Source organism: Pseudoflavonifractor sp. MSJ-30 (assembly GCF_018918045.1).
In the GTDB taxonomy this organism is placed as follows: Bacteria; Bacillota; Clostridia; order Oscillospirales; family Oscillospiraceae; genus Faecousia.
In genome coordinates this window covers 1-54,951 of sequence record NZ_JAHLPU010000071.1, presented here as the reverse complement: position 1 = coordinate 54,951, position 54,951 = coordinate 1, and the positions used below count along the sequence as shown (strand labels likewise).

The 54,951-nt window shown below is 55.5% G+C and carries 63 protein-coding genes, 1 other RNA gene, 2 pseudogenes and 1 other annotated feature (1 of these 67 only partly in view); of the genes and pseudogenes, 30 read left to right on the top strand and 36 right to left on the bottom strand.

Annotated elements, in window-relative coordinates; all coding sequences use genetic code 11:
- From KQI10_RS11310 to KQI10_RS11250, 13 genes are all read right to left on the bottom strand, one after another.
- Positions 1-1,348 carry the beginning of a DNA translocase FtsK gene (locus tag KQI10_RS11310; protein WP_253285261.1) on the bottom strand. It extends 1,382 nt beyond the left edge of the window, so the window shows 1,348 of its 2,730 coding nt (coding positions 1-1,348); its start codon is at positions 1,346-1,348; its stop codon lies off the left edge, out of view.
- Between the two features lie 15 nt (positions 1,349-1,363).
- Positions 1,364-2,194 (bottom strand): undecaprenyl-diphosphate phosphatase, encoded by an 831-nt coding sequence (locus KQI10_RS11305; RefSeq protein ID WP_216567498.1) that lies wholly within the window; start codon positions 2,192-2,194, stop codon positions 1,364-1,366.
- Between the two features lie 163 nt (positions 2,195-2,357).
- Positions 2,358-2,915 (bottom strand): SpoIIIAH-like family protein, encoded by a 558-nt coding sequence (locus KQI10_RS11300; protein ID WP_216567497.1) that lies wholly within the window; start codon positions 2,913-2,915, stop codon positions 2,358-2,360.
- Between the two features lie 12 nt (positions 2,916-2,927).
- The gene (locus KQI10_RS11295; RefSeq protein ID WP_216567496.1) at positions 2,928-3,410 is read right to left on the bottom strand and encodes a hypothetical protein; all 483 of its coding nucleotides are present in this window, start codon (positions 3,408-3,410) and stop codon (positions 2,928-2,930) included.
- Positions 3,401-3,859: a stage III sporulation protein AF gene (locus KQI10_RS11290; protein ID WP_216567495.1), complete on the bottom strand. Its 459-nt coding sequence runs from the start codon at positions 3,857-3,859 to the stop codon at positions 3,401-3,403. Before KQI10_RS11290 ends, KQI10_RS11295 begins: the two co-directional genes overlap by 10 nt.
- On the bottom strand, positions 3,859-4,878 hold the full coding sequence (locus KQI10_RS11285; protein ID WP_216567494.1) for a stage III sporulation protein AE: 1,020 nt from the start codon (positions 4,876-4,878) through the stop codon (positions 3,859-3,861). The genes KQI10_RS11290 and KQI10_RS11285 overlap by 1 nt, the downstream gene beginning before the upstream one ends.
- A 14-nt stretch (positions 4,879-4,892) precedes the next feature.
- Positions 4,893-5,288, bottom strand: a complete 396-nt coding sequence (locus tag KQI10_RS11280) for a stage III sporulation AC/AD family protein (protein WP_216567493.1) — start codon at positions 5,286-5,288, stop codon at positions 4,893-4,895.
- Positions 5,288-5,482: a stage III sporulation protein AC gene (gene spoIIIAC, locus KQI10_RS11275; RefSeq protein ID WP_216567492.1), complete on the bottom strand. Its 195-nt coding sequence runs from the start codon at positions 5,480-5,482 to the stop codon at positions 5,288-5,290. Before spoIIIAC ends, KQI10_RS11280 begins: the two co-directional genes overlap by 1 nt.
- A 5-nt stretch (positions 5,483-5,487) precedes the next feature.
- Positions 5,488-6,003, bottom strand: a complete 516-nt coding sequence (locus tag KQI10_RS11270) for a stage III sporulation protein AB (RefSeq protein ID WP_216567491.1) — start codon at positions 6,001-6,003, stop codon at positions 5,488-5,490.
- Positions 5,934-6,827, bottom strand: a complete 894-nt coding sequence (locus KQI10_RS11265) for a hypothetical protein (RefSeq protein WP_216567490.1) — start codon at positions 6,825-6,827, stop codon at positions 5,934-5,936. The genes KQI10_RS11270 and KQI10_RS11265 overlap by 70 nt, the downstream gene beginning before the upstream one ends.
- Positions 6,828-7,026: 199 nt before the next feature.
- Positions 7,027-7,416 carry a DUF3783 domain-containing protein gene (locus tag KQI10_RS11260; protein WP_216567489.1) on the bottom strand — a complete coding sequence of 130 codons (390 nt, stop codon included), beginning with the start codon at positions 7,414-7,416 and terminating at the stop codon, positions 7,027-7,029.
- 53 nt (positions 7,417-7,469) lie between these two features.
- Complete coding sequence (locus KQI10_RS11255; RefSeq protein ID WP_216567488.1) at positions 7,470-8,615, bottom strand: LCP family protein; 1,146 nt, start codon at positions 8,613-8,615, stop codon at positions 7,470-7,472.
- A gap of 89 nt (positions 8,616-8,704) precedes the next feature.
- Complete coding sequence (locus KQI10_RS11250) at positions 8,705-9,094, bottom strand: 4Fe-4S binding protein (protein ID WP_216567487.1); 390 nt, start codon at positions 9,092-9,094, stop codon at positions 8,705-8,707.
- Between the two features lie 169 nt (positions 9,095-9,263).
- On the opposite strand from KQI10_RS11250, the gene KQI10_RS11245 reads away from it, so the two are divergent.
- On the top strand, positions 9,264-9,545 hold the full coding sequence (locus KQI10_RS11245; protein ID WP_216567486.1) for a hypothetical protein: 282 nt from the start codon (positions 9,264-9,266) through the stop codon (positions 9,543-9,545).
- Between the two features lie 37 nt (positions 9,546-9,582).
- On the opposite strand, the gene KQI10_RS11240 is transcribed toward KQI10_RS11245, so the two are convergent.
- Positions 9,583-10,449 (bottom strand): hypothetical protein, encoded by an 867-nt coding sequence (locus KQI10_RS11240; protein ID WP_216567485.1) that lies wholly within the window; start codon positions 10,447-10,449, stop codon positions 9,583-9,585.
- Positions 10,450-10,582: 133 nt separating this feature from the next.
- On the opposite strand from KQI10_RS11240, the gene KQI10_RS11235 reads away from it, so the two are divergent.
- Positions 10,583-10,762 carry a hypothetical protein gene (locus KQI10_RS11235; protein ID WP_216567484.1) on the top strand — a complete coding sequence of 60 codons (180 nt, stop codon included), beginning with the start codon at positions 10,583-10,585 and terminating at the stop codon, positions 10,760-10,762.
- 53 nt (positions 10,763-10,815) lie between these two features.
- Here KQI10_RS11235 and KQI10_RS11230 read toward each other — a convergent pair whose 3' ends face one another.
- From KQI10_RS11230 to KQI10_RS11170, 13 genes are all read right to left on the bottom strand, one after another.
- The gene (locus KQI10_RS11230; protein ID WP_216567483.1) at positions 10,816-13,098 is read right to left on the bottom strand and encodes an ATP-dependent Clp protease ATP-binding subunit; all 2,283 of its coding nucleotides are present in this window, start codon (positions 13,096-13,098) and stop codon (positions 10,816-10,818) included.
- A gap of 217 nt (positions 13,099-13,315) precedes the next feature.
- Positions 13,316-14,683 carry an FAD-dependent oxidoreductase gene (locus tag KQI10_RS11225; protein ID WP_253285260.1) on the bottom strand — a complete coding sequence of 456 codons (1,368 nt, stop codon included), beginning with the start codon at positions 14,681-14,683 and terminating at the stop codon, positions 13,316-13,318.
- Positions 14,658-15,233, bottom strand: coding sequence for a hypothetical protein (locus KQI10_RS11220; protein ID WP_216567482.1), 576 nt, complete (start codon positions 15,231-15,233; stop codon positions 14,658-14,660). The genes KQI10_RS11225 and KQI10_RS11220 overlap by 26 nt, the downstream gene beginning before the upstream one ends.
- Positions 15,234-15,243: 10 nt before the next feature.
- The gene (locus tag KQI10_RS11215) at positions 15,244-17,394 is read right to left on the bottom strand and encodes a hydantoinase/oxoprolinase family protein (RefSeq protein WP_216567481.1); all 2,151 of its coding nucleotides are present in this window, start codon (positions 17,392-17,394) and stop codon (positions 15,244-15,246) included.
- 116 nt (positions 17,395-17,510) lie between these two features.
- Positions 17,511-18,812 carry a C4-dicarboxylate ABC transporter gene (locus tag KQI10_RS11210; protein ID WP_216567480.1) on the bottom strand — a complete coding sequence of 434 codons (1,302 nt, stop codon included), beginning with the start codon at positions 18,810-18,812 and terminating at the stop codon, positions 17,511-17,513.
- A gap of 76 nt (positions 18,813-18,888) precedes the next feature.
- Positions 18,889-19,584, bottom strand: a complete 696-nt coding sequence (locus KQI10_RS11205; RefSeq protein ID WP_216567479.1) for a hypothetical protein — start codon at positions 19,582-19,584, stop codon at positions 18,889-18,891.
- 14 nt (positions 19,585-19,598) lie between these two features.
- A complete protein-coding gene (locus tag KQI10_RS11200; RefSeq protein WP_216567478.1) occupies positions 19,599-20,576 on the bottom strand; it encodes an ROK family transcriptional regulator in 978 nt (325 codons plus the stop codon).
- Positions 20,577-20,861: 285 nt separating this feature from the next.
- On the bottom strand, positions 20,862-21,650 hold the full coding sequence (gene truA / locus KQI10_RS11195) for a tRNA pseudouridine(38-40) synthase TruA (RefSeq protein ID WP_216567477.1): 789 nt from the start codon (positions 21,648-21,650) through the stop codon (positions 20,862-20,864).
- Positions 21,651-21,657: 7 nt separating this feature from the next.
- Complete coding sequence (locus tag KQI10_RS11190) at positions 21,658-22,464, bottom strand: energy-coupling factor transporter transmembrane protein EcfT (RefSeq protein ID WP_216567476.1); 807 nt, start codon at positions 22,462-22,464, stop codon at positions 21,658-21,660.
- A complete protein-coding gene (locus tag KQI10_RS11185) occupies positions 22,457-23,320 on the bottom strand; it encodes an energy-coupling factor transporter ATPase (protein WP_216567475.1) in 864 nt (287 codons plus the stop codon). The genes KQI10_RS11190 and KQI10_RS11185 overlap by 8 nt, the downstream gene beginning before the upstream one ends.
- Positions 23,321-23,339: 19 nt before the next feature.
- Complete coding sequence (locus tag KQI10_RS11180; RefSeq protein ID WP_256445317.1) at positions 23,340-24,188, bottom strand: energy-coupling factor transporter ATPase; 849 nt, start codon at positions 24,186-24,188, stop codon at positions 23,340-23,342.
- A gap of 38 nt (positions 24,189-24,226) precedes the next feature.
- The gene (locus KQI10_RS11175) at positions 24,227-25,093 is read right to left on the bottom strand and encodes a class I SAM-dependent methyltransferase (protein WP_216567473.1); all 867 of its coding nucleotides are present in this window, start codon (positions 25,091-25,093) and stop codon (positions 24,227-24,229) included.
- A 17-nt stretch (positions 25,094-25,110) separates the two neighbouring features.
- Positions 25,111-27,876, bottom strand: coding sequence for a transglycosylase domain-containing protein (locus tag KQI10_RS11170; RefSeq protein WP_216567472.1), 2,766 nt, complete (start codon positions 27,874-27,876; stop codon positions 25,111-25,113).
- 378 nt (positions 27,877-28,254) lie between these two features.
- On the opposite strand from KQI10_RS11170, the gene KQI10_RS11165 reads away from it, so the two are divergent.
- The 7 genes from KQI10_RS11165 to KQI10_RS11135 all read left to right on the top strand — a co-directional run bounded on the left by KQI10_RS11165 (position 28,255) and on the right by KQI10_RS11135 (position 33,359).
- Complete coding sequence (locus KQI10_RS11165) at positions 28,255-28,554, top strand: DUF1292 domain-containing protein (protein ID WP_216567471.1); 300 nt, start codon at positions 28,255-28,257, stop codon at positions 28,552-28,554.
- Between the two features lie 6 nt (positions 28,555-28,560).
- Positions 28,561-28,763: non-coding RNA, 6S RNA (gene ssrS / locus KQI10_RS11160), on the top strand.
- Positions 28,764-28,964: 201 nt separating this feature from the next.
- Positions 28,965-29,288, top strand: coding sequence for a hypothetical protein (locus KQI10_RS11155; RefSeq protein ID WP_216567470.1), 324 nt, complete (start codon positions 28,965-28,967; stop codon positions 29,286-29,288).
- Positions 29,278-30,819: an LTA synthase family protein gene (locus KQI10_RS12005; protein WP_216567469.1), complete on the top strand. Its 1,542-nt coding sequence runs from the start codon at positions 29,278-29,280 to the stop codon at positions 30,817-30,819. The genes KQI10_RS11155 and KQI10_RS12005 overlap by 11 nt, the downstream gene beginning before the upstream one ends.
- Positions 30,820-31,004: 185 nt before the next feature.
- Complete coding sequence (locus KQI10_RS11145) at positions 31,005-32,606, top strand: peptidylprolyl isomerase (protein WP_216567468.1); 1,602 nt, start codon at positions 31,005-31,007, stop codon at positions 32,604-32,606.
- 52 nt (positions 32,607-32,658) lie between these two features.
- Positions 32,659-33,009, top strand: coding sequence for a TSUP family transporter (locus tag KQI10_RS11140; protein ID WP_216567467.1), 351 nt, complete (start codon positions 32,659-32,661; stop codon positions 33,007-33,009).
- Complete coding sequence (locus KQI10_RS11135) at positions 32,997-33,359, top strand: sulfite exporter TauE/SafE family protein (protein ID WP_216567466.1); 363 nt, start codon at positions 32,997-32,999, stop codon at positions 33,357-33,359. The genes KQI10_RS11140 and KQI10_RS11135 overlap by 13 nt, the downstream gene beginning before the upstream one ends.
- Positions 33,360-33,837: 478 nt before the next feature.
- Here KQI10_RS11135 and ruvX read toward each other — a convergent pair whose 3' ends face one another.
- Positions 33,838-34,251, bottom strand: coding sequence for a Holliday junction resolvase RuvX (ruvX, locus tag KQI10_RS11130; protein ID WP_216567465.1), 414 nt, complete (start codon positions 34,249-34,251; stop codon positions 33,838-33,840).
- Positions 34,252-34,578: 327 nt separating this feature from the next.
- Here ruvX and rpmG point away from each other — a divergent pair, with 327 nt between their 5' ends.
- From rpmG to KQI10_RS11090, 8 genes are all read left to right on the top strand, one after another.
- Positions 34,579-34,728, top strand: a complete 150-nt coding sequence (gene rpmG / locus KQI10_RS11125) for a 50S ribosomal protein L33 (protein ID WP_216567464.1) — start codon at positions 34,579-34,581, stop codon at positions 34,726-34,728.
- A 15-nt stretch (positions 34,729-34,743) separates the two neighbouring features.
- A complete protein-coding gene (gene secE / locus KQI10_RS11120) occupies positions 34,744-34,974 on the top strand; it encodes a preprotein translocase subunit SecE (RefSeq protein WP_216567463.1) in 231 nt (76 codons plus the stop codon).
- Between the two features lie 11 nt (positions 34,975-34,985).
- Positions 34,986-35,516 (top strand): transcription termination/antitermination protein NusG, encoded by a 531-nt coding sequence (gene nusG / locus KQI10_RS11115; RefSeq protein WP_216567462.1) that lies wholly within the window; start codon positions 34,986-34,988, stop codon positions 35,514-35,516.
- Positions 35,517-35,618: 102 nt separating this feature from the next.
- Positions 35,619-36,044 carry a 50S ribosomal protein L11 gene (gene rplK / locus KQI10_RS11110; protein ID WP_216567461.1) on the top strand — a complete coding sequence of 142 codons (426 nt, stop codon included), beginning with the start codon at positions 35,619-35,621 and terminating at the stop codon, positions 36,042-36,044.
- A 76-nt stretch (positions 36,045-36,120) separates the two neighbouring features.
- Positions 36,121-36,813, top strand: coding sequence for a 50S ribosomal protein L1 (rplA, locus tag KQI10_RS11105; protein WP_216567460.1), 693 nt, complete (start codon positions 36,121-36,123; stop codon positions 36,811-36,813).
- Between the two features lie 83 nt (positions 36,814-36,896).
- Positions 36,897-37,015 (top strand) — a sequence feature (ribosomal protein L10 leader region).
- Between the two features lie 12 nt (positions 37,016-37,027).
- On the top strand, positions 37,028-37,549 hold the full coding sequence (rplJ, locus tag KQI10_RS11100; protein WP_216567459.1) for a 50S ribosomal protein L10: 522 nt from the start codon (positions 37,028-37,030) through the stop codon (positions 37,547-37,549).
- 52 nt (positions 37,550-37,601) lie between these two features.
- A complete protein-coding gene (gene rplL / locus KQI10_RS11095) occupies positions 37,602-37,976 on the top strand; it encodes a 50S ribosomal protein L7/L12 (RefSeq protein WP_216567458.1) in 375 nt (124 codons plus the stop codon).
- A gap of 121 nt (positions 37,977-38,097) precedes the next feature.
- The gene (locus KQI10_RS11090; protein ID WP_216567457.1) at positions 38,098-38,979 is read left to right on the top strand and encodes a hypothetical protein; all 882 of its coding nucleotides are present in this window, start codon (positions 38,098-38,100) and stop codon (positions 38,977-38,979) included.
- 71 nt (positions 38,980-39,050) lie between these two features.
- Here KQI10_RS11090 and KQI10_RS11085 read toward each other — a convergent pair whose 3' ends face one another.
- Both KQI10_RS11085 and KQI10_RS11080 read right to left on the bottom strand, forming a co-directional pair.
- Complete coding sequence (locus tag KQI10_RS11085; protein ID WP_216567456.1) at positions 39,051-40,376, bottom strand: MATE family efflux transporter; 1,326 nt, start codon at positions 40,374-40,376, stop codon at positions 39,051-39,053.
- Positions 40,369-41,001 carry an AAA family ATPase gene (locus tag KQI10_RS11080; RefSeq protein ID WP_216567455.1) on the bottom strand — a complete coding sequence of 211 codons (633 nt, stop codon included), beginning with the start codon at positions 40,999-41,001 and terminating at the stop codon, positions 40,369-40,371. The genes KQI10_RS11085 and KQI10_RS11080 overlap by 8 nt, the downstream gene beginning before the upstream one ends.
- Positions 41,002-41,129: 128 nt before the next feature.
- On the opposite strand from KQI10_RS11080, the gene KQI10_RS11075 reads away from it, so the two are divergent.
- The 9 genes from KQI10_RS11075 to tsaA all read left to right on the top strand — a co-directional run bounded on the left by KQI10_RS11075 (position 41,130) and on the right by tsaA (position 47,064).
- Positions 41,130-42,017: a LysR family transcriptional regulator gene (locus KQI10_RS11075; RefSeq protein WP_216567454.1), complete on the top strand. Its 888-nt coding sequence runs from the start codon at positions 41,130-41,132 to the stop codon at positions 42,015-42,017.
- A 122-nt stretch (positions 42,018-42,139) separates the two neighbouring features.
- On the top strand, positions 42,140-42,268 hold the full coding sequence (locus tag KQI10_RS11850; RefSeq protein WP_256445316.1) for a hypothetical protein: 129 nt from the start codon (positions 42,140-42,142) through the stop codon (positions 42,266-42,268).
- Positions 42,261-42,806, top strand: coding sequence for a DUF3793 family protein (locus KQI10_RS11070; protein WP_216567453.1), 546 nt, complete (start codon positions 42,261-42,263; stop codon positions 42,804-42,806). Before KQI10_RS11850 ends, KQI10_RS11070 begins: the two co-directional genes overlap by 8 nt.
- A 24-nt stretch (positions 42,807-42,830) precedes the next feature.
- Positions 42,831-43,253 (top strand): flavodoxin, encoded by a 423-nt coding sequence (locus tag KQI10_RS11065; RefSeq protein WP_216567507.1) that lies wholly within the window; start codon positions 42,831-42,833, stop codon positions 43,251-43,253.
- Between the two features lie 368 nt (positions 43,254-43,621).
- Positions 43,622-43,852 (top strand): hypothetical protein, encoded by a 231-nt coding sequence (locus KQI10_RS11060; RefSeq protein ID WP_216567452.1) that lies wholly within the window; start codon positions 43,622-43,624, stop codon positions 43,850-43,852.
- Between the two features lie 53 nt (positions 43,853-43,905).
- On the top strand, positions 43,906-44,793 hold the full coding sequence (locus KQI10_RS11055; RefSeq protein ID WP_216567451.1) for a metal ABC transporter substrate-binding protein: 888 nt from the start codon (positions 43,906-43,908) through the stop codon (positions 44,791-44,793).
- A complete protein-coding gene (locus KQI10_RS11050) occupies positions 44,790-45,539 on the top strand; it encodes a metal ABC transporter ATP-binding protein (RefSeq protein WP_216567450.1) in 750 nt (249 codons plus the stop codon). Before KQI10_RS11055 ends, KQI10_RS11050 begins: the two co-directional genes overlap by 4 nt.
- The gene (locus tag KQI10_RS11045; RefSeq protein WP_216567449.1) at positions 45,536-46,375 is read left to right on the top strand and encodes a metal ABC transporter permease; all 840 of its coding nucleotides are present in this window, start codon (positions 45,536-45,538) and stop codon (positions 46,373-46,375) included. Before KQI10_RS11050 ends, KQI10_RS11045 begins: the two co-directional genes overlap by 4 nt.
- Positions 46,375-47,064: a tRNA (N6-threonylcarbamoyladenosine(37)-N6)-methyltransferase TrmO gene (tsaA, locus tag KQI10_RS11040; protein ID WP_253285258.1), complete on the top strand. Its 690-nt coding sequence runs from the start codon at positions 46,375-46,377 to the stop codon at positions 47,062-47,064. Before KQI10_RS11045 ends, tsaA begins: the two co-directional genes overlap by 1 nt.
- 204 nt (positions 47,065-47,268) lie before the next feature.
- Here the strand turns inward: tsaA and KQI10_RS11845 are convergent, their stop codons facing one another.
- The 4 genes from KQI10_RS11845 to KQI10_RS11020 are packed head-to-tail and all read right to left on the bottom strand — an operon-like array spanning position 47,269 to position 50,329.
- Positions 47,269-48,213: a M23 family metallopeptidase gene (locus KQI10_RS11845; protein WP_216567448.1), complete on the bottom strand. Its 945-nt coding sequence runs from the start codon at positions 48,211-48,213 to the stop codon at positions 47,269-47,271.
- Positions 48,214-48,269: 56 nt separating this feature from the next.
- Positions 48,270-49,235 carry a tRNA dihydrouridine synthase DusB gene (gene dusB, locus KQI10_RS11030; protein ID WP_216567447.1) on the bottom strand — a complete coding sequence of 322 codons (966 nt, stop codon included), beginning with the start codon at positions 49,233-49,235 and terminating at the stop codon, positions 48,270-48,272.
- A gap of 28 nt (positions 49,236-49,263) precedes the next feature.
- Positions 49,264-49,518 (bottom strand): hypothetical protein, encoded by a 255-nt coding sequence (locus KQI10_RS11025; RefSeq protein WP_216567446.1) that lies wholly within the window; start codon positions 49,516-49,518, stop codon positions 49,264-49,266.
- A gap of 58 nt (positions 49,519-49,576) precedes the next feature.
- Positions 49,577-50,329 carry a tRNA 2-thiocytidine biosynthesis TtcA family protein gene (locus KQI10_RS11020; RefSeq protein WP_371818417.1) on the bottom strand — a complete coding sequence of 251 codons (753 nt, stop codon included), beginning with the start codon at positions 50,327-50,329 and terminating at the stop codon, positions 49,577-49,579.
- A gap of 227 nt (positions 50,330-50,556) precedes the next feature.
- On the opposite strand from KQI10_RS11020, the gene rplM reads away from it, so the two are divergent.
- From rplM to KQI10_RS11000, 4 genes and pseudogenes are all read left to right on the top strand, one after another.
- Positions 50,557-50,988 (top strand): 50S ribosomal protein L13, encoded by a 432-nt coding sequence (gene rplM, locus KQI10_RS11015; protein ID WP_216567444.1) that lies wholly within the window; start codon positions 50,557-50,559, stop codon positions 50,986-50,988.
- Between the two features lie 16 nt (positions 50,989-51,004).
- Positions 51,005-51,409 (top strand): 30S ribosomal protein S9, encoded by a 405-nt coding sequence (gene rpsI, locus KQI10_RS11010; protein ID WP_216567443.1) that lies wholly within the window; start codon positions 51,005-51,007, stop codon positions 51,407-51,409.
- A 433-nt stretch (positions 51,410-51,842) separates the two neighbouring features.
- Positions 51,843-52,256: pseudogene (locus KQI10_RS11005) on the top strand (Bro-N domain-containing protein); the annotation flags it as partial.
- A 63-nt stretch (positions 52,257-52,319) separates the two neighbouring features.
- Positions 52,320-52,667, top strand: a pseudogene (locus KQI10_RS11000) (undecaprenyl-diphosphate phosphatase); the annotation flags it as partial.
- Here the strand turns inward: KQI10_RS11000 and KQI10_RS10995 are convergent.
- Both KQI10_RS10995 and KQI10_RS10990 read right to left on the bottom strand, forming a co-directional pair.
- Positions 52,563-52,931, bottom strand: coding sequence for an rRNA biogenesis protein rrp5 (locus tag KQI10_RS10995; RefSeq protein ID WP_195638860.1), 369 nt, complete (start codon positions 52,929-52,931; stop codon positions 52,563-52,565). The pseudogene KQI10_RS11000 and the gene KQI10_RS10995 overlap by 105 nt on opposite strands.
- 504 nt (positions 52,932-53,435) lie before the next feature.
- Positions 53,436-54,629, bottom strand: coding sequence for an IS110 family transposase (locus KQI10_RS10990; RefSeq protein ID WP_216567442.1), 1,194 nt, complete (start codon positions 54,627-54,629; stop codon positions 53,436-53,438).
- Positions 54,630-54,951: the final 322 nt, after the last annotated feature.

Sequence of the window (54,951 nt, the reverse complement as noted above, 5' to 3'; positions counted from 1 at the left end):
CGTCGATGTGGAAGGAGGCCAGCGTTTCATTCAGGCGGCGGGAATTCTCCCGCATTTCCTCTGTGCCGTCTGCGCTTATCCCCGCCGGACGGCGCAGCAGCTCAATGGGCGGGAAACGGTAGGTCTGCTGTTCCGCGGCGCTGCCCTGGGCGATCTCCGCGGCCACCTGCTTTGCGGACTCCGCGGCGTCCCTGGTCGTCACTTTGCCGGGCTTCTCGCCGGTTTGCTCGTCCTCCATGAGGACAGCAGGCATTTTCTTTATCTGTTCCTTCACAAGCGGCGGCATTTTCTGAGGGATGGGTTCGGTCTTCGGTTCCTGTCTGGGTTCCGGTTTCCGCTTGGGCGGCTCCTGCTCCGCGGGAGTCTTCTCTACAGGGATACCCTTTTTCACGCTCTGAGCAGCCGGATAGACCGGGGAATCGATATCCAGATCGATGGTATTCATCACGTCCGCGCCCCGGGACGGCGTTCCAGTATTGGAGACAGCTTCCGGGGCGGTCTGCGCCGCAGGATGCATCTGCTTCTGCGGCTTCTGGGGCTTCGGCAGCTCCTGAGGAACGATCTCGTCAATGGTCATCTGGACAGGGGGGGCCTGCTTTTTCCGCTTCTGCTCGATGCGCTTATTGGCGATGTGGTTCACCACTGCCGCGGCAGGCTCCACATAATCGTCCTCTTCTTCCTCCCAATCCTCCTCCCGGGGGCGGTCCGCAATGGCCTTGATAATGCTGGGAATGGTAATCTGCATGGATCCCAAAAGCGTCAGCACCGCGGCAATGCCCAGAATCAAATAGGCAATCACACTGCCGCAGGCCCAGCGGACCAGCATGGCCAGACCACCGCAGAGAACGCCCCCGGTGGTGCCGAGGGAGCCGCCGGTGTAGAGATCCGAAATGACTTTAATGCCTTCCGCCATGCCCTGCTTCTGCACGATCAGGTGGTAAATACTGCCGCTCAAGAAAACGAAAGCAATCACGCAGACGCTGCGCATGGTCGTCTTCCGCTTCCGGCCAAAAACCTGGATAATGAACAGAAATAGCAGCGCCGGAATGGAAAAATAGAAGCCCACTTCGCCCAGCAAGCCCAGAATCACATATTTCAGCGCCTTCAGCAAGGCCCCATCCGGATTGATGGCAATAACCAGGAACAGGACAAAGAGTATCACGCACAGCACGGCGATCAGCACATTGGGAGATAATCCGCCCGCAAAGTCCCGATTGGACTTTTTGACCTTTTCGGGATTTTTCTTTTTAGGCGGGGTAGATTTGCCGCCGGTTTTACCGGCGGCAGGTTTTTTCGTAGAACTGGCGGCGGCTCTGTCCGCCCGTGTAGACTGTTTCTTCTCTGCCATAAGGATCCTCCAACATTACGCGACAAGACTCAAAAAGAACGTAAACAGGGCAAGGCCCCAGCAATAAAAGGCGAATACGGAAAAGCCATGCTCCTCCACAATGGACCGCAGCAGCTTTACTCCCAGAAGCCCACCGAAAAAGCTGGCCAGAGCAGCACACAGATAGGCCAGCACAATGGAAAAGGTCAGTCCCTCCAGGCCGCCGGAGATAATGCGCAGGGCATCGCAGACCACGGTGCAGGCAGAAATCACAATGCCTACGGCCATAGCATTTTCCAAAGCATACTTTTTATCCACACCGCAGACGGAGCCAATGGACACCATGGCGCCGATGCCGGAAATGCCGGGCAGCACAGAAAGCGCCCCGCCCAGACCAATGAGCAGACCGTCCACCCGGCTCATGGTCCGGGAATCCTTGTTGCCTGAAGGCAGATACTGAGGTAAGTACAGAATCAGGCCGTTCAGAATCAGGAACAGGGCGATGGCCCAGGTATGGCTCACCAGACCGGTCGTCGCGTTATACAGAAAAAACGCGGGAATCACAGGAATGACCATGGTCCGAAGCAGGCGAAAATCCATAAGGCTCCTGGTGTCCAGAGGTCTTCTGCGTCGTTTTTTGGGAATCCGCGCCAGAGCCAGGGCCCGGTTGATTCTCGTAAGCTGAGGATGACAGGTTTTATATAAAGCCAGCAAAATGCCCAGGTGCATCAGAAGCAGCATCAAATCGCTGCTGCCGGAGGCGCCGAAGATCTTCAGCAGCAAAATGCCGTGGGCCCGGGAGGAAATCGGCAGGATCTCCGCCATACCGGACAGAAAACCATAGAGGATATTTTGCAGCCAGGTCACGCTCGCCGCCTCCTTTACATAATCATTTCACTTTATAATAGCATAAACCAGCCTAAATTTCTACCCCTATTTTTCCCGCAAAAAAGCGCCGCCCCACAGAAATCGGCATTCCAGAGGAACCGATTCCCGCAGCAGCGGCGCTATTCACAAATTCAGGTGGACTTCAGCGTACCTCGACAACCCGGATGCTGTCCAGTCCGTAGCCGGACTGGCTCATGACCACGTCCGCGATGACCGCCACATCCTGCTCCTGCAGGCCGTCTTCCGGCGCGGAAACTGCCACGGAGATGCCGGAGCCCGTCATATAGGCTACGCAGTCCGCATAGCCCTTGGCGATAATCAGACTTTCGATCTGGGCTTCGCTGAGGGCCGTCTGAACAATGTCCTCCAGACTGGCGGCGGATTCTGCGGCCTTACTGTCGCCCTCCACACTGGCAGCCTCCTGCAGGAGGTTGATGGCATCGTCCCTTGCCTGCTGGCGGGAAAGGCGCACCGAGGCAAAATAGCTGTCTGCCGTGGTCTGGTCCGTCTGCCCCGTCAGGATGGCAGACATGTCCTCGCTGAGGTCCAGGGTATCGTCGCCCATGACCTTCTGGGTGTCCAGGGTCTCGTCCAGGCTTTGGGTCTGCTGCTTTCCGGCATAGAGCCAGTTCACATAGATTCCCGCGCAGACCGTTACCAGGATTGCCGCCGCAATGAGATTCTTCTTCCAGATTTTCACAAAAAAGCCCCCCTACTTCATTTTGAGTACGGTAATTCGATTGGTCGTCAGCCCTGTGGCTGCCGCTACCGCCTTCACAATGGCCAGCCGCACCGCCGGAGAATCCGCCCCCTGGCAGACAATAATCGCCCCCCGGTAGGTCGGCGCTTCTGTCTGCCGTACCAGGGCCGTCTGCACACGGTTATCCCCCGTGATCAGGACTGTCTCCTGCCGCAGGTTCTCGCCGTCCCCGGTTTCGTCTGTCTGAAAGCGCGTGATTTCAGAGGTCTGCCCCGAGAGGAGTACCCGGACGGAACCTGCCCCCGCCACCTGAGACAGGATCTCCTCCAGCGCCGCCTCCATGGTCTGCTCCCGGACCTCCCCGGCAGGCTGGGCCACTTGCGTCTCTTTCTTTCCGCCGGGCAGGCACATCAGGAAGACGCCGCACAGCAGAACCAGCGCGGCGGCCCGGCTCTTTTTGAAAAAGGCCCTGATTTCCTCCCGATTTATTGCCATAGCTGCCGCGCCTCCGGGATCCCCAGCTCCGTTTTCAGAATGTACGTCAGGCTGTCCCTCTGTTCCCGGGTGTAATCCCCCGTCAGCCTTACGGACTGAGGCAGATTATCCTCTGTCAGCGATACCTCCACGGAAAGCGTCAGGCCCATGCCTTTCGCTTTGTCCAAGATATATGTTTCCAGACGCTGTCTTATGACCCTTCTTTTTTCCCCGGCCAGATAGTCCTCCCCTTCCCGGACAGCCGTCTGGGCATCCGCCTCGAAGCCTGACATCCATGCACTCAGATCCGGCAGTTCCAGGGCTGCCACAGGCCGCAAAACCGCCGTCAGCAGAAACACACCACAGAGGAGCCGTATGAGCTTGCCGCCGCTGTTCTCCGGCAGAATACCTGTCAGAACGCCGCCGGCCAAAGCAGCCGTCACCAGAGACAGCACATATTTTCCGGCCATCAGCCCACCCCCTTCAAAAAGCACACCGAGCTCACCAACAGCAGAAGACACATGCCCCCGGTCATGGCCAGCAGCATCCGCATGACGTCTCCAAAGTCGTCGATCAACCCTGTGGCGCTCTTGCCGCCGAACAGGCCGCACAAGGCCCCTGCTCCTTTCAGAATCAGGAACTGCACGCCGATTCTGGAAAAAGGCCCTAAAAACACAGCCAGAATGGCCAATATCCCGTAAATTCCCACTGCGCCGCGCAGCATCCCCGCCCCCACCAACACCGCTTCGGATGCGTCGGACAAGATGCCGCCCACGATGGGGATCAGCGTGGAGATCGTGGTTTTCGCGGCCTTGACCACCGCCGCGTCCGCGCTGCCGGAGACCACCCCTGTAATTCCCAGGTAGGCTGTAAAGAGGGAAAGCAGGGTCTTCATACACCATAAAATCATACCCTTCAGCAGATTCTTCAGGCTTTTCAGGGTATCATTTCCCAGTGCCGCTCCGGCCGTGGCCGCGGCAAGATAAAGATACTGCACCGGCAGTAAAAGCTTTCCCAGAAGCGCGCTGAGCACCGTGTTGAAAAGGGCCGAACCGGCATAAAGGGCCGTTGCCGAATTGATGCCCCCCTGGGCGGCCATGGCAGCCGTCACCGCCGGGAGCAGCAGCTTTTCATACTCGCTCATTTCCGTAACGGTGTCTGCCGCCATACGAATCATGGTATGAGCATTGCCCAGCAGCAAGGCGGCAATGGACACGGCTCCTACCAGCTCCACCGTCCGTCCAACAGGGGCGCCATCCGCCGATACCAAAGACAGCAGCAGACACACCGCCACAAGCCCCGCCCCGGTCAGCAGTCCCTGATCCAGTTCCGGCCGAAGGATGGGCAGCAATTCTTTGAGAATATGCCGCAGGCCGTCGGAAAAGCTCTCCGTCTGGTCGGGCATCAGCTTCCGGCCCGCCTCCGGCACCTGCGGCGCGGTGATCTCCGCCGATACGGGCAGGATAAACAGGCACAGCAAAAGCAGCATTGCGCATAATCTTCTCAAGTATATCCCACCATTTCCAGAATGCACTCCAACAGCGCCGTAAACATGGGCACAGACAGGCACAGGATCGCCGCCGTGCCCAAAAGATGTACCAGCTTGGCCAGTGCAGCGTTTCCCGCGTCAGCACAGACATAGCCCCCAACCTCCGCTGTCAGTCCAATGCCCGTGGCCTTCAGAAGCAGTTCCATCGTATCCCCATTCAGATTGCCTAAAGCCTGAAGCCTGTCCAGCAGCCCCAGCACCGGCTCCAGCAGCCGCAGGATGATCGCTGCCGCCATAGCGATCACCGCAGCCGTCAGTGCCGTTGAGACATCCTTTTCCTGTTTTTTCAGAGCCAGCTCCAGCACCGCAGCCAGCAGAATCCCGGCGGCCCCCTTGAAAAACAGCTCCATCAGAACTCAAACAGGGTCTTCACCAGATCGAACAGCTCGGCGATTTTCTGGGCGACCATCATCAGGACAACCACCAGACCTGCCAAAGTGGTCATGGTGGCCTGCTCCTCCCGGCCGGAGCGGGAGAGTACCTGATTGAGGATGGAAACGATAATGCCGATGGCCGCGATCTTAAAAATCAGGTCAATATCCATAGGTTTTAGAAAAGCAGTACCGCCAAAGCCGCACCGGCACAGAGACCTAATGTCCGGTAGCCGCGCAGCCGTTCCTGCCGGTTCCGTTCCAGCTCCCGCAGCTCCCGCCTGCAGCCCTCCCTTGCGCTTTCGATGCCCTGCAGCTGCCCTTCCAGATTAAACCTGCCCAGATTCCTGCCTAACTGATAGATTCGTCTTCGGATTCTGCCGGGAATGGCGGGATTCGCGTCCAGAGCATTTCGCAGGCATACCTCCACCTGCGGCTCCGTGTGCTTGTCCAGCTCTCCGGACATATCCAGAAACAGCCGCTTCAGGCAGCCATTGGACCGCAGGGCGCAAAGCTGGAACAGCTCCGGAAGCGGTGTCAGGCGGTAGCGCAGCTCGCTTTCCATAAAGTCCAGGTTTTCCAGCAGCTGCCGCAGCAGCCGTTCCTGCCGGATGGCCTCCCGGGCTACGGAAAACCCGAAGCCTCCACAGCCGCCGATGACCAGCACAGCCCCGATCCATTTGTACTCTTCCATACGTCCATCCTTTCCCGGCGATATGACTTGTCCTTGTGTAAAAGCAGCACCGTTTGGAACAGGCCTCCTTCCAAAAGGGGCCTGTAGCATGGGCGCTGCCGCAGATCCTCCAGTGACGCGGCGTGGGCCGTTGCCAGCAGCCGCACGCCGCATCCCCCCGCGCGAATCAGAGCCTGGGCATCTGCCTGGGCTGTGACCTCGTCTATGGCAATATAGTCCGGCGCCATGGTCCTGAGAACCATTTCCATGCCGATTTCTTTGTCGCATCCGGAGAGGATATCCATTCCCCCGCCGCTGTCAAAGCCCTCCGGAAACAGTTCCCTGCGGCTGTCCACCACTGCCACGGCGCTCAACACGGATAAATTCCGGCAAAGATCCCGCAGCAGGGTAGTCTTTCCCCAGCCCGGAGCGCCCAATATCAGTACGGAACCAAGAGCGGCGCAATCCTTCGGGGCCACGTTCTTCAGATCCCGTGCCACCCGAAGACACAGAGAGCTTACCTTCCGAAAGCCCGTTACGCGATCCTCCTTGACGATGGTCTGGCCGCAAAGGCCCAGCCTGTGGCCGCCCGGAATGGTCAGAAAGCCCTCCCGGGCCGAGTCCACGGACCAGGGAGAATAATTGCTGGCGGCATTGACGCAGAAATCCAGGTCCCGCCCTTCTGTCACCCGTTCCAGCCGCCAGACCCGGTCTCCCAGCTCCAATATAGGCCGGTCTCCCATACGCAGCCGCAGCTGCCGCAAGTCCTTCCGCCCAAGCCTGTCCACGTCCCCGCGCATCCACATTGGAAGCACTTCCAAAAAGGCCTGCCAGGAAGCATCCATGGCATCCCCTCCTTTGTCCAACTCTATGCGGAAGGTCGCCGGGGGATGCACAGATTTCCAATGTATAACGCCGTAGGGGACGATGCCTTCATCGTCCCGAAGCCCGGTCAGCGGAGCGGTACGTTCGCGCGCACAGCTCTGTTTTTGAAGCCTCGGGACGATGTGGGCATCGTCCCCTACGTTTTTTATGGCAGATTCTTTACTTTTCCGTGTGAATGCTTTTCTTTGCCTCCAGCATAGCCCGGTGCTCTTCTGCCAGATTCTCATGGAGTCTGGCAAAGGTCCAGCCTGTATTGTGTTCCGTGACCACGGCTTTCAGGGTAACGGGAGCTTTCCTTGCCCGCAGCTGGGCAAGAAAGCTGTGGAACGCATCCTGATCCACATTGCACAGCACCAGCATTTCGTCTTCAAAGGGTTCTGTACTGCCCTTCCCGGCCTGGACCGCCCCGGGAATATCCGCCAGAGTGCCTACGGAAAAGCCCGTCTCCTCCGGCTTGACCACTCGGACGCGGAAGCCATGCTGCAGAGCAATGGCCTTGATAATCCGGGATTTTTCCTGAGGGATCTGATACATCAGAAGATTATACATACGTTTCCTCCTGTTGCGGAATGTGCCGCCCGGTATTGGGCGGCACAGAATTCTTAATCGTCCTCGGTAATGGCGGTGATGATGGCTTTGGCCTTGGATTCGGTGAATCTCTGGATGCTCTGCTCGGGACTTCCGTCCTTGAAGAGGTCCACCATCTCGCCGTAGAGACCCATATCGGCATTCGGGCACTGGAGAGAGTCCATAGTCATCTCCGGCAGCAGGGGCAGCAGCTCCGTAATGCAGGTAGTGATATCGGAATTCGTCATATCCGTCAGCACCTTGTCCAGCAGCTCGTCAACCAATGCGTTGATCTGCATAACGTTCATGCCCTTGACCCGTTCCAGCACCTGGGACACCACAGTCCGCTGGCGGGCGGTGCGCTTATAGTCGTTGTCCGCGGCGCTGGAATGGCGCATACGGGCGTACTCCTCCGCGGCCCAGCCGTCCAGACGGTTCTCGCCCACCTGGAAGTTCCGATCCGGATAGTCCTTGAACTTCTCATTCATATAAGCCGCCTCGTCCTCGTCCAGATCGGCAGTGATATAGCCAACGGCGTTGATGATGGCGTCAAAGGCGTCCAGGTTGATCTCCACATTGTAATCCACCACAGCGCCGAAGTTCCGCTCGATGACCTGATCCATGATTTCCATGGCGCCCAGGTCGCCGCCCCATTTATAGCCCATGGCATAAGCCAGGGTCAGCTTTGTCTGGCCGGAATGCGGATTTCCATAGGTATCGTAGACCTTGGGAATCACTACATAGCTGTCCCGCAGGAAGGAAATCATGGTGATCTTCCTGGTCTCCTTATTGACGGAGACCAGGAGGACCGTATCCGAATTTTTGCTGTCCTCACCGGGCCGAGCATCCTGACCGATGAGCAGGAAGTTTACGATCTTGCCCAGCTTGCCGTAGTTCGGCTTGGTTTCCTCTGTTGGAGCGGTCGTTGCTTCCGTTGTGGGTTCCGTTGTCTCTTCGGTCGTCGGCGTAGTGTCTTCCACCAGGTATTTACCGATATCGTCCGCGGAAAGCTGGTTGTCGCCCCGCTGCGCGCGATTGATCTTATTCATTTTGGAGACCACAAACCAGGCGCCCAGCGCGCCCAGCAGCAGGACCACCGCCAGAATCACCGCCACAGCGACAACCCAGGGCTTGTTCTTCTTCTGGGGCTGTTCCGCCAAAAAATGTCCACCTTTGCTCATTGTTTTCCTCCGATAATTAATTGCGCGTATTCTTGGGATGCTTTGAAAAAACGATTGGGCCGCCGGAAGGCCGCCCAATCGCGCAGGGATTACTTCTCCACAACCTCCAGGATACCCATGGGGCAGGCCTTGGCACAGATACCGCAGGCAATGCACTTGGAAGCGGGGTTCTCAGGTTTCAGCACCATGACCTTCATGGGGCAGACCTCCACGCACTTGCCGCAGCTGACACAGTTCTTCTTGTTGATCATGTACACGCCGGTCTTGGGATTCTGGGTAATGGCGTCATGCTCACAGACCTTCATGCACTTGCCGCACTGAATGCAGACATTCGGCTTGGCGCCGCCGTCCTTACCGGAAACGATACGGATGCAGCTGTAGTCCTCATTGAACTCCTTGTAGAAGGCGGTAGAGCAGGCACTCACACAGGCGAGGCACGCCATGCAGGGCGCGTCTTTCTTTACGGTCAATTTTTTCAAAGCAAACTCCCCTTTTTGTTTTTTGTTACGCCCCACCATTATACAATCAACCTTCGGAAATAGCAACAAGAAAAATCCTTAAAACTTTTTTATGGCGGTTTTTCCCTGCTTAAAAAGGGAACCTGCGGGAATAATACCTCTGAATCCAATTGATTCGGAGGAGAAATGTATGAAAAAGTATTCGCTGTTGTTCTTATCAGCCGTTCTTATGCTGTGTCTGCTGACCGGCTGCCGGGGCGGAAATCAGGCGACAACGCCTATGACTACCGTGCCTACTACTCAGGCCACCGCCGCGCCGACCACCATGCCGACCACCGAGTCCACCGCCCGGGACACCACGCCCACAATGGACAATGGCAACGGCCCCCTGATGACGGAGCAGACCCAGGAAAGCACCCGGCAGACCAACGGAACCACCATGATCCCAACCGAAAAGAATTCCAACCGATAACGGCAAACGAGGCGGCAATATTGCCGCCTCGCGTTTTTTACAGAAATGTAATGTATCTTTGCAGCCCCTTCTTCTGCCGCTCGACTTCCGCCTGGGCGGCCTCTATGGGGTCGGCGTTTTCAGCCTGCCGCCAGGCCTGGGTGACCATGGCCCCCGCACAGTAGGCTGCTCCCCTGCCCAGCTTGTCGAAAGCATAGGAAACATGCTTCAGGTTGGCGCTGGGGTAATCCAGACCATCCGCCAGCAGGAAAAGATTTCCATATTTCGCCCGAAGATTTTTCAGACTGTCCGGCGCGCCCGCGGAAGCGGCAATCCCCACCCGGGCATAGCCAAACTTTCCCAGCAGGCTGTCGGCATAGCGGCTGACCCGGTCCGCTGCGGCCATATGCACCAGACGCGTACCATTGAGCAGGTCCTGCAGCTCCGGGGCAGTGCGGTTGGGCGTCCTGGCCGTGGCAAACACATCCTTGCGCATCGTTTCACAGTATGGCAGAAACGGCTCCAGCACATCGCTTCCGGCGTAGAACGGGATCTGCACGCCGTCACAGCGGTATATGCTCTCCGGCCCCAAAAGAGCTGCGCCCGCCAGCTCCGCCGTCTCGCGGTTGCCCAGTTCCGGCGCCTCCAGCAGAACATAAAAGCCCAACTCGAACGCCCGCTTTGTCAGTTCCGGAAGGATTTCAAGCATCTGCACACCCAGCAGCGCAAGGGCGCTGAGCCGAAAGCGGACCGCCGGGATCTGCCCCTTTAAGCGCTTCATCAAGTCCAGACAATACTGCCTGTACCCCTCCGGAAAACTCTTTTCCGCATAACATTCCGGCAGCTGGCCGGGAAACAGCGTCATGTCCACCGTCAGCGCCGATTTTCGTTTTCTGATCTTCTCCTGCAGCCCATCCACCGACATACGCCAGCCTCCCGCTCTTTTTTATTCAGTATAACATAGTTTTCGCAGGAATGAAAGAGGAGAAAAAGCTTCCAGCGTGTATTTTCCCACAATGGGCATACTAATGCCATCCTACAAAAAGGAGGAACCAAACATGAACGCAAAAGGCTGGGCAATTTCCGCGGGACTTGGGGCAGCCGCCGGGATGGTGGCCGTGCTGATGATGCCCCGGACCAATCCCACCCGCAAGCTGGCTGCCAAAGCCGCCAACAAAATGGAGGATGTGGCCTGGAAAATCTCCGACACTCTGTCCGATAAATTCGACGATCTGTAAGGCGCGCAAACGGCGGCACCGCCTTTCCGGCAGTGCCGCCACACTATGATTCTTTATGCCTCCTGAACGTCCAGCTTGATCACCCCGTCCTCCATCCGGGCGGAGATGCCGGAGATTGGTTTTTCAAAGCTGTCGATAACTGCCTCGCTGATGGGATCCTCCAGCTCCTTCTGGATAATCCGGCGCAGATTCCGCGCCCCGTAGACCACGGAATAGGCATCGTCCACCAGATGCTGCCTGACCTCATCCGTCCAGGCAAAGTCCAGGCCCCGGTTCCGAAGGCTGTCCTGCAATTCTTCCAGCATAATGTCGGCAATGCCCAGGAAGTTCTCTTTCGTCAGGTGATTGAAGGTGATGATCTCGTCCACACGGTTCAGGAACTCCGGCCGCAGGAAGCCCTGCAGGGCCTTCATGGTCCGTTCCTTTACCTGATCCGTGTCCGTTCGGCCAAAGCCCATGCTGCTGACGCTGCCCTCAGAACCGGCATTGGTGGTCATGACGATGACGGCATTCTCAAAGTTCACGGTTCTGCCCTGAGAATCCGTGATCCGGCCGTCGTCCAGCACCTGCAGCAGGATATTCATCACATCCGGATGGGCCTTTTCAATTTCGTCAAAGAGCACCACGCTGTAGGGCTTCCGGCGGATGGTCTCTGTCAGCTGTCCTGCTTCGTCATAGCCCACATAGCCGGGAGGCGAACCAATCAGCTTGGAAACCGTGTGCTTCTCCATATATTCGGACATGTCCAGCCGGATCAGCGCGTCCGTGCTGTCGAACATATCGTTTGCCAGGCACTTGACCAGCTCCGTCTTGCCCACGCCGGTGGGACCGGCGAAGATGAAGGATACGGGACGGCGCTTGGGAGAAATACCCACCCGATTCCGGCGAATAGCCCGGGACACAGCCTCTACGGCATGATCCTGGCCCACAATGTGCGCCTTCAGCCGTTCATCCATGCCCTTGAGCTGCTTGTATTCCTGGGCCTTGATCTTAGAAGCGGGAATCTTTGTCCACAGCTCTATGATCCGGGCCAGATTATCCATGGTAACAGCGGGAGCGGGGATCTTTTCCAGCGCCTCGATGTCGGACGCCAGCTGGCACAGCTTGCTGCGAATGGTCGCCAGACGCTCAAAATCCGTGTTCTCCGTATCTTCATTGAGCATACGGAGCTCCAGTTCGTAGTCATCCCGCTCCTTTTTCAGCTCAGCCAGTCTGGATATCTCCTTGCTGCGCAGATTCACATCGGAACAGGCCTCGTCCAGCAGGTCGATGGCCTTATCCGGCAGGAACCGGTCCGTAATATAACGCTCGGAAAGGACAACGCACTGCCGGGCGATCTCCGGGGAGATGGAAACCCCATGGAATTCCGCATAGGTTCTGGCAATGCCCTGCAGAATCTGGCAAGCCTCCTCTATGGTAGGCTCCGCCACAGAGACGGGCTGGAACCGGCGCTCCAAAGCGGCGTCCTTCTCGATATATTTCCGGTACTCATTGAATGTTGTAGCGCCGATGACCTGGATTTCACCCCGGGACAGCGGAGGCTTCAGAATATTGGCGGCGTTCATGCTGCCCTCGGCGTCTCCCGCGCCCACCAGATTGTGGACCTCGTCAATGACCAGAATGATATTTCCGCAGGCCTTGATCTCTGTGATCAGACTCTTCATGCGGCTCTCGAACTGCCCCCGGAACTGGGTGCCTGCCACCAGAGCGGTCAGATCCAGCAGAAAGACCTCCTTGTCCCGCAGCTTATAGGGCACATCCCCGGCCACGATCCGCTGCGCCAGGCCCTCGGCAATGGCGGTCTTACCCACGCCGGGTTCGCCCACCAGGCAGGGGTTGTTCTTCTGGCGGCGGTTCAGAATCTGAATGACCCGCTCCGTCTCCACGTCCCGGCCAATGACCTTATCCAGCTTGCCCTCTCTGGCCCGGGCGGTCAGATCCATACAGTAGCTGTCCAGGAATTTATGCTTGCTTTTCTTTTCCTTCCTGGGTTCTTTCTCTTTGGTCTCGGCGTTCTCCGGCTGCCTGGCAGACTTTGGCATACCGCCAAAGAGCTGATTCATCAGAGGAAAAGTGGCAGTCTGGCTGTCTACCTCATCGTCTTCGCCCTCGCTGTCGTCCTTCTGGCCGAACATACTGCTCATTTCGTCGGAAATCATGTCCAGATCCTCTTCGGAAATGCCCATCTGCTTCACAGCCTGGTCAATCTGAGGGATGCCCAGCGTCCGGGCACACTTGATACAATACCCCTCATTGAGGGTAACGCCGTTTTCCACCTTGGTAATGAAGATCACGGCCACATTCTTTTTGCATTTGCAACACATTTTCGGCTGCATCGACTTTCACTCCTTTTGCGGGTTGCCCCGCCGCATCGGACCGGAACAGTCTTCTGCGCATTCTTTTCCCAGTACTATACCACACATCTTCAAAAAAAGCGAAAACAAATTATTAAGAATATGGCAAGGCATTGGCATCACCGAACACCACAGGACAAAACAAAGCCGACTCCTCAGCCGTAGTCAACGGTTGGAGAGCCGGTTTTATGGTCCATAATTATGACTGATACTCCTCCAGGAACACGCCGTCTTCCCGAAGCGTCTTCCGCAGAACGTCCGTATCCAGTCTGTTTGCCGCCTGGCCCGTTCCGGCGCTCTGGGCGGCGGCGGTTCCGGCGGCCTGTCCCATGGCCATGACAATAGGTGTTACACGCACAGCCGCGCACGCCTCATGGGTCGCGCTCAGGCAGCGGCCCGCCACAATCAGATTCTCCACCTGCTCCGTCACCAGAGACCGGTAAGGAATGGAATACCAGCTGCCTTTCCTTAAAAAGCGATGCTTCATAGCCGCGCCATCCGGGGAATGAATATCAATGGGATAACCTCCCATTGCGACGGCATCGGAGAACATGGTATTGTTGAGCAGATCCTCGGCTGTCAGCTTGTAGATTCCGTCAATTTTCCTGCTCTCCCGAATGCCAATGCTGGGGCCCGTCATTTCCAGACGGCAGTTCTCAAACCCCGGAATATTCCGGCGCATAAACGCAACGATCTGATGCGCCTGCTTTCGGCCTTCAATCTCCGCCTCTGTCAGCTCAAAGGGATCCACCGCGGACTTTCGGATAATCCGGGACATATTCAGGATAAATTCTCCCTTGCTGTTTGTTTCAAAGCACAGCACCATATCCCGATCCACGTCAAATTCTCCGGCAGCCTTGGCAGCCTTTATCCTGGAATAGGCCCCCTGGATGCCCGTCCGGGGAATCTCCTCCAGATGGTCGAAGGGGATGGTTTGCAGCATATCCTCCCGGTTATCCTTTACGAATTCCATAACCCGGTCCCGGTCAACTCCCGCAACCTTGATGTTCATGGTCATAGGCTGGGCCAGATGGTCCGCGGGGCGGCCGTAAACGCTGGACACGCCCGCATTGGTGGCAAGATCCGCATCGGCGCTGCAATCCAAAAACACCTTGGCTTTGACATCAAAGAAGCCGTTCTTTGCGTACAGCGTCACTTTGGCAATCCGGCCCTGCTCCACGGTACACCCGGTATATACCGTGTGATACAGCAGCTCTGCCCCTGCCTCCAGAGCCATGGATTCCAGCACAAGCTTCATGCCCTCCGCGTCAAAAGGCGTGATACTGCTGGCATATCCGACAAAGTCCTCCATATGTCCGGGAGACATTCCCAGAGCCTGAAGCCTTGAAACGATCTCATCCGGGATTCCCCGGACTACCTGGGTATCCCCCGCGTGAAACGTCATCTGAGGCCCCACACCGCAGCCGGTCAGCGCGCCGCCAAGGTACCCATTGCGCTCGACCAACAGCGTTCTGGCTCCATGCCTTGCGGAAGCAATGGCAGCGACAGCGCCCGCGGGTCCGCCGCCGATGATCACAACATCATAGTTCAGATTTCGATCCATCATGCTTTTTCTCCTCCAGCCAGAGTTCATAATAGGTTCTGGCAAAGCCGTGCGCTCCGATCTCCGACAGAGCCCGGATTCCCGTTTTGCCAATTTTCAGCGGTCCAAGCACCAGCGCCGGCACCTGGTAGTCCCGGCTTGTCAGGCCAAGCTGGGTCACTTCCAGAAAATGATAGTATTCATGACTTAAAATCAGATTTACCGCTTGCTGATACTCCAGGCCATTTTCCTTTGCCCACATGCCTACCGATTTTGCGTAGATATTGACGCACTTCCGTCCGGAAATATAGTCGCTGAAGTATCGGCGCCCGCCTACCACATAATCCGTATCCTTCTCCAGCAGCGTCAGGCCATTGCGCCGGGCAATGCTGTAAAAGTCCATGGAGCCCTTTTCCTGCCGGAACAGCTGTTCTGCCGCCTCGCTGCCCTTCCGCCAGGCAGCCTCCACAATCGCGGCCCGGTCCTTTTCAGGAATCTTGCCGTAACAAAGATCATAGGTCAGCTCCTGATCTGCCAGTTCTCTTCCCGGGAACGGGTAACGAAACTGCTCCATAACCCTTTCCTCACGCGTCCACGCGCTTGGTAGCGGCAAGAATCAGAGGCTCCGTCTGCGCAAATCCGGCCAGCTCCACGTTGCCCAGGCTTGCGATCTGTTCGCCCTTCTGCATACCGGACAGGTCAATGATCCGTTTTCCCAGTACAAGATAAACATTGGGCAGATTGGTGCCGCCGTCGTTGTATTCCGTCAGCTCCTCCAGAATCCAATGGAGATCCTTCTCCCAGCTGCCCACGGTCGTCTGGCGGACCCAGGCATTGTTCTTTTGCAGGCGGATAATGCCCTCTTCATCGATCAGCCGCAGCGGATGGGTGGTCTTCTTCACAAGGCCGAAGAGCTTCTTCTCGTTCTTCTCATATTGAACCGCCCACATGGAACCGTTCTTTGCGGCAAAGCGCAGCTTCGCTTTGTCGGCTCCCAGATTTTCCGCGGCAATTTCCAGCAGCCGGTCCTCCGTGAGCTTCTGCTTCATTCTGTCCTTGCTGCGCATTTCCGTAGCGCCTACCGCAATGGCCCGGATAATATTTCTCTGGGTATCCACTTCTACACTTACTTCTATCGTTCCGGGGGCAGCACCGTTCTGAATTGCCTTCTGCTCCGCCTCTCTGCGGACGCTGATAATATCCGCATCCGTAGGATTGGTAACGCTGCGCTCCACCATGTCCCGCACCATGGCAAGGGCCACACCAATTGTAGAGATGACAGGGGCGTTCTTGGCGATCCGGGACTTGTGGCCCATGGTCTCCGCCAAATGCGGCACAACCGCCGCCGCTCCGCCGCCGCCGCCTACAAAAACAGTGTGCTTCGGATCCATCTCATAATCCTTCATCAGCTGGGCAGCAACTTTGCTGTTTTTTGCAGCCGCGAACGCAAGAACCTTTTTGGCGGCCTCTTCCACCGTGCAGCCCATGTTGTCTGCCAAAGGCTGCCAGGCCTTCCGCGCGGCCTCGGTATTTCCGTAAGCGTAATCCTCCGGATGCACATAGCCCGCCAGGTTCGCCGCGCCGGCCATAGTCAGCGCTACGCGAACGCCGTTTGCGCATTCAATGCACGCGTATTCGGGGTCCGTTTCCATGGGGCGAACGGAAGCGAGCTTCGGCTCCACAATCTTCTCGGCAGGCGTATAGACCTCGTAGTCCAGGCCCGCGATATGGGCGCTTCTGGGCCCGGTATCCACAGCCTTGCCATTCTTGATCTCCACCATGCTGCCGCCGCCGATGCCAACGGTGCGCACGTCCAGACTGTTCAGATAGGTCTTATGCCCGCCTACTTCGGCATAACGGATCATGACCTTGCCGTCCTTGACGCAAGAGATATCGGTAGAAGTGCCGCCCACCTCAAAGAACAGGCCATCTGTGAGTTTTTCGTACATCAGCGCGCCGGCAACACCTGCCGCGGGGCCGGAAAGGATGGTAAGAATCGGGCGGTTGCGGACCTCGTCCACAGTCATAACTCCGCCGTCGCAGCGCATGACCATCAGCGGGCTTTCGATTCCCGCTGCTTTGATGCTCTGATCCGTCATCGTAGCTGCCTCCAGCATTTTGGGCATGATGCTGGCATTGACGACCGCTGTACGGGTGCGGATCTTCAGGCCATACAGCTTGGAAATGTCGTTGGTCGCGGTACCGGGCAGCCCCATGTCCTTGCACAGTTCCACAGTACGGTTTTCCCGGGCAGGATCATCAACACTGAACGCCTCCGCCGCCACAAAGCTGGTGCAATCCTGCTTTTTCAGGGTTTCCAGTGCGGTACGGATCGCGGCGTCAATATCCGCAGCCGCTGTGTCTACATAGACATTGTCTGACTTCAGATACTTTCCGGGCGCCAGCTCAATATTGCCAATGGTCGTATCGCCCTTACTTTTCGCGCCCTGCAGGCCCTGTCCCAATGTCACAACGCCCACCTTAGCCACATCGCCCTCCAGGAGTGCGTTGGTAGCCTGGGTCGTTCCGTGCGCAATAAACGTCACATCCTCCGGCGCAATATGGTACTGCTCCATTACCTTGTGCAGCACCTGCACAATACCGGCCGCCACACCTTCCTTTGCGGTGTGGGTCGTGGGGGTTTTTACCGCGCCAATCAGCGCGTACGTGTCATTATCGATTGCTACAGCATCCGTAAAGGTGCCGCCGACATCAATACCGATCCGAACTTTCATAGATAGCCTCCTGTTATGTTTTATTTACTGATTTCAGGCCTCAGCCGGAGCCTGCCCCGACTCAGGCCCGAAATCAGGCGGGGTGCCCGGTTTCCCGGGCACCCTCCGGGGATATTTTAGAAATACAGCACAGCGCTGACTACAACGCCGACCACAGCAACTGCCCACAGGTAGGGCAGCAGCTTCTTGGTGATGCCGTTGACATCCACCTCAGCAAAGTTTGCAGTCCAGACATTCTGGGTGTTGGTGGGGTCGCCGCAGCCCTGAATCCGCTCAGCGGCCAGGAAAGCACCCATAACGGCCATGGGGGACAGGGTGCCCAGACCGATCACCAGCGCCGCGATGCCGGAGCCCAGGCCAAACAGGTTCATGGGTCCGCGGTACAGGGACAGAGGTGCCAGCAGGGAGAAGAAGATGATGTAAGCAACCTTGTTGGAGGGAACCACGGCCAGCAGGAAGGGATTCAGGACTTCCTTGACCATGGGATGGGTCACGGCCAGGTAGAGAATACCGATGCCGATCATCAGAATGATTGCGGGGCCGCCATCCGTAATACCGTCATAGCAGGTCTTGACCAGAGTGTTCATAGCCTTGGAGAAGCTCTTGGAGGTAAACAGCAGGATCCAAATGATGCCGGCCATGAAAGCGGGGCACACGGGCACCTTAAAGGCAGCAACCAGAATGATGGGAATCAGCGGGGTAAGCATTGCCAGGCCGCCGCGAACGCCGCTGAGCTGCTTGGTGGGCTGCGCATCCTCGACGGGGGCAGAGAACGCGAACTTCACGCCGTTGCGCTTGAACTCTACAAATACAAGGATCAGTGTCGCGATAACGGTAGCAGCAAGCATATAGACCTCAAAGCCTTTGATCTGCTCGATCTCCAGGCTGAAAATGCTGGAGAAGGTCTTCCAGTTGGCGATGTTGAAAGTCAGGCCGCAGGTAAACGCCATCAGGAAAATGCAGGCCGCGCTCATAGCGGGAACGCCGACGGAGATCAGGATGGGCAGAACAATGGAGCCGACCATGATGATGGAGCCCAGGCCGCTCAGAGTGGTGAACAGGACCGCGCAGGCAGCAACCATAATCAGAGTGACGACCAGAGGACGATCACCGCCCAGTTCCGCGCTCTTCTTGATAATGTTCTCGGTGACGCCGGTCTTGTTCATCAGCTGACCCAGCCATGCGCCAAAGACCACGGCCATGATCGCGCTGCCCATACGAACGGTACCGGCCTCCAGGACGGTCTGCAGCCAGCCGATGTTGGTGCCTTCCGCATTCACGCCTACGGCGGGAACGCCGGCGATCAGGCAGATCACAACCGCCATCAGAGGAAGCGCCAGAAGCGTGGGGATCTTCTTTGTCATCATAAGCGCCGCGATGATGACAAAGGCCAGGATAATCAGGGAACCTTGCAACATAATATCTTCTCCTTTTCTATTTTTGGCTTTCGCCAGTTTTATCGACACCCGCTTTGATACGGGTGAAACGACTGCCTTACAGGCTCTCTACAGCCTCGCGGAACTGTGCGGTGACACGCTTCAGCGTCTCAGCGTCCGGCTCCTTGCCCATGACGATTGCTCCGATCATGACCGCCTTGCAGCCCGCCTCATACAGATGCCTGACCTCGCAGGGCTTGATCTTCCGCTGGGTGGGAATCAGGCAGGGCTTGCCGGACTTCTCAACCAGATCGCTGTAGCGCAGAATGTCGGCATAATTCAGGTCCGTACCATAATTCTCACCGGGCTGAACGGAGCACTCCAGCACATCAATGGCGGAACGGCGCACAGCATCCAGTGTATTTTCGTTGTAGGTGTAGTCAATTGCAACCATCTTCGTCAGCTTTTTGCTCTCCATCATATGGCAGGGAAGATGCTGGCTGTAAGAACTGAAGAACTTCAGTCCCATATCCTCCAGCTCCAGCCGCTCCTCAGCCGTGATAAAGGCGTCGGCTCCGCCGGGAACCAGACCGACAGGCACATCGCCGCACAGTTCGATCAGCCGGCGCAGAAACTCCCGATTCTCAGCGTAGGTCCCGAAGGTATGACCGCTGGCACGGTGCCACACGTTGCAGTGTACCTTTACCGCCTGGGCTCCTCCATCCAACGCCGCCTGAGCAAGCTCCAGCTTATTGGAGGGCAGGCTCACAACCAGGCTGAATTTGTTTGTTTCGATCATCTGCTTAAATTCCATAGTTGCCTCCTAAGTCATCCGCGGTTAAATAATATATCAGACCGGAGCCGCCGCGCATAAAGCACAGCGCAGCGTTCCGTTTGTCTGCGCATCAACAGGTGTACCTCCGGTACCCGTTCAGGAGGCAGCCGCTTTCGCAGCTGCTCCTGAAGTCTGGAACCCAACTGCTCCCGCAGGCCATCCCCGCAGGACAGGAACACATTCTGAATCAGAAACAGCGAGCACAGCAGCGCCACAAGAATGCCAAGCTTTTCGGCATCCGCGTCCTCCGGCACCAGATCTTCCAGGCATCGGGTCCCGGACTCAAAAAAATCGCTGCGGATCGGTACAGGCTGATCCTGCTGTGTCACGGCAACCACTACCCGCTCCCCCAATGTGATCTGGGCGCTGTTGTTCACCTGCTTCCGTTCTCCCAGCGCGTCCTTCACCGTGTAAATCTGCGCGTAGTCCTCGAAAACCGGAATTCGGAACTCTGAGATCAGCGCCTCCTTCAGCGTAATGCTCGCGGACGCAAATCCCGTGGAATACATTACCCGGAAATCGTTTTCCCGCATATCCTCCTGGAAAAGCAGCCCGATTCCAACCAACGGACGCGATTCCGTGCGGAATGGAGAAGCGGCTTTAATAATCGCGTCCAATAACTCATTTCCAGACAGATAGGAAGCGGAGAGAGTACTATGCTCCAAAAGCTCCAGCGCCATATCGAACAGGCTGACCCCCACGCCTGACCTGCCGACCTCAACCACCGCAATACAGCCGTAATTGGGGTTCAACATCAATTCCGTCCTGCTGCGGCCCGCCGTTACCTGGCTTCCGCCCTCAGTAAGGAGCCCTTGTTCCAGCAATTCGGCCACCAATGTGGATACCGTACTCGGAGCAAGTCCCGTCTTCTGGGCAATCTCCACTCTGGAAAGCAAACCGCTGTCCAAAACAGACTGGATAATCACATGGCGGTTGCGCCGCTTCACGTCTCTCAAGCCCCGCTTCTGCATAAATCATCTTCCCTCTTTCCGCTTTCTTCGGAAATCGAATTTGTTATTTCGGGTTCCGAATTAAGTTGTTTCTATGCTAACACCATCGTACTTCAAATGCAAGCGTTTTTGTTATTTTCTATTTTTTATACATTTTACGCAGTCATGATTTGTTCAAAATGTCAATATCGAGCGGCCCGTACCGATAGCGGCATTGCACCTGTCTTTAATAAAAACGCGGGCGGAGGTATCTGATTACCTCCGCCCGCGTTCCGGACAATTCCAACACTCTATCATTTGGTTTTTTCACTCAGACTGAAATGTATCCGCGCAGCCGCATTCGAATTTATCGATTCCATCGTCATACCACAGGTGGGTCATGTAAAGACCTCCGGCGGGGACCGTAGGGCCGGCAGCCGTGCGGTTGCCGGAATCCAGGATGGCGCCGATGTCGGAGGGCTTGATTTTTCCCTCCGCGGCATAGACCACGGTCCCTGCCATGGCCCGGGCCATATTGTACAGGAAGCCGTTGGCGCAGACCTTCAGAATCACCAGATTTCCCCGGCGCTCCACGTTGTAGTAGTAGACCGTCCGGACGGTGGACTTCACATCCGTGCCCACAGAGCGGACCGCGGCAAAATCGTGAGTACCCACAAACTGGTCCGCCGCCGCCTGCATGACCGCTTCATCCAGATGCCGGGGATAAAACCAGGCCCGGTCCACATAGAAAGGATCCTTTAATCTGGAATTGTAAATCTGATAGGTATACTCCTTGCGGACACAGGAGCCGATGGCATTGAAGTTTTCGTTCACCTCAAAGGCCTTCGTCACCACGATATCACATGGCAGGTGGGTATTCAGGGCATAGGGCAGACGGTCCACGGGAATGGTGGAATCCGTGCGGAAATTGGCCACATAGCACCGGGCATGGACCCCGGCGTCGGTCCGTCCGCAGCCTGTCACATGGACGCTGTGACCCACCACCTGGGCGGCAGCCTTTTCCACCGTCTCCGCCACTGTGGGCAGATTCTTCTGGACCTGCCAGCCATGGTAGCGGGTGCCGAGATAGGTCAGAAACAGAGCGATATTGCGCATCTTTTCCTCACAGTCCGAAGCCCGCCAGCACGGCGACCACCGCGATCAGGGCCGTCAGGCCGCCGAAGGCGTAAAAGTCGTTGCGGCCGTAGCGCAGCAGCTTCATTTTGGTGCGGCCCTCGCCGCCCTGATAGCAGCGGCACTCCATAGCCGTTGCCAGTTCGTCCGCCCGGCGGAAGGCACTGATGAACAGCGGCACCAGCACCGGAATCAAGGCTTTGGCACGGTCGATAATGCTGCCGTTTTCAAAGTCCGCGCCTCTGGCCTTCTGGGCGTTCATAATCTTGTCGGTCTCCTCAATGAGTGTGGGGATGAACCGCAGGGCAATGCACATCATCATGGACAGCTCGTGGACCGGCACATGGAGCTTCTTCAGCGGTCCCAGAAGGCTCTCCAAGCCGTCCGTCAACGCAATGGGTGAGGTGGTATAGGTCAGCAGGAAGGTGCCGGAGATCAGCATCAGAATGCGGCTGGTCATAAAAATGGCCCGGGTCAGGCCCTCGGAGGTGATGGTCAGTTTCCAGATCTTCACCAGTACAACGCCGCCGTCGGAATAGAAAAGGTTCAGCACACCCGTAAAAATCAGGATGACCACCAGAGGCTTCATACCCGAAACAATGGATTTCGGCGGGATCTTCGATACGGAGATGGCCAAAATCAAAAACGCAAGCACCACACCGTAGGAGATCCAGCTCTTTGCCAGGAACAGCGCGACAATGTAGAGAATCACGCCCAGCAGCTTGGTCCGGGGATCCAGCCTGTGGATCACGGACGTTCCGGGGAAATACTGGCCAAGGGTAATGTCTTTAAGCATGGCCCTTCCCCTCCTTCAGACGCAGCAGCTCGAAAACCGCCTGCTCGATGGTATAGACGTTCTTCACATCCGCGCCCAGCTCACGCAGCCGCAGGAACACCTGGGTCACCTGTGGAATGCTCAGGCCCATGTCCAGCAGCTCCCGGACATGCTCAAAGACCTGGCTGGGGGGCGCGTCCATGACGAGTTTCGAGCCGTTCATGACCAGCAGCCGGTCCGTCAGACGCGCAACATCCTCCATAGAATGGCTGACCATCAGAATGGCCGCGTTCTTCGCCTGCCGGTAGGCCTGGATATTGCCCAGAATCTCCGCGCGGCCAATGGGGTCCAAACCTGCCGTTGGCTCGTCCAGAATAAGCACCTCCGGTTCCATGGCAATGACGCCCGCAATGGCCACCCGGCGCTTTTGTCCGCCGGAGAGGTCAAAGGGTGAGACCTCCAGTTGCTGCTCCGTCAGGCCCACAAAGCCCGCGGCTTCCCGGACACGGCGGTCAATCTCTTCCCTGGAGAGGCCCATATTGGTGGGGCCGAAAGCAATGTCTTTATAGACCGTCTCCTCAAAGAGCTGGTACTCCGGGTACTGGAACACCAGACCTACCCGGAACCGGGCTTCCCGCGTAAATTTTTTATCGGACCAGATGTCCTGCCCGTCCAGCAGCACTCTGCCGGAGGTCGGCTTCAGCAAACCGTTGAGCTGCTGCATCAGCGTAGACTTTCCGGAACCCGTATGGCCGATAATGCCCACGAATTCTCCGGGATTTATGGAAAAGGAAACGCCGTCCAGCGCCTTATGCTCAAAGGGGGTACCGATGCTGTAAACAAAGGTCAGGTCTTCTGCCTGCAAAATTGGTTTCAATGTTGATTCCTCCCACACGTCAGGTCTTCAGCCAATCGTAAAGTGCCTGCGCGCATTCTTCGGGGGTCAGGGCATCCAGAGGCAGGTCAAAACCCTTCTGCCGCAGTGCCCAGCACAGTTCCACGCTGTCCGGCGCCGCAAGTCCCAGCTTATGGAGCATCTCCACCTGGGAGAATACCTGCTTCGGCGTACCGTCCGCCGCAACCTTGCCTTTATCCAGCACAATGACCCGCCGGGCCTGTGCCGCCTCGTCCATATGGTGGGTAATAAGCACCACGGTAATTCCTTTTTCCCGGTTCAGCTTTTCCACCGTTTCCATCACATCCCGGCGGCCTCTGGGATCCAGCATAGCCGTCGGCTCGTCCAGAACAATGCACTTGGGCTCCAGAGCAATAACGCCCGCAATGGCGACGCGCTGCTTCTGGCCGCCGGAAAGCAGATGCGGCGCGTGCTCCCGGTATTCGTACATGCCCACCTGTTTCAGGGCCTTATCCACCCGGCGGCGGATCTCCGGAGCGGCAACGCCAATGTTCTCCGGGCCGAAAGCCACGTCCTCCTCCACCACATTTGCGACGATCTGGTTGTCCGGGTTCTGAAACACCATACCGACGCACCGGCGGACAGCCATAACGCGGTTCAGGTCGGAAGTGTCAATGCCGTCAACATACACCTTTCCGCCGGAGGGCAGCAATATGGAATTGAAATGCTTCGCCAGAGTGGATTTTCCGCAGCCGTTTGTGCCCAGGATAGCCACAAAGCTGCCGCTTTCAATGGTAAGATTTAAGTTTTCGAAGACCTGAGTTCCCTTCTGCCCGTCCAGATCCGGATAGACATAGGCCAGATGCTCCACAGAAATAATATCTTCCAAAAATGAATCCTCTTTTCTAGGTTCTTTGAAGTTCAAACTCAGGGCATCCATCTGCCGGTCGCGCCACAGGGCAGGACCAGTCCGGACTCCTTTACAGGAAGGCCAAGCTCCCCTGCTTCCGTCTTTCCTCCGTGCTCCGGACCGAAGACCACATCGGCGGCGTAGCTCACAGCGGAAGGCGCAAGGCCGGTCGTATAGGAATTGATAATGACAAACAGGGGGTCATCCGACAAAAGCCTGGCCGTCTGCTGCAGGAAGGGGAAAAAGCTGGTTTCCATCTTCCAGATCTCCCCGCTGGGGCCCCGGCCATAGCTGGGCGGATCCATGATGATGCCGTCGTATTTTCTGCCACGACGCAGCTCCCGCTGAATGAATTTGCCGCAGTCATCCACGATCCAGTGGATGGGCCGGTCCGCCAGACCGGAGGCAGCGGCGTTTTCTTTCGCCCAGGCAACCATACCCTTAGAAGCATCCACATGGTAGACCTCCGCCCCGCCGGCGGCGGCCGCCAGAGTGGCGCCGCCGGAATAGGCAAACAGGTTCAGCACCCGGACAGGACGGCCCGCGGAGGCCACCTTTTCCCGGATAAAGTCCCAGTTGGCCGCCTGCTCCGGGAAGACGCCTGTGTGCTTGAAGTTCATGGGCTTGACGTTGAAGGTCAGATAGTCCTTGTACCTGATCTGCCAGCGCTCCGGCAGATGATGGTCCGACCAGTGCCCGCCGCCCGTAGAGGAGCGGATATACCGGGCATCCTGCCTTTTCCACATAGGGTTGCTGTGAGGCGTGCTCCAGATGACCTGAGGGTCCGGGCGCACCAGAATATAGTTTCCCCAGCGCTCCAGGCGTTCGCCGTCAGAGGCATCCAGAACCTCATAATCCTTCCATTGATCCGAAATCCAAAGCATGATCTCTCTCCTTTTTCTTACCAGATGGGATCGTCCGAGCCGTCATCTCCGCCCCAGCCGCCGTTATCGCCATTGTCGCTGCCGCTGTTGTCTTCGCTGCTGCCGCCGTTGTTGTTCTGGTTGCCAAAATCCTCATAGGCCTGCTGGTTGTGGAGGGGGCAGACGATATAAGGGGTATCCATGCCGTTGTTGGCGTTACCGCGGAAGCCGCTCCAGGCAATGCCGTTGCCGTCGGCGTCCACCAGATAGACATAGCTGTCCTGGTAATACTCCGCCTTCAGGCCGGCATTCATGGCAGATTTGATCTCATCGACCTCGCTCTGGGTCATCTTTACCAGAGACCGGGTCTCAATAACCGCGTCCGGGAACAGGCTGCAGAAAGGCGTCGCCACACCGCCGCCGGTGACACAGTAGTCCACCGTCACATGCTTGTCACAGTATTCCGTAGGCGCATCCTCCGGGTAGCAATTCACGGTAGCCACTCTGGAAACCCCCCGGATATCCGCGGAGCAGGCGGCTGTAGCCAGCTTGCCGGAATCCAGACAGACGGTCACGCTCTGGAAGCCCGCACCGCTGTAGAGGGACTTGGCGGGCAGGCCATCATGGATGGGCTGCATGACCATTTTCCACAGTCTTGCGGCGGGATTTCCGTAGTTGCCGGTCAGGTTGATCTGCTCCGGCTGGTTGTAGCCGCACCAGACGGCGGCGGTGTAATAGCCCGTGTAGCCGCAGAACCAGCGGTCCCGGTTGCTGGATGTGGTGCCGGTCTTGCCCGCGATGTTCTGTCCCGGGAAGATGGCCGCGCCGCCGGTGCCGTAGTTGGCCGCGTTGTACAGGCAGTAGTTCATATACTCCACGGTCTTCTCCCGCAGAATCTGGCGGTTGTCCTGGGTATTGTCCAGAACGATCTGGCCATCGGAGTTGTAGACTTTTGTATAGGTTCTGGCCTCCCGGTAGACGCCGTTGTTGGCGAAGGTGGCATAGGCCGCGCTCATCTCCCGCACGGTAGAACCCACAGTCAGCGCGCCCAGCGCCAGAGGGGCTATGCCCACATCGGACAGGCTCTGACCATTGCTGAGGGAATAGCTGCTGGTCAAAGAATCCTGGCCGAAGTTGTATTTTGCGAAGCTGTAGCCATAGTCCGCGCCGATGGCCGTAAGGGTGTTGGCGGAAATCGCGTTGACAGAGGACACAATGCCGGAATAGATTGTTCTGGCATAGTTATATTCCCGGTTATCGTTTCTGGGGAAAGGTGTGCCGTCGTTGTACATGATGGGCATGTCCTTGATGACCGTCGCAGGACTGAAGCCGCCCTTTTCAAAGGCAGGGGCATAGACGGATATGGGCTTCTGAGAAGAACCCGTCTGGAGCTTGGCCTGAGTCGCCTTGTTATAAGCGAAGAAGTCCGTCTTTTCCCCTACACCGCCGGACAGGGCCACCACATCGCCTGTGCGGTTGTCGATGACCACAATGGCGGACTGGAGCTGCTGGGTGCTGCGGGTGGTGGGGATCTTGGACAGGTCCGTATAAACGGCATCCACCTGATTCTGCACATCCATGTCCAGGGTGGTGTAAATATGGTAGCCGCCCTTTTGGATCCGCTCCAGATAGTAGTTCCGGGTTTTTTCACCGGCGGATTCCCAGTCCACGCCGTCCTGCGCCGCCAGGTCAGAGGCTACATCCAGAATGGCCGCGTCCACAAACCAGGAATAAACGTTCTGAGAGGCATCCTGATTCACAGTCACCAGGCTATTGCATTCCGGGCAGTAGTAGCGTCCCTCCTCGCTGTGGAAGGTGGAAACTGTGCCGGAATAACCGCAGTTGTCACAGTTCGCCCAGCGATCCTGGGGATCGATACCCTCCTTGAAGACCATTTCCTGGGCAACGGCCTCGTCATGCTGCTCCTGGGACAGATAACCCTGGGCCAGCATTTCGGAGAGGACATTCAGCTGACGGTAGCGGTTCCGCCCGGCGCCGTCCCGCATTTCGCCCTTGTACTTGAAGACTTTTTTAGAGTATGGGTTGAACAAAGAGGGGTTATTGGTAATGCTGATCAGGCTGGCACACTCAGCGGTGGTCAGGCTCTGCAGTTCCTTGCCGAAATAGGCGGCGGCAGCGCTCTTGACGCCGTAGCAGCCCTTGCCCAGATAAATACGGTTCAGGTACTCATACATGATGACGTCCTTATCGTATTGCTTTTCGAACATCTGGGCCCGGAATATCTCCATGACCTTCCGCTGCACCGTAATGCTGTTCTCCTGGCTGACGTTCTTAATCAGCTGCTGGGTGATGGTGGAGCCGCCGAACTGGCTGTCGCCGCCGAAGAACATATTCATGCACGCCTTGACCGTTGTGATCCAGTCTACGCCCTGATGCTCATAAAACCGCTTGTCCTCAATGGCCACGGTAGCATTGATCAGATCCTGCGGGATCTCGTCCAGCGTGGCGATCTGCCGGTCCGTGGTGGTATAAATCTGCTGCAGCTGCTGAATATTTCCGCCGCTGTCCACATAATAAAGAAAAGAGGTCTTTTCCAGGTCGTAGTCGTCAATGGACCAGTCCGAGGCTTCCGTCAGAATATCATTTTGCAGATAGTCTCCCAGAGTGCCCACGAACACCACGCCGCAGACCAGCAGGATCAGGACCACCGTCAAAGCGGCGCCCAACGCGATCTTCAGCAGAGACAGCGCCGTGCCCCCCAGAGTATAGACCGTTTTCAGCGTCCAGTGGGGATTCCAGTCCTGGCGGACCTTCTTATTTCTCCTTTTCTTTTCGTTTGCCATGCGTATAACCTCCAATGCCGCGGCGCGTCCGCGGATCGAGCCTTTCTTGGGAATCGGGTAGAGACACGACTTTCCGTCATATCATCCGTAGACTATACCATATTTTCTCAGAAAACGAAAGCCCCAATTTCTTAATAAACCATAAATTCCGCCTTATCCGTTTCCGTTTCGTCAAGAACAGTGAAAAAAGTATGATGTCCCGTTTCTGTAGTATTCCCAGAAAACGGCCGGGGTTTTCCGCTTTTTTCTGGGCATAATCTGCGCAAGTTCCCACCCGGCGCAAAGATGCCGGAAGGCGCGCGATTTTTTCCTCTTGATTTTTTGGCCGTCCGGTTGTAGAATACAGACAAGAAAACCCCGGAAACAAAGGAGCAATCTATGGAAGATCAATATGGTTCCGACTTTATTACCATTGTGGATGAGGACGGCAAGGAATATGAACTGGAAGTTCTCTCCACGTTGGAATACAACGGCGAGACCTATATGGCCGTGATTCCCGCCGATGCCGGTGAGGAAGACGCGGAGTTTTCTCTGGAAGTCAGCATCCTCAAGTCCACAGAGGAAGATGGCGAGCCGCTTCTGACCGCCATTGAGGACGAGGAGGAACTGAAGGCAGTGTACGATCTCATGATGGAGGAACTGTACGCGGAAGACGATACGGAAGAAGAGGATCAATGATTCTTTCTTTCCCTGCTTGGTGCGTAGGCGTGTCCTTTTGGACCCACATTTTTGAATTGGGAAGTTAGACTTCCCGGCGGGATTGCAGACCTCCCGCCCTCGCTTCGACGTAGGGTGGACGCTGGGAGCAGAGAACGCCGGGAGCGGCAACCCACCTGCCGTTTCGTGCAGGTCATAATTGGATGCGTTACGGCTAAAGCGGGGTGCCCGGAGGACTTCGGTTCTCCGGGTTTTTGCATTGTCTGGCCATATGTGAATATTCCGTAAACATTCAGTCATTTTGTCGAAGATGTGTAAAGGAGCGCATTGACTTTTGCGAGAAATCTCTTATTATCTACCTTATGTCCTATTCTCTCCCGCGGTGTCGTAAAGGCTGCCCGCATTTATTTTTTAACAAAGGAGTACAAGCAATGGATCCGTTTTCCGCAACCATTACCCTCTGCAACCTGCTGCTGATTCCCCTGCTGATCTGCGAGGCCATGCGCAGAATGCTGAAGGTATCTCCCCGTTCTTTGGGGACAAAGCTGTGTTATCTCGGCTGGAATTATGTGCTCAGCGTTTTCGCCGGAAAGGAACTGCGCCAGGTCGCGGGTGTTATTTTACGGCGGGATATCACCACAGGCTCCCTGCAATACACGCTTTGCATTCTCTTCTGCTCCATCCTGGTGGGCTTCTTCACAGCTGTCATTGTAAAAAATATTTCTGTAAGTGTGGAATTTCAAAGTGAAAACTAAAGTAGAACGAAAACACTGCCCCTGGTGGCTGGATCTGATTGGCTTTCTCCTTTTCGCCGCGGGTATTTCCCTGCTGGCCGCCGTCCTGTGGGAAATCGAAACACTGAATGTAGGCATTGCGGAAATCATCTTTACGCTGACCTCTCCCCTGGACGGTGCAGATTCCGGCATTGCCCGGGGTGCTCTGCGGCAGTGTCTGCCCGGTGTTCTGATCCTGTGCGCACTATATGGAAGCTACCTCATTTACCTGCGTAAGTTCAACCGTCTGCATTTTACCATCCGGATCACGGCGTGGAAACACAGCTGCGCCATCCGTAGCAGAAATCTGTTTCGCTGGATCGCGGTGCTGATCCCTGTCCTTACATGGCTGGTGACCTGCTATACCATTGAGCGGAATCTGTTCTTCTCCAGCTACATAAAGGCTCAACTGGATAAGACGACCATTTACGAAGACTATTATGTCCGTCCCAGCGATGTGGAAATCTCCGCTAAGGGCAAAACCAAGAACATCATCTGCCTCTATCTGGAAAGCATGGAAGTCACCTACAGCTCCCGGGAGACTGGCGGATTCCAGGATATGAACCTGATGCCCAACCTGACGGAACTTGCCTATGACAACATATCCTTCGGCACAACGCCCGGCGGAAAACTCGGCGGCATGGAGACCATCACTGACACCGGCTGGACCTCCGCGGCACTCATGGCCACGACCTCCGGCGTACCGTTCTCCTTCCCCATGTCCGATCCCTCGGAAGTCGGTGTCAGCACCAGCTTTGCGCCGAATCTGGAGACACTCGGCAACGTTCTGCAGGAAAAAGGCTACACACAGGAATTTCTCTGCGGCTCCAACGCCAGCTTCGGCGGACGGCGCACCTATTTCACCGGCCACGGCAACTACGATATTTATGATTACGAAACTGCCATTTCCACAGGCCGGCTTCCCAGCGACTATTACGTCTGGTGGGGTTTTGAGGACTCCGTGCTGTATGATATTGCCAAGGAAGAGCTGCTGCGGCTTTCCGAGACCGGTGAGCCTTTTAACCTGACAATGCTCACCGTTGATACCCATTTCCCGGACGGCTATCTGTGCAGTCTGTGTGAAAAGGAAAAGAATTCCGTTCCCCTGGCCTCCATTGTGGAATGTGCGGACCGGCAGGCCGCCAATTTCATCCAGTGGTGCAAAGAGCAGGATTTCTACGAAGACACCGTGATCGTCGTCATGGGCGACCATCCCCGGATGGATACCCTGCTGGTCTCCGGCGCGGACATGGCGGACCGTAAGGTTTACGAGTGCTTCATCAACGCAGATGTAGCCCCCGATGCGCCGGATCCTTCCACCCGGCTCTTCTCCCATATGGACCTGTTCCCCACCATGCTCTCGGCCATGGGCTTCCAGATTGAGGGGGATCGACTGGGGCTGGGTGTCAACCTGTTCTCTCAGCAGCCGACCCTTGTAGAGCAATTGGGCCGTGAGGCGCTCAACGCGGAGTTGCAGAAGACTTCCAAATTCTACGAAGCGAATTTCTACTAAGCCACAGCGGCGGCGATCTGCCGCCGCTGTTTTCCTGCCCGAAATTCAAAATTTTTTGTTTCTTCCGGGAAAAGAGCTTTTTCCCTCTTGAAACCTGCGGAACTTTCCGTTATAATATCGGGGTCTATCTGCAAAATTACCTTTGCGGAATCGTCAGACCTATGAAAACGAGAGGAAATGATACCATGAGTGCATCCAGCAAGAAGAAGCTTCATGCTGAAGAAACCAATGTCAAGCTGACCGAAAAGCAGCTGGCTCAACAAAAGGAAGACAAGAAGGTCAGGGCCTATACCATCGCCTTTGCCGCCGTCCTGGCTGTTCTGGTCGTAGTCGCTGCCATCATCTTTATTGGGCGCGGCATCACAAACAGCGGTTCCCGGGAAAAGAAGACCGTGGCCCTGACGCTGGGCGACACCACCCTGAGCAATGCCGAGCTGAGCTATTACTTCATCGACACCGTAAACAACTTCTACTCCCAGAACGGCACCTATGCCGCCCTGTACGGCCTGGATACCGGCAAGGCACTGGATCAGCAGACCTTTGACGAAGACGCCGGTACGACCTGGGCAGACTACTTCCTGACCTCTGCCGAGCAGAGTGCCCGGGCTATCCACGCCGTTTACAATGAGGCGGTAGCCAACGGCCATACGCTCAGCGAGACGGAGCAGTCTCAGCTGGATTCTCTGGAGTCCACCCTGTCTCTGTACGCCTCTGTCTATGGCTACTCCAAGCCCGAGGCTTATCTGAAAGCCATGTACGGCAACGGCGCTGCTCTGGACTCCTATAAGGAATACTACCGCGTGAATCTGATGGCCAGCGGCTATCAGACCGAATACCGGAACGGCCTGACCTACACCGACGAGCAGGTAAAGGCCAAGGACGATGAGAACCCCGCCGTTTACAACTCCTACAGCTACAACCAGTACTACCTGAGCGCCAGCCGGTATCTGGATGACGAAGCCTCCAACGCCGACAAGGCCGCTGCCGCCGAGGCAGACGCCAAAGCTCTGGCAGGCGAGAACATTGACTCCGTGGAGGCTCTGGACGCCGCCATTGCCGCGCTGGATGTGAATGCGGACACCACCGCCTCCAGCTCCGCCATGGACGACACCCGCTATACCTCCGTCAACTCCGTCATTGCCCAGTGGATCAGCGATACCAGCCGGAAGGCCGGCGACAAGACCTATATCGCCAACACATCTACCACCACCGATGATGAGGGCAACGAGGTGGAGACCATCTCCGGCTACTACGTTGTCTACTACCGCTCCAGCACCGACAACCGCACACCTCTGGTGAATGTGCGCCACATTCTGGCAGGCTTCGAGGGCGGCACCACTGAGAACGGCACCACCACCTACTCCGATGAGGAGAAGGCTGCCGCCAAGGCAAAGGCCGAAGAATGGCTGCAAACCTGGGAAGACGGCGATGCCACCGAGGACAGCTTTGCCGCTCTGGCTACCGAGAATACCACCGACTCCGGCTCCAAGGACAACGGCGGCCTGTACGAGAATGTCTACCCCGGCCAGATGGTCAGCGCCTTCAACAACTGGTGCTTCGACGAGAACCGCAAGCCCGGCGACACCGGCATTGTGGAGACCTCTTACGGCTACCATGTCATGTACTTCGTGGGCCAGTCCGGTGAAACCTACCGGGAGTACCTGGTCAAGAACGACCTGACCAGCGAGGACTACACCAACTGGTACAACGCTCTGGTAGATGGTCTGGATATGACTGTGGGCAATACCTCCTATATCCGCACCAATCTGGTTTTGAAGTCCAAATAACTGAATGAATCGCACCTCCTCCGGGAATGCTTTCCGGGGGAGGTGCTTTTTTATGTGGAATTACATTCTGGCCGGCGGCTGCGCCGGAGTCATCGCGGGCCTGTTCGGAGCGGGCGGCGGGCTGGTGCTGGTGCCCCTGCTGCGCCGGTGCGGGGATCTGGCTTCGGATTCCGTATTTCCGGCCTCCGTCGCGACCATTCTGCCCATCTGCATGGTGACCATTCTGGTCACAGCCGGTCAAGGGAAGCTCCCTGTCAAGGAGGCGCTTCCTTATCTCGTAGGAAGTGGAGCGGGTGGGATTCTTGCGGGATTCTTCGGCAAAAAAATCCCGGTGCTGTGGCTGCACCGTATCCTAGGGCTGTTCATTCTCTGGGGAGGCATTCGGAATTTATGCAGAGCCTAGCCCTCGCCATTGCGGTCAGCACCGCGCTGGGCTTTCTCTCCGGTCTTGGCGTAGGCGGCGGCAGCCTGCTGATCCTGTGGCTCACCGGCCCGCTGGGCTGGCCGCAGGATCAGGCCCGGGCCGTGAATCTGCTGTTCTTTCTGCCGGGGGCGGCCATTGCGACCTTTCTGCGCAGAAAGAATATCCCCTGGAAAAAGCTTCTGCCCGCCATTGCCGCCGGCTGGCTGTGCGCGTGGGGTGCTTCCCTGCTCCAGGAACGTTTTCCGGAGGAATGGCTGCGAAGAGCCTTTGGGGTGCTGCTGATCTTTACCGGAATACGGGAGCTGAGGTATAAAGACAGAAACAGTTAGAGCAAATCCCGATGAACAGCAAAAGCCTTCCCCTGGGAGGGGAAGGTGCCGAGCAAAGCGAGGCGGATGAGGTCGAGACTTCGAATTATATACCGCCTCCGTTCTATTCCTCCAGCCTCAACCTCATCCGGCCTGCGGGCCACCTTCCCCTCCCAGGGGAAGGCTTGGGGGTTTCACTTTCAGGGTATACGTTCAACTTCCATTTTGGCTTAAATCAAAAGCAGTTCCTTAAGTTACCGGATTACTGTAGACTTTCAACTCTTGATTTGCATTTACAATAGCTGCCAGTAGCACCTATACCATAAAAAGTGATGGTGGACCGCCGATAGGCGGGACGCAGAACAGATGAAACGAAATTCTCACAGTTACGTTTTTGAAAACAGCACGTTTCTTCCTGGGCATTCCCGCATTTTATGTTGTACCGCCCCTCATCAGTCTCGGCGTTCCGCCGAGCCAGCTTCCCCCAGGGGAAGCCTTTTCAGCGCTTCTTGAACGCCAGGTAGCCCTCCAGGATCAAAGACGCGGCCACAGCGTCTACGGTGTTTTTCCGCTTCTGTCCATGATAATTGTGCGCGGAGAGGATGTTGTGGGCCTCCACTGTGGTCCGGCGCTCGTCCCACATGGCGACAGGAAGTCCTGCAGCCTCTTCCAGCTCTTTGGCAAAGGCTCGGCACAGTTCCGCCCGGGGACCCTCGGTGCCGTCCATATTCTTCGGAAGACCCACGACGATCTCCCCCACCTCGTTTTCCTTCGCCAATCGGATAATATCCGCCATGGCCTTTTCATGGTTCCGACTGGGCACCACCGCGGTAGAACCAACGATGGTGCAGAGTAAATCAGAGATGGCAATGCCTGTGCGGGCATCCCCGTAATCGATTCCCATAATACGCATAGTCTTTCCTCCCCCGGCGGCAATTCCCCCGGAACTTTTTTCTCTATTTTACAGGAATCTTCCGAAAAACGCAAGGGGTATGGCAGCGGGCGGTGGGGCAATTGCGATGATTTTTCACGGAATCAGCCCGAAACAGCAGGAAAAAAGTGAAAATAAATATTGACATCGGCCCTCCCCTATGCTAGAATGATTTCACCTGTGAAAAAGGGTTCTTTTTTTGTGCGCCTTTTTCAGCCCCGGAGCGATTTCCATTGTAGTTCATCGCTTTCTAAATCTTTTTTCTAGCCGGGTGTAATACAGGGAGGCAAATTTTAAGGAGGTGCCGTTATGCGCGTGAAAGTCACTTTGAGATGCTCTGAGTGCAAGCAGAGAAACTACAACACCATGAAGAACAAGAAGAACGACCCTGACCGTCTCGAGATGAAGAAGTACTGCAGATTCTGCAGAAAGCACACCACTCACACTGAGACCAAGTAAGGAGGACGCCCCATCATGGCAGAAGCAAAAAAGGAAAACTGGTTCAAGAGAACCTGGGGCAAGGTCTGCAAGTACTTCCGTGAGCTGAAGAGCGAACTGAAGAAGGTAGTCTGGCCCACTCCCCAGCAGGTGCTGAAAAATGCAGCCATTGTGGTCGCCTGCGTTGTCTGCGTCGGCGTTTTCATCTGGCTGTTTGACTTCGTTGCTCAGGTTGGCATTGACGCCCTGATTGGTGTCTTCCACTAAGGGTAGAAGTCATGGCAGAAACTGCGAAATGGTATGTGGTGCATACCTACTCCGGGTATGAGAACACCGTAAAAGCGACGATCGAGAAGACCGTCGAGTCCCGTAAGCTGCAGGATCAGATCCTGGCCGTGTCCATTCCTCTGGAAACCGTGACCGAAATCACGGAGAGCGGCGCCAGCAAGACCTATGACCGCAAGGTCTACCCCGGTTATGTGCTGGTAAAGATGGTTTACAGTGACGATACCTGGCATGTCATTCGGAACGTCCGCGGAGTTACCGGCTTCGTCGGCTCTTCCAGCAATGATCCCACCCCTCTGACGGAAGAGGAAGTTTACGCCATGGGCGTGGAAAAGAAGGAGATCATCGTCAACTACTCCGTTGGCGATACCGTGCGGATCATGGACGGTCCTCTGAGCTCCTTCACCGGCACGGTGGATTCCATCGATGTCGACAACAACTCGGTGAACGTGGTTGTTTCCATGTTCGGCCGGGAGACCACTGTCGAGTTTGAGCTCGACCAGGTTGAGGTCGTTTCCCAATAAACGCATCGGGCCGTTCATCGGCCGGAACGTGGGAGGGGCTGGTGCCCCGAAAGAAATGCGCAGCGCGCATCATTACCACATCTTATTCAGGAGGTGCTATTCATGGCACAGAAAGTAACTGGCATTATCAAACTTCAGATCAACGCCGCTAAGGCAACCGCTTCTCCCCCTGTCGGCCCTGCTCTGGGTCAGCACGGTGTGAATATCGCAGCATTTATCAAGGAATTCAACGCACGGACCAAGGACATGGAGGGCTACAAGATCCCCGTTGTCATCACCGTCTATGCGGACCGCAGCTTCACCTTCATCACCAAGACTCCTCCTACCCCCATGCTCATCATGAAGGCAATTGGTTTGGAGAAGGGCTCCGGTGTTCCCAACAAGACCAAGGTCGGCACCATCACCAAGGCTCAGATCGCCGAGATCGCCAAGACCAAGATGCCTGACCTGAACGCCACCACTCTGGAAGCCGCTGAGAGCCAGGTCGCTGGCACCTGCCGTTCCATGGGCGTTACCGTCGTCGACTGATATTTGCTGATCCGGGCGCTATCCCGGAAATGTGGGAGGATTTTTCCGCATCACCACTTTAAGGAGGATAATTACATTGTTTAGAGGTAAAAAGTATAAAGAAAGCGCGAAGCTGATCGACCGCGCTGTTCAGTACGAGCCCGCTGAGGCTCTGGGCCTGGTTGTCAAGGGCGCTTCCGCCAAGTTCGACGAGACCGTCGAACTGCACATCAAGCTGGGCGTTGACTCCCGTCACGCTGACCAGCAGGTCCGCGGCGCCGTGGTTCTGCCCAACGGCACCGGCAAGACCCGTCGGGTTCTGGTGTTCGCCAAGGATGCCAAGGTTGAAGAAGCCAAGGCTGCCGGCGCTGACTATGTCGGCGGCATGGAGCTGGTTGAGAAGATCACCAAGGAAAACTGGTTCGACTTTGACGTGGTCGTCGCTTCCCCCGATATGATGGGTATCGTTGGCCGTCTTGGTAAGGTTCTGGGCCCCAAGGGTCTGATGCCCTCCCCCAAGGCCGGTACCGTGACCCCCAACGTCGGCGCTGCCGTCAAGGAAATCAAGGCCGGTAAGGTCGAGTACCGTCTGGACAAGACCAACATCATCCACTGCCCCATCGGCAAGGTTTCCTTCGGTGCCGAGAAGCTCAGCGAGAACATGGACACCCTGCTGAAGGCTGTCGTCAAGGCAAAGCCCGCGGCTGCCAAGGGTCAGTATATCAAGTCCTGCACCGTCGTGTCCACCATGGGCCCCGGCGTGAAGGTCTCTACTGCCAAGTATCTGTAATCTTTCATTTCCCTGCGACGCTTGTCGCAGGGAAAATTTTAAGAAATCTTGCATAATAATGGTTGACAAACAGCATTGTCTATGCTATAATGTTGAGGTTGCCAAAGACAGCAGGTACAAACCTAAATCCTGCCGAGGTGCGTTGAATTGAATTTCTTCGTATCTTTCTGCTCTTTGGCAGGAAGATATTTTTATTTTTTCGGAGGTGAAAATTATGCCCAACGCTAAGGTTCTTGAGAGCAAGAAGGCCGTTGTTGCCAATCTGTCCGGCAAGATCAAGGAAGCTTCTTCCGTGGTTTTCGTCGACTACAAGGGTATCACGGTTGCTCAGGATACCGAGCTGCGTAAGCAGTTCCGTGAAGCTGGTGTTGAGTACTCCGTTGTCAAGAATACCCTGACCAATTTCGCTGCCAAGGATGCTGGCTACGACTTTGCCGAGATTCTGAACGGTACTACCGCTATGGCTTCCACCACCGGCGACCCCATCGCCCCTGCTCGTATTGTCTGCGAGTTTGCCAAGAAGAACAAGAACACCCTGTCCATCAAGGGTGGCCTGGTTGAAGGCTCCGTCCTGTCTGCCGACCAGCTCAATGGCTTCGGTGAGCTGCCCAGCAAGAATGCTCTGGTTGCTTCCGTTCTGGGTACCTTCCTGGCACCTATCTCCAGCCTGGCTTTCGTCCTGGATCAGATCCGGGAACAGAAGGAAGGCGGCGCTCCTGCTACCGCAGAAGCCTAAGTTCGTAAGTTAAAAACAAAACTACAATCTACTTTTTAGGAGGATTATTACCATGGCTAGTGAAAAAGTCACTGCTCTCGTTGAGGAAGTTAAGGGTCTGACCGTTCTGGAGCTGTCCGAGCTGGTCCACACCCTGGAGGATGTGTTCGGTGTTTCCGCCGCTGCCGCCGCTGTTGCCGCTCCCGCTGCCGGCGCTGCCGCTGAGGTTGAAGAGAAGACCGAGTTCGACGTTATCCTGAAGAGCGCCGGCGCTTCCAAGCTGGGTGTCATCAAGGTTGTCCGTGCCGCTACCGGTCTGGGCCTGAAGGATGCCAAGGATCTGGTGGACAACTGCCCCAAGACCCTGAAGGAAGCCATCTCCAAGGAAGACGCCGAGAAGCTGGTTGCCGAGCTGAAGGAAGCCGGCGCCGAGGCCGAGATCAAGTAATTTATCTCGAAAAGGCATTTTACCTCCGCCGTTTTCGGCGGAGGTTTTTTGATACATGCATGATTTCTCTCCTCATTGGATAGGATAGATACACGCATCATCTCTCGGAAAGGGTATTTCTATGGAATTGGACCTCAATACGATTCTCTCTGCCGCTAAGGACCTCCTGCCGAAGGATCTGGATCTTGGTGAGCTCTTAAAAGCAGCCGCCTCTGTCATCCCTGTCTCCTTTGACTTGAGCTCTTCCCTGAAGTTTATTCTGGTGTTTGTGGCAGCGCTGCTGGGCGTCGGCGTGGTTTTCAAGCTGCTCTTCGGAAACAAATCCGACCTGAACCACGCATTGTCTTCCTCGGCAGGCATTCTGACCATTTACGTTCTAACCATCGTTGTCTATGCCTTTCAGCCGGCAGGACTTTCGAAGCTGCTCTCTCCCCTTCCCTTTGTGACCTTTGTGCAGGACTACCTTTTCGTGCTTCCTTTCCATGGAACGGCCTTTGAGACTCTGTGCAGCCAGATTCTTGCGCTGATTATTCTGGCCTTTGTGGTGAACCTGATGGATGCCCTGCTGCCGGACGGAGACAATCCCTTTACCTGGTTCCTCTCCCGCTTTCTGAGCGTTATTCTGGCCATGGGCCTGCACGTGGCAGTCAACTGGGCTATAGACAAGTATCTGCCCTCGGCACTTGTCTATCACGCTCCCGCAGTCCTGCTTGTGGTGCTGATCTGCTGCCTTCTTGTGGGGCTTCTCAAGCTCGTGCTGGGCATTTTTCTTACGGTTGTCAATCCGATTATCGGCGGGATCTATACCTTCTTCTTTTCCAACCTGGTAGGCCGTCAGGTTACAAAGTCCGTACTCTCTACAGCCATCCTGTGCGGCGTTTTCTACGCCATGGATCACTTCAGCTTTCTTGTGATTCAAATCAGCCCCGAGGCACTTCCGGCCTATCTGCCACTGCTGCCGGGATTCCTCATCATCTGGTATCTGCTGGGGCACGCATTATAAATCTGTTATAAAAAAACTCTGTCGGAGCGGCTTGAAGCTGGCCCGACAGAGTTTTTTTGTATTCGCTTGGGTTATTTCTTATTCCAGGGGCCCCGTCTGTAGAACAGGACCGACAAAACCGTGGCAATTGTCCAGCCGATGGGCCAGGCGCACCAGATGCCCAGGGTTCCAAACGGGACGGACAGCACCTTGGCAAGCACTACACGCAGGATCAGGTCCGTAAAGGTTGCCGCCATGAACTGCTTCATTAGTCCCGCGCCCCGCAGGATGCCATCGGACACCAGCTTGGCGGAGATCACAAAGTAGAAGGGCGCCAGAACCCGCAGGAACTGGATACCAACCTGCATGGCCGTTCCGGTGGTATCGTCCAGAAATATCCGAAGCAGCACGCCGCCGCCCAGCAGATACAGGGCCACCAGCGGCAGGCTGAGCATCCAAACCAGCTTCACCCCCGCCTTGAACCCCTGACGGACACGATCCGGCTTTTCGGCGCCTATATTCTGGGCTGTATAGTTGGAAATGCCGTTGCCCAGAGTCGTGAAGGACGTAATGACCAGATTATTCAGCTTCACGGCCGCAGAATAGCCCGCAATGACGCTGGAACCGAAGGTATTGATAACCCCCTGAATGATGATATTGCCTACAGAGATAAAGCTCTGCTGCAGAATGCTGGGAATTGCCACTACGGCGATCTTTTTCAGCAGCACCCAGGAGAACAGGGCGGGCTTTCTCTCCGTCTCAATGGTCCGGAAACGGCGGAACACCACGACCACGGCCAGCACACAGCTGGCGCCCTGACACAGGAAGGTTGCCCAGGCCACACCGGCAACGCCCATCTGAAATGCCGTCACAAAGAGGATATCCACCGCGATATTGGACAATGACGAAGCCGCCAGAAAGTAGAAAGGCGTTTTGGAATCCCCCAAAGCCGAGAAAATTCCTGTTGCCACATTGTAATAAAACACAAAGGGCAGGCCCAGAATATAAATGTCCAGATAGAGCTTGGAATCCGGAAGAATGTCCTCCGGGGTATGAATCAGCTCCAGAAGGTCTGTGCACAGCAGCGTTCCCAGACCCATGAGCAGCAGGCATACAATGCCGCTGGAAATCAAAGTCGTGTACACGGCGGTTTTCAGGTCCGCCATCCGTTTGGCGCCGAAAAGCTGCGAGACAATGACAGAACAGCCGATGTTGCAGCCAAACGCAAAGGCAATGAAAATCAACGTGATTTCATAGCTGTTGCCAACCGCGGCCAGGGCGCTTTCCCCTACAAATTTGCCCGCCACGAAACTGTCCGCCAGATTGTACAGCTGCTGGAAAATGATGCTGCCGAACAGCGGCAGGCAGAACTTCCAGAGCACCGACTCAGGCTTTCCGACTGTCAGATCCTTATTCATGGGGAATCGCCTCCAGTTTCCGGTTCAGCAGCTGCACGATCATCTCCGCGCAGCCCTCCAGCCCCAGGGTACTGGTGCAGAGCATAGCGTCATAGCTCTCGGGCTTGCCCCACTCGGTCATGGAATAGAAATTAAAGTAGTGTCTGCGCATCCGGTTGACCTTTTCCATCCGTTCCCGGGCCTGACGCTCACTCAGAGCGTTGCGCCGGGCGATCCGGTTCACACAGTCCGCCTCGTTGGCATAGAGGAAAACGGAAAGCACATTTTGTCTTCCCGCCAGCACAGAGGAAGCGCAGCGTCCGATAATCACCGCAGACTCCCGGTCCGCAATGGACAAAATTGTCTGCTTTTCAGCACCATAGGCATTTTCCCCGGCGGAATAAAACATGCCCGCCATGTCCGCCTCGTCAGCAAAGGCATTCCCGCTGAATGGCAGCAGCAGATTTGTCAGGCGCTCGTCCTCCTGTTCCAGAACTTTTTCATCCATGCCGCTCTTCCTGGCGGCCTCCTGAATCAGGAGCTTATCATAGCAGGTAACGCCCAGCTTTTTTGCAACCAGCGCGCCCACCTCCCGGCCGCCGCTGCCATACTGCCGGCCGATGCAAACCGCATATTTTTCTTCCATTTTTGAATGCTTCCTCTCTTTTTGTGTCCTTGACACCGAACTACCTAAGTAGTATAATCTCATCATTGAAATATGTAAAATATATAATTCATATATTTGTGATATTACATTTGTATGGAGAAACAGATATGGAGATTTCACTGGACTATTATCGGGTCTTTTACCACGCGGCCCGCTGCGGCAGCCTGACAAAAGCTGCCGAACTGCTCTATTCCAACCAGCCAAATGTGACCAGAGTGATCCGTCTTCTGGAAAATGAACTGGGCTGCCGGCTTTTTTTCAGAACAAACCGCGGCGTTCAGCTGACGCCTGAGGGAAAAATTCTGTATGCTCATGTGGAGCCCGCTATGGCACATCTGGAAGCTGCCCAGCAGGAGTTGACCATGGAACGGGAGCTGCGCAGCGGCAGTCTTTCCATCGGAGCCAGCGAGGTAGCCCTGCGGTGCCTGCTGCTTCCGGTACTGAAGCAGTTCCGAAAGCGTTATCCCGGTGTTCAGATCCGCGTCTCCAATCACTCCACCCCCCAGGCAATTGCGGCGCTTCAAGAGGGACTGGTGGATTTTGCCCTGGTCACCACACCGCTGGAGCTGGAAAATGATATGCGGATGCAAGTCCTGCAGACCGTGCGGGAAGTGCCCGTTTGCGGACCGGGACTGAACTGCCCGGATACACTGTCTTCAAAAAGTCTGGCGCAATACCCTCTGATCACCCTGGGCCGTGACACCATGACTTATCGGTTTTACGAGGAGTGGTTCGCAAAGCTGGGTCTGCCCTTTCAGCCCAACATCGAAGCGGCTACGGCAGATCAGATCCTTCCCATGGTCAAAAACGATTTGGGGCTGGGCTTTGTGCCGGAAGCCTTTCTGGAAGAGGTGCAGCCAGAGGAGGTCCGCGTTCTCTCCCTGACCATCCCGGAGCCCCGGCGGGACATCTGCCTTGTCCAAAAGGCATCCCAGCCCCTGCGCGTTGCCGCTCAGGAATTCCGCGCCATGCTGCTGTCCGGTTTATCCCTATAAAAACAGTAGGAAAATAATGCTTGACAAATGGGTATGTATCGTGTATGATGTCAGCAGTTAGCAGATGCTAACCAAAGACAGCAAGGTGGTTCTCCCCATCTCGCGTACAGGAGGTTCGACCTATGGAGTTTTTACGAATTCTAACCGTGCTCAACGCACTGACAGCGATCACCGGTATTTTTATGGGTGTTATCTGCATTCGGCATTCCCTGCGCCGGATCATCCTGCATACGGGAAATCGCCATGTCTGAGGAACTGCTTGTGCGCAACTGTGCCCCCACACTGGCGGGCCTGAAGACCGGGAATCTCTTCAGCTGTCCCTATACCTGCCGGGAGGAACTGCTGGATTCTATTCGGCAGCTGAACCGCCGCCTGGGGCCAAAGGGCATCCGTGCCATCCCGCTGCGGTTCTCTGAGAAAAAGGCGCTGATTTATCTCTACCGTCCGGCAAAGCTGGAAAAAGATCTGTCCCGTTCTCTCTCGGAAGAGCTGCTGCGCCAATGCGGCTATCAGTGCCGGGGCGGGAACCGGTGCCTGACAAAGCTCGCCCAGCGGCTGCGCCAGCAGGAGGATTTTCCTCACGAAATCGGTCTTTTCCTGAGCTATCCCGCGGAGGATGTCAGGGGTTTTCTGGAGCAACGTCCCTGCAAATGCACCGGCTGCTGGAAGGTCTACGAAAATGAAGAGACCGCAAAAAAGACCTTTGCAATGTACAGGAAATGCACAGAGATTTACTGCCGGCAGTATTCCAAAGGCGCTAACATCGAACGGCTCACCGTAGCCGGTTGAAAAATCAAGAAAGAAGGAATTGAAATTATGAAAATCGCAGTTGTTTATTGGAGCAGCACCGGTAATACCGAATCCATGGCCCAGGCCGTTGCGGAGGGCGCAAAGAAGGCCGGCGCGGAAACCGAACTGTTTACCGCTACTGAATTCGGTGGCGATAAGATGGATGGCTTCGACGCTGTCGCCTTCGGCTGCCCCGCCATGGGCGCCGAAGAACTGGAGGACACCGAGTTCGCCCCCATGTTTGAGGGCTGCGAGGGCAAACTCTCCGGTAAGAAGATCGCTCTGTTCGGCTCCTACGGCTGGGGCGACGGCGAATGGATGCGCACCTGGGAAGAAACCTGCCAGAGCAAGGGCGCGAATCTGGTCTGCGACAGCGTGATCTGCCAGGAAACGCCTGATGAGGACGCTCTGGACGCCTGCCGCAAGCTGGGCGAGGCGCTGGTCTGATCCTCCCTTTGCAAAACACTCTGTGATTGGACACATATTGCCGAAATACCTCCTAACTATTTCTTTCCTGTCTTCCTGTTACAGAGTTCTCCCCGGCTGCCCTGATCCCCGGGCAGCCGATTTTTTAACCATTCAACGTTTGTTTTATGGTTCTTTCTTGTAAAAAGCTCTATTCCCCGAATTTTTCCTTGTAAAACCGGGAAAAATTTTGTGCAAAGTGCTGTGCAATGCAGCACCTTGGGGCTTCTTTTCCTTTTGATTCACCAATTTTTCGGAAATGCTTGGAAAACATCATATTTTTCACTTGATTTCCCTTGGGATTACTGTATAATGGTACAAAGAATCGCAAATGAAAGGAGGCTTGTTCTATGAAAAAGATCATCTGCAAGAAAGAGTATGATACCGAAACCGCTACCCTGATCCATAAGTTCACCAGCGGCGCTCTTGGTGATCCTGCCGGTTACGAAGAGAGTCTGTACCAGACCGAGGGCGGCCTGTACTTCCTGTATGTCGCCGGCGGCGAAGCTTCTCCCTACCCCAATGAGGACATTCTTCGGCTGGCGAAGACCAAGGTCAAAGAGTGGACCGAAAAGCACTGATCCCAGACTCTCCAAGGCCCTGATCATCAGGGCCTTTCTTCTTAGGTATTTTTATGAAAAAGTTATTTGCTGTATTTCTTCTCTGTCTTCTCCTTTTCTCCGGCTGCGCCGGGAAGGCGGAGACTTCTGATATCGCCGCCACGACCCTGCCGGTCTATGAATTTACCAGCAGCCTCTGCCGGGGGACCGGCCTGACCGTGGGAAGATTGGTCACGGAATCTGTCTCCTGTCTGCACGACTATTCCCTGAATGTAAACCAGGTCCGGCAGGCAGAAAGCGCAGACCTGATTGTTCTCTCCGGCGCCGGACTGGAAGAATTCATGGAGGATATCCTCACCGGGAAGCCCTCCATTGACGCCTCCCAGGGCATCGCCCTTTTGGATGGCGAGGAACACGAAGAAGCTCATGACCATGAGGTCGGCCAGAAGGATGGCCATCACCACGAACACGACCCTCATATCTGGCTCTCCCCTGCCAATGCCAGAATCATGGCCGCCAACATCTGCGCCGGGCTGACTGCTCAGTACCCCCAGTGGGCGACGGTATTCTCCGACAATCTGGATGCACTGCTGGTAAAGCTGAACGCTCTGGAGCAGTACGGTCAGGATACCCTTTCCCAGCTCTCCTGCCGGGAGCTTATCACCTTCCACGATGGCTTTGCCTACTTTGCCCAGGCCTTTGGCCTGGAAATTCTGGCGGCTGTGGAAGAGGAATCCGGCAGTGAGGCATCCGCGAAAGAACTGATCCAGCTGATCACCCTGACCCGGGAGCACAACCTTCCCGCCATCTTCACAGAGCAGAACGGCAGCACCTCGGCGGCGGATATTCTCTCCCGGGAAACCGGCGCTAAAGAATATATTCTGGACATGGCCATGGCCGGGGACAGCTATTTTGACGCCATGTACCGCAACATCGACACCATCAAGGAGGCATTGGGATGAGCGAACTGCATTATAAGGACTGCGGCCACGCCTGCTGCCTGCGGGTGGAAAATCTGGCCGTCACCATCGGCGGCAGCCAGATTCTGAAGGACATGAATCTGCACGTCCATTGCGGAGAAATGGTTGCCCTTATCGGCCCCAACGGCGCAGGCAAAAGCACCTTTCTGAAGGCCATTCTGGGCCAGCGGTCCTATACCGGCGTCATCGCTTTTTCCGAGCCCGGCCAGCGCAGCCATAAACCGAGGATCGGCTATGTGCCCCAGAGCCCGGCCTTTGACCCCGGGGAGCCCCTGTCCGTAGCGGATCTGTTCGCCTGCTGCATGTCCAAACGCCCCGCTTTTCTGGGCATTTCCAAGGCCATGGAGGAGATGATCACAACCTGTCTGGACCGGGTACACGGCGTAGATCTGATTCACAAGCGGGTGGGTACCCTATCCGGCGGCGAGCTGCAGCGGGTGCTGCTGGCCCTGGCTCTGGAGCCCATGCCCAACATTCTGATTTTGGATGAACCCCTTTCCGGCGTGGACGCCGAGGGCATGACGATCCTGATGGACATGCTGGACGAGATTCGGAAAACCTATGATCTCTCCATCCTCATGACCACCCATGATTTTTCGCTGCTGCCGAAATACGCCGATCAGGTGGTTCTCATTGACGGCGGCATCAAAGCAAAAGGTACCGCCGGAGAGGTTCTCTCCTCCGATGCTTTCCAGGCCATTTTCCACATGAAAGGAGGCGCCCTATGAGCCTCTGGTACGCCATTTGCAATGCGATCCCCCTGGAAATGCTCCAATGGGACTTTATGAAGAACGCCCTTCTGGCACTGCTGCTCATGGCTCCCCTGTTCGGCATTCTCTCCACCATGATCGTCACCGGACACATGAGTTTCTTCTCCGACGCCCTGGGGCACTCCGCCTTTACAGGCATTGCCCTGGGATCCATTTTCGGCATTGCCGCCCCCACCTGGGCGGCGGTAGCTTTCAGCGTTTTCTTCGCCCTGTTGTTTTCCTATATTCGCCGGGACAGCAACCAGGCGGCGGACACTCTGATTGGTGTCTTTTCCAGCGCCGCCGTGGCGCTGGGCATTCTGGTTGCCACCCTGGGCGGCGGCAGCTTCACGAAATACAATAAGTACCTTGTGGGCGACGTACTGTCTATTACGCCCGGGGAAATCGGGATGTTGGCCCTCGTCCTGCTGGCAGTTCTGGTCTTCTGGTGCCTGTATGCCAACCGACTGACGTTGACGGCGGTGCATCCCCAGCTTGCCTCCTCCCGGGGCATCCCCGTAGCGCTGTCCCAGACCGTGTTCACCGTAGCCATTGCCGTAGTCGTCACTCTGTCCATATCCAGCATGGGTCTGCTGATCCTCAACTCTCTGCTGGTGCTGCCGGGTGCCGCCTCCCGAAACATTTCCCGGAATCAGAAGCAGTACCACCTCTATTCCGTGCTGTTTGCTCTGGCCTCCGGTCTGACAGGTCTTTCCATCTCCTACAGCTTCGGCTGCTCCGCAGGCGCTGCCATCAGTTTGGTGCTGACGCTTTTCTTCGCCGTGACCTATGTCTTCCGGGGGAGGAACGCCTGATGGAGACCATAGAAATGCACCCCATCGCCCATATGCGCAGCGATTTCCCCACGAAATTCGGCATTCCCAGACAGAGCGGCCTTGTGGAAGAACTGCGGTCCATAATCGTCTTCGAGCCGGAATACCGCAATGATGACGCCCTGCGGGGCATCGAAGAGTATTCTCACCTCTGGCTCATCTGGCAGTTTTCTCAGGCGGTCCGGGAGGGCTGGTCCCCTACTGTACGGCCGCCCCGTCTGGGCGGCAACACAAGAATGGGTGTTTTCGCCACCCGTTCCCCCTTCCGGCCAAACAATCTGGGGCTCTCCTGCGTTCGGCTGCTGGAAGTGACTCACACGGAAAGCTGTGGAACAGTGCTGGTAGTCGGCGGAGCGGATCTGCTGGACGGTACCCCCATTTTTGACATCAAGCCATACATTTCCTATTCTGACAGCAAACCGGAGGCGGCCGGCGGCTTTACGGACCGGGTAGGCGACTTCCTCCTGAGCGTGGAATTTCCTCCGGAGCTGCTGAAAGAGCTGCCCCCTGACAAGCAGGCGGCAGCCATCGGCGTTCTCTCCCACGACCCCCGGCCCTCCTATCAGCGGAAACCCGGGAGAGTCTATGGATTGAACTTCGCCGGATTTGATATTCGGTTTACAGTGGAGGATGTTACCCTCACCGTCCAAAGCGTGAAGAAACAGGCTTAGGGAACCTCTGATTAAATCAGCAAGAGCTGGGAGCGAGAGATTTTTTGACCGGTCGAAGCATCAAAAGCAGAGGAATACTTGATGTATTTCCTGCTTTTGATGCTGAAGAGCGGGCGGAAAAGATCCGCTCTCCAGCCGCAGACGATTTATTCAGAGGTTCCTTAGATCATAAGATGCCATTGCGGCGCCGCAATGGCATCTTTTTTACTTACCGGAAAATTCCACCCAATCCAGGTCTTTGTATGGGTATACCCGCTCCCAGCCGCTGTCGGTTCTTCGGTAGCTGCTGCGGTGGGCAGACAGGAGTCGGACCAGCTGGTAAACATCGATCCAGATCTCGCTGTCGCATTCCTTCTGGCTTTCGTCAAAGACCAGCTCCAGACCGAAATGGAGATGGACGGCCTCGATGTTATTTACATTCTCCTTATCGGAGTACCCCGTGCGGCCCATGAAACCGATGAGCTGCCCGGCGTCCACCTGGTCACCAACCTCCAGCCCCTCCGCAAAGGGGGTATCCTTTTGGAGATGGGCATAGTAATAGTACCGCTTTCCGTCAAAAGAGCGGATGCCCACCCGCCAGCCGCCGTAGCGATTCCAGCCCATGGCCTCGATGACGCCGCCCTCCACAGCCACAATAGGCGTTCCCGGGCCGCCCATCAAATCATTGCCCAGGTGCTTGCGTTTGAATCCAAAACTACGGCCCACGCCAAAATCATCGCAGTGGCTGTAGCCGTAGCCCGCTGCCACAGGCGAAAAAGCCTTCAGGCCGTATTGCGGGATCCATTGGCCCCCCTTCCAAATGGCATAGCTGCCCACCAGCCCGCCCAGAGCGGCGGAATACGCCTCATAATAGTAGTCATAGTACTTTCCCAGATCCCCCGCCGCTTCCTTGGGCGGCTTCTCCCCTTCCAAGTCCTTTGCGGCCTTTCTGACGGCGGACAGGGGGCATTTTCCGCCGGTGCGGCAGGCTGCCAGAGCCAGAATTTCTATCCAGGAAAGGTGCTTCTCCTGCTCCGCCGTGCGGATATCCTGCCGCATGGCATAGGCCATGGACTCCGTGCTTACATCAAAATCCACCCAGCGTATCGGCTCCGCCGACACTGGCAGGATCAGGAAAAACGCCGACAGGGCAGCAAAAAGCCGTTTCACATCTCTCACCTCTCTTGGCTAGGATGTGAAACGGCTATTCCGCTTATGCATTCCATTTACCGCAAATCTCTGGAAATTTCCTTTGCCACCCGGTAAATATCCTCCATGGTGGTCAGAGAGGATATCTGCTGCTTGTAAAAGCCGCTGTGACTGACGCCCCGAAGATACCAGGCAAAGTGTTTCCGGGCTTCCAGGCAGGCCACATGCTCCCCGTGGTCCTGCTCCGCCAGCCGGAACTGCTCCACAGCCACGGCAATGCGGTCTTTCAGCAGGGGCCGCTCCGGAATCTCCTCCCCAGCCAAGGCGGCCTTCACCTGCTGGAATATCCACGGGTCGCCAAAGCAGCTGCGGCCTATCATCAATCCGTCCGCCCCGGTCCATTTGGCGCAGCGCAGAGCGGCCTCCGGGCCGGTGATATCTCCGTTGGCAACAACGGGAATGGACAGCTGGGCCTTGACCTTCCGAATGGCATCCCAGTCGGCCACGCCGGAATAGAGCTGGCTGCGGGTCCTGCCGTGGACGGTAACCATAGCCGCCCCGGCATCCTCCATGCGTTTGGTAAACTCCAAAACGTTAATGCTTCCTTTATCCCAGCCCAGACGGCATTTCACCGTTACAGGCACATCAACGGCCTTGACGACTGCTTCCACGATTTTCTGGGCCAGTTCCGGTGTGCGCATCAGACCGCAGCCGTCCCCGGAATTGGCAATCTTCGGCATGGGACAGCCCATGTTGATGTCCAGAAAGTCGCAGCCGGAAATCTCCAACGCCAGCCGGGCACCCCGGGCCATGATCTCCGGATCGTTGCCGAAAATCTGGGCGCCGCAGAGACTGCCTTCGTTTTTCCGCAGCAGCTTGGCGGTCTTTTTGTCCTGATACACCAGAGCCCGGGAGGAGACCATCTCCGTCACCGTGACACCCGCCCACAGCTTTGCGCAGACCGTCCGGAATGCCCAGTCGGTAACCCCGGCCATTGGGGCAAGAAACAGGGGGTTTTCTACTGTCAAATTTCCAATTTTCATGGAATATCTCTCTTTCTGAATTCAATTTTTACAGCACCGCACTCAGCACCCAGGCCATTCCTGTAAGCAGCGCACCACAGGCGGCCCAGAAAAGACCGTAAAGGACCGCGCCGCGCTTTTTTCGCCCGCCGGAGCGCATGACCTGGCGGGCCTCCTTGATAAGCGCCTCGTCGCTGACGCCCTCGGACACCGCGTTATCCTTGAGAATAAAGATTGCCTGGTCGAACAGTGCCTTATCAGGGCTGGGAACCAGAATCACCTGACGGGAAATGCCTTTTACCATACCGCTTCCTCCTTCCGGTTGTGGAGAAAGTTTTCCCATATTTTCTGGAAATCATTCCCTAAAATTCCAGATCATCCGGCTCTTTGGGCCGCTTGTACCGCCCATGGGGCTCCCACGCCTCCAGGGGATAGCGCTGCATAGCGCCGAATATCCGTTCTTTCAGATCCGGGTAGGTCTTGACCAGGTCGTAAATCAAATCCTTGATCTCCTCACGCTTCGTGTGCTTGTCCACCGGGCAGCGGTTTTGCAGCACAGGCAGGTTTTCTTTCTGCGCGAAAGCGGACACAGTCTTCTCATGGATATAGAGCATGGGCCTGATCTGGGTAATGCCCGTGCGGTCCAGGTGGGTCACCGGCTGGAAGCAGCTAATGCGGCCCTCGTAGATGAGACTCATCAGGAAGGTCTCCACGGCATCATCATAATGGTGCCCCAGGGCCAGCTTATTGAAGCCCTTCGTCACCAGCGCCTGATTCAAAGCACCCCGGCGCATTTTGGAGCACATGGAGCAGGGATTTTTTTCCTTCCGGTAGTCAAAAATAATGGGGCCGATTTCCGTCTTGACCACGGTATAAGGGACCTCCAGTTCCCGGCACATTTCGGCGATGCCGCTGTAATCCATGCCAAGGCCCATATCAACGGTAATGGCCTCCAGCTGAAAACTTTTATTATGGTACTCCCGCAGGGCCGCCAAAAGCTTCAGCAGCACCAGGGAATCCTTGCCGCCGGAAACACCTACGGCAATTTTATCTCCGTCTTCAATCATCGAGTAGTCTTCCACGCACCGGCGGACCAAGCCGACAAGTCTTTGCATTGTCATCATTTCCTTCAAAAATCAGCTGAAACCGCAAGTGAGAATTCAAGAGCATTCGCAAGCATTTTGAAGAATTCACGAGGTTATCATATACTGCATAAAATTCTTCAAAAAAGGTGTTGACATTTGAATTTTCTTATGGTATAAAGGTCAAGCGGTTTGAAGCTATTGTACTTCAAACACACGAAAATGTCAAAATATTTTACCAAAAAATTGGAGGAACCCATATGTCCACTACCCTCGCCAAGAAGGAGACCGTGGTGCGCAAATGGTACGTCATCGATGCAGCCGGTAAGCCCCTGGGCCGTACCGCTGTGATCGCTGCCAACCTGCTGCGCGGCAAGCACAAGGTCGATTTCACTCCCAACGTTGATTGCGGAGACAATGTCATCATCATCAACACCGACAAGGCTGTTCTGACCGGCAAGAAGCCCGAGCAGAAGATCTACTATCGCGTATCCGGCTGGATCGGCGGTCTGAAGGAAACCAAGGCCCGCACCATGATGGAGAACCGTTCCGACTACGCCATGGAAGTCGCCGTTAAGGGCATGCTGCCCAAGAACACTCTGGGCCGCAACTGCATGACCCGTCTGCACCTGTACAAGGGTGCTGAGCATCCTCATGCCGCCCAGAAGCCCGAAGCCTGGACTCTGGACTAATTGGAGGTAACACAGTATGTACGAGAGCAAGAAGAAGTATTTTTACGGCACCGGCCGTCGTAAGTCCAGCATCGCCCGCGTTCGCGTTTACGAGAACGGCACCGGTTCCATCATCATCAACGGTCGCGACATCAATGATTACTTCGGTCTGGAGACCCTGAAGCTGGTCGTTCGTCAGCCCCTGGTCACCACTGAGCTGGTCGACAAGGTCGATGTTGTCGTTTCCGTCTGCGGCGGCGGCGTTTCCGGCCAGGCCGGTGCTATCCGTCACGGCATCGCCCGTGCCCTGCTGACCGTCAACCCCGAGTTCCGTGCTTCTCTGAAGGCCGCCGGTTTCCTGACCCGTGACCCCAGAATGAAGGAAAGAAAGAAGTACGGCCTCAAAGCCGCTCGTCGCGCACCTCAGTTCAGCAAGCGATAATCTACAGCTTAATAATGCTAAAAAAGCCCGGAAATACGCCATTTTCCGGGCTTTTTCTATGCCTAAAATCACCTGATTCCGATGGTGAAATTTGAGGAAATTTGACTTCAAATTAGCCCATTTTGATGGGTTTACCATGGGTTTACGGCCTATTTTTGAGCCTAATGGGTGGGAAAATGGGTTTACAGAAGGCCATTTTGGAGGGGAAATTAGCCCCATATCCTTGACAGATTTTCGGTAAAAATCCGGCTGAAATGGAATGAAAAACAGTGTCAGGATCGTTTGGCGAGTTCTGACGAATTCTGCAAAAAAATAATATCAGGTATCCTGTTACATAGAGCCTTGGCTCATTCTTTGAAAACGAGAATGGGTCGAGGCTCTATTTTTTTCGCCCGAAATCCGGCGAGACAAATCTGAGTAGGAGGTAACAGGTATGATGGATTTCAATCAGAAGACCCATGACACCGATGTGGGCAGTCATGGCGGACAGTCGAGGCAGATGATGAAGGTGTTCGAGAACCAGGAGTTTGGTTCGATCCGCGTGTTGCAGGAGGCAGGCAAGACCTTTTTCTGTGCAAGCGATGTGGCGAAAGCGTTGGGATATGTGAATCCCTACGCTGCAGTGAAACGCCATTGCAGAGGCCCCTTAACGAAACGCGAGGGGGTCGTTCAGAAGGTGAATCAGTATGGGGATGCTGGAGAGCAGGTCGTTGAAATCTCCTTTATCACGGAAGGCGATGTTTACCGGCTGATCGTTCACAGCAAGCTGCCATCGGCAGAACGGTTTGAACACTGGGTGTTTGATGAAGTTCTCCCGTCCATCCGCAAGCATGGTGTGTATATGAGCGATTCCATCAGCAGTTGGTTTTCTTATGACCTTTCATCATTTTAAAAAGGAGGATTTGAAATAATGGTACTTGATTTTATAGAAATTTTAAAAGTTATTTTTCTTGGAATTGTTGAGGGTATTACTGAGTGGCTACCTATCAGCAGCACAGGACATATGATTCTTGTGGACGAATTTATCACACTTAATATGAGCGAAGCATTTAAAGAAATGTTTTTTGTTGTTATTCAACTTGGAGCTATACTCGCAGTGGTTGTAATGTTTTGGAACAAGATGTTTCCCTTTCAATTTAAGAACAAAGCACAGTCAATTGTTAAAAAGGATACTTTCTCGTTGTGGTTCAAGGTTGCGGTAACCGGCATTCCCGATCACCTCAGCTTTCTTCAGCATTTCCCTGTAGTGCGAGGGATCGACCGCGCTGAGCTTCTCTGCACCGAATGAGTGGATGAGATCGCGGACCTGGCTTCCATAGCCTTCGCTGCTCTTTGCAGAGAGAACCGTGCGAACTTCCTCGAGTGTCACCGGCTTTTCATCCGGTACGTTTTCTGCAGACGGGGCCGTTTCCGCTTTAGGATCGGCGGGGCTTTCTACACCTGCACCTGTGAGCTTTTCAATGTGGTCGGCTGTTCTGCGGAAATCTTCTGCGATTGCCTTAAGCAGTTCTTCCTGAGTCATTTGTTTCGCCTCCTTTCATTTCATGGATTTCTACTGACTGGACGCTCTGACCAGGAGAGAGGATTAGTACTTCCGTGTTTTCCCCGAAGAGAGCTGTGAGGAGTTTCATCGGAAGGTGGCGGACACCGCTGTTTACTACCTTTGTCCTGCGTCCGGAGCTGTCTGTGACGTTGATGCGGATTCTGTGTCTGAGTTTCATGTCATCACCTCGATTCTTTGTTGTTCTCCCTTCATGTCTTCCGTCCTCGAAAGGAGGGGAGAAACGCACCCCTGAATGAGAAAAAATAAAAAAAGCCTGCGGGCATTCGAAGAGGATACCTTCAGGCAAGGAACAGATATTTATTGAACGGTATAGACAGAGTGGTATAGAATCAGATTAGAGAACTACAAATCTTGCTAATGTTTGTCAAGGACTTTTTTCCGGAAGTTGCACTGAAAAAAGGGCGCACTAAATTAACCCGCCAGATTGCGGGCTCTGAAAAAATGATGTAGAATCAAATCGGTTTACTTGTAGAGTTCCATCGCTCTGGCATAGTAGATCCGGAGGAACTTGTTCACGCCAGCCATCTTGGCTACGTTGAAAGGCTTCCCTTCCTGTTCTTTTTTGAGCATAAAGAGGTACACGGGGTCGTCTTGAGGTTTTGTCAGTTTAAGGGCCTGCATTACCTCGTAACAAGCCTTCCGGAGGGCAGAACTGCCACGTTTTGAAATGTGGCGGTTTCTGCTCTCGAATTGTCCGGATTGATATGGAGGGGCATCGTTGCCGGCATAGGAGTTCAAGGCCTTGCCGCTGTGAAAGCGACGGATGTCGCCGATCTCAGCGAGGATAATCGGTCCGAGACGGTCGCCGACTCCATGCATTGCTCGGAGTATCTTGTATTCCGGAATCGTTTGAGCGATATTTCTCATCTGAGAAATAATATCATCGGCAGCATTTTGCGTTGCGGAAAGCAGGTCGACGCATTGATTTTGTGAGAGCCAAATGTAAGGGTCTTCACCGCGGGTGGTAATGCTGTCAGCAGCGAGCTCGTAGATACTGAGACCCTTGCTGGATGCACTGCGTTCTGAGGCCTTTTTCGCCAAGACATCATAGGACGCCAAGAACCGAGCCTTTCCAATTCTCTGAATCTCATCAAAGGACTTGAATCGTTTGATAAAAAGCAGCAATGCACATTTTTCGGGATTTCTGCTGTTCAATGGCAGTATTTTTGTAATCCCAGGCATCGTTTGATCCAACAGAGATATGAGCTGAACCTTCAGTTTTGTAACATAAGAGATACGTTGGTTGTATTGGCGAGAAAGGAATTTCAAGTCCTCATACTTTTGCTCCATTGAGCTATACGGTACGAGTTTGTAGGATTTTTCAAGTGCATAGGTTGCTATCCGAAGCGCATCCTTCTTGTCCGTCTTTGCCTTATGAATCTCGACATCCCCGTATTTTTTCATCTGGTATGGATTGACGATGCAAACGGGAAACCCCTCGTCTTGAAGCTTTTTGAGCACCGGATAATGGTAGTGGCCAGTGTACTCCATGAGAATGGTTGTGGGTTCTCCAAGTCCCTTCAGGTATGTCACGAAAGCCTCCATCTCCGGCCGCGTATGCGCCATTGTGAATGGACTTGCCAGAATTGTACCGTCTGAGTTGATCACTGCCACGGTACTTTTGGCTTTGGATATGTCGATTCCAACTGCGATCATGTGACTCCTCCTTCATAAGTTGAGATACGATTGGTTCCAGCACTTCAAGATTCAATCAGATTAGTCCGTGAAACGGGAGCAATAATTTGTCCCAACTTGCTGAATCGAATGCAGAATGATGAAGGCTGGCTGACACATTTGTCGGCGGGCGTGGGGTCCCAATCGGAAATTCCGTCAGCCAATCACCTTCATCATAAAGGAAAAAGCGAAGGCTGTAACGCCCTCGCTTATATATTACTAATCAGAATTTGTATTTAGTAAAATGCAGACAACACCACGGATCGGCTTTTGGCTGGACAATTCCAACCAAACACCACAGCAG

Coding starts and splice junctions, on each gene's coding strand:
- KQI10_RS11235 (WP_216567484.1), top strand. CDS start 10,583: ATGAACGCAAAAGGCTGGGCAATTTCCGCGGGACTTGGGGCAGCCGCC.
- dusB (WP_216567447.1), bottom strand. CDS start 49,235: ATGAAAATTGGAAATTTGACAGTAGAAAACCCCCTGTTTCTTGCCCCA.
- KQI10_RS11170 (WP_216567472.1), bottom strand. CDS start 27,876: ATGGCAAACGAAAAGAAAAGGAGAAATAAGAAGGTCCGCCAGGACTGG.
- KQI10_RS11295 (WP_216567496.1), bottom strand. CDS start 3,410: ATGGCAATAAATCGGGAGGAAATCAGGGCCTTTTTCAAAAAGAGCCGG.
- KQI10_RS11045 (WP_216567449.1), top strand. CDS start 45,536: ATGAGCCTCTGGTACGCCATTTGCAATGCGATCCCCCTGGAAATGCTC.
- KQI10_RS10990 (WP_216567442.1), bottom strand. CDS start 54,629: ATGATCGCAGTTGGAATCGACATATCCAAAGCCAAAAGTACCGTGGCA.
- KQI10_RS11090 (WP_216567457.1), top strand. CDS start 38,098: ATGGAATTGGACCTCAATACGATTCTCTCTGCCGCTAAGGACCTCCTG.
- KQI10_RS11200 (WP_216567478.1), bottom strand. CDS start 20,576: ATGCAGAAGCGGGGCTTGAGAGACGTGAAGCGGCGCAACCGCCATGTG.
- nusG (WP_216567462.1), top strand. CDS start 34,986: ATGGCAGAAACTGCGAAATGGTATGTGGTGCATACCTACTCCGGGTAT.
- KQI10_RS11175 (WP_216567473.1), bottom strand. CDS start 25,093: ATGCTTTGGATTTCGGATCAATGGAAGGATTATGAGGTTCTGGATGCC.
- KQI10_RS11265 (WP_216567490.1), bottom strand. CDS start 6,827: ATGGATGCTTCCTGGCAGGCCTTTTTGGAAGTGCTTCCAATGTGGATG.
- KQI10_RS11255 (WP_216567488.1), bottom strand. CDS start 8,615: ATGAGCAAAGGTGGACATTTTTTGGCGGAACAGCCCCAGAAGAAGAAC.
- KQI10_RS11190 (WP_216567476.1), bottom strand. CDS start 22,464: ATGCTTAAAGACATTACCCTTGGCCAGTATTTCCCCGGAACGTCCGTG.
- secE (WP_216567463.1), top strand. CDS start 34,744: ATGGCAGAAGCAAAAAAGGAAAACTGGTTCAAGAGAACCTGGGGCAAG.
- rpsI (WP_216567443.1), top strand. CDS start 51,005: ATGTACGAGAGCAAGAAGAAGTATTTTTACGGCACCGGCCGTCGTAAG.
- KQI10_RS11270 (WP_216567491.1), bottom strand. CDS start 6,003: ATGGAAGAGTACAAATGGATCGGGGCTGTGCTGGTCATCGGCGGCTGT.
- rplM (WP_216567444.1), top strand. CDS start 50,557: ATGTCCACTACCCTCGCCAAGAAGGAGACCGTGGTGCGCAAATGGTAC.
- KQI10_RS11210 (WP_216567480.1), bottom strand. CDS start 18,812: ATGTTGCAAGGTTCCCTGATTATCCTGGCCTTTGTCATCATCGCGGCG.
- KQI10_RS11060 (WP_216567452.1), top strand. CDS start 43,622: ATGAAAAAGATCATCTGCAAGAAAGAGTATGATACCGAAACCGCTACC.
- ruvX (WP_216567465.1), bottom strand. CDS start 34,251: ATGCGTATTATGGGAATCGATTACGGGGATGCCCGCACAGGCATTGCC.
- KQI10_RS11220 (WP_216567482.1), bottom strand. CDS start 15,233: ATGGAGCAGTTTCGTTACCCGTTCCCGGGAAGAGAACTGGCAGATCAG.
- KQI10_RS11230 (WP_216567483.1), bottom strand. CDS start 13,098: ATGCAGCCGAAAATGTGTTGCAAATGCAAAAAGAATGTGGCCGTGATC.
- spoIIIAC (WP_216567492.1), bottom strand. CDS start 5,482: ATGGATATTGACCTGATTTTTAAGATCGCGGCCATCGGCATTATCGTT.
- KQI10_RS11260 (WP_216567489.1), bottom strand. CDS start 7,416: ATGTATAATCTTCTGATGTATCAGATCCCTCAGGAAAAATCCCGGATT.
- KQI10_RS11145 (WP_216567468.1), top strand. CDS start 31,005: ATGAGTGCATCCAGCAAGAAGAAGCTTCATGCTGAAGAAACCAATGTC.
- KQI10_RS11225 (WP_253285260.1), bottom strand. CDS start 14,683: ATGATGGATCGAAATCTGAACTATGATGTTGTGATCATCGGCGGCGGA.
- truA (WP_216567477.1), bottom strand. CDS start 21,650: ATGCGCAATATCGCTCTGTTTCTGACCTATCTCGGCACCCGCTACCAT.
- KQI10_RS11075 (WP_216567454.1), top strand. CDS start 41,130: ATGGAGATTTCACTGGACTATTATCGGGTCTTTTACCACGCGGCCCGC.
- KQI10_RS11055 (WP_216567451.1), top strand. CDS start 43,906: ATGAAAAAGTTATTTGCTGTATTTCTTCTCTGTCTTCTCCTTTTCTCC.
- KQI10_RS11165 (WP_216567471.1), top strand. CDS start 28,255: ATGGAAGATCAATATGGTTCCGACTTTATTACCATTGTGGATGAGGAC.
- rplJ (WP_216567459.1), top strand. CDS start 37,028: ATGCCCAACGCTAAGGTTCTTGAGAGCAAGAAGGCCGTTGTTGCCAAT.
- KQI10_RS11025 (WP_216567446.1), bottom strand. CDS start 49,518: ATGGTAAAAGGCATTTCCCGTCAGGTGATTCTGGTTCCCAGCCCTGAT.
- KQI10_RS11205 (WP_216567479.1), bottom strand. CDS start 19,584: ATGGAATTTAAGCAGATGATCGAAACAAACAAATTCAGCCTGGTTGTG.
- tsaA (WP_253285258.1), top strand. CDS start 46,375: ATGGAGACCATAGAAATGCACCCCATCGCCCATATGCGCAGCGATTTC.
- rpmG (WP_216567464.1), top strand. CDS start 34,579: ATGCGCGTGAAAGTCACTTTGAGATGCTCTGAGTGCAAGCAGAGAAAC.
- KQI10_RS11050 (WP_216567450.1), top strand. CDS start 44,790: ATGAGCGAACTGCATTATAAGGACTGCGGCCACGCCTGCTGCCTGCGG.
- KQI10_RS11085 (WP_216567456.1), bottom strand. CDS start 40,376: ATGAATAAGGATCTGACAGTCGGAAAGCCTGAGTCGGTGCTCTGGAAG.
- KQI10_RS11215 (WP_216567481.1), bottom strand. CDS start 17,394: ATGAAAGTTCGGATCGGTATTGATGTCGGCGGCACCTTTACGGATGCT.
- rplK (WP_216567461.1), top strand. CDS start 35,619: ATGGCACAGAAAGTAACTGGCATTATCAAACTTCAGATCAACGCCGCT.
- KQI10_RS10995 (WP_195638860.1), bottom strand. CDS start 52,931: ATGACTCAGGAAGAACTGCTTAAGGCAATCGCAGAAGATTTCCGCAGA.
- KQI10_RS11140 (WP_216567467.1), top strand. CDS start 32,659: ATGTGGAATTACATTCTGGCCGGCGGCTGCGCCGGAGTCATCGCGGGC.
- KQI10_RS11080 (WP_216567455.1), bottom strand. CDS start 41,001: ATGGAAGAAAAATATGCGGTTTGCATCGGCCGGCAGTATGGCAGCGGC.
- KQI10_RS11135 (WP_216567466.1), top strand. CDS start 32,997: ATGCAGAGCCTAGCCCTCGCCATTGCGGTCAGCACCGCGCTGGGCTTT.
- KQI10_RS11850 (WP_256445316.1), top strand. CDS start 42,140: ATGGAGTTTTTACGAATTCTAACCGTGCTCAACGCACTGACAGCGATC.
- rplL (WP_216567458.1), top strand. CDS start 37,602: ATGGCTAGTGAAAAAGTCACTGCTCTCGTTGAGGAAGTTAAGGGTCTG.
- KQI10_RS11155 (WP_216567470.1), top strand. CDS start 28,965: ATGGATCCGTTTTCCGCAACCATTACCCTCTGCAACCTGCTGCTGATT.
- KQI10_RS11240 (WP_216567485.1), bottom strand. CDS start 10,449: ATGTCGGTGGATGGGCTGCAGGAGAAGATCAGAAAACGAAAATCGGCG.
- KQI10_RS11290 (WP_216567495.1), bottom strand. CDS start 3,859: ATGGCCGGAAAATATGTGCTGTCTCTGGTGACGGCTGCTTTGGCCGGC.
- KQI10_RS11070 (WP_216567453.1), top strand. CDS start 42,261: ATGTCTGAGGAACTGCTTGTGCGCAACTGTGCCCCCACACTGGCGGGC.
- KQI10_RS11280 (WP_216567493.1), bottom strand. CDS start 5,288: ATGGAGCTGTTTTTCAAGGGGGCCGCCGGGATTCTGCTGGCTGCGGTG.
- KQI10_RS11245 (WP_216567486.1), top strand. CDS start 9,264: ATGAAAAAGTATTCGCTGTTGTTCTTATCAGCCGTTCTTATGCTGTGT.
- KQI10_RS11020 (WP_371818417.1), bottom strand. CDS start 50,329: ATGCAAAGACTTGTCGGCTTGGTCCGCCGGTGCGTGGAAGACTACTCG.
- KQI10_RS11285 (WP_216567494.1), bottom strand. CDS start 4,878: ATGCTGCTTTTGCTGTGCCTGTTTATCCTGCCCGTATCGGCGGAGATC.